This window comes from Pantoea sp. WMus005 (assembly GCF_013415305.1).
Classification (GTDB): Bacteria; Pseudomonadota; Gammaproteobacteria; order Enterobacterales; family Enterobacteriaceae; genus Pantoea; species Pantoea rara.
This window is the reverse complement of the sequence record NZ_JACBXU010000001.1, coordinates 920,018-976,481: the sequence shown is the minus strand read 5'-3', so window position 1 is coordinate 976,481 and position 56,464 is coordinate 920,018. Positions and strand designations below refer to the sequence as shown.

The 56,464-nt window shown below is 53.0% G+C and carries 56 protein-coding genes, 1 pseudogene and 1 other annotated feature (2 of these 58 cut by a window edge); of the genes and pseudogenes, 24 read left to right on the top strand and 33 right to left on the bottom strand.

What is annotated here, in order from left to right; all coding sequences use genetic code 11:
- On the top strand, positions 1-125 hold the 3' portion of the coding sequence (gene pdeR / locus HZZ01_RS04335) for a cyclic di-GMP phosphodiesterase (RefSeq protein ID WP_179895643.1). It extends 1,861 nt beyond the left edge of the window; only the last 125 of its 1,986 coding nucleotides appear in the window; the start codon falls outside the window, past its left edge; its stop codon occupies positions 123-125.
- A gap of 12 nt (positions 126-137) precedes the next feature.
- Here the strand turns inward: pdeR and HZZ01_RS04330 are convergent, their stop codons facing one another.
- The 3 genes from HZZ01_RS04330 to araD all read right to left on the bottom strand — a co-directional run bounded on the left by HZZ01_RS04330 (position 138) and on the right by araD (position 3,049).
- The gene (locus HZZ01_RS04330) at positions 138-1,004 is read right to left on the bottom strand and encodes a crotonase/enoyl-CoA hydratase family protein (RefSeq protein ID WP_003853843.1); all 867 of its coding nucleotides are present in this window, start codon (positions 1,002-1,004) and stop codon (positions 138-140) included.
- 145 nt (positions 1,005-1,149) lie between these two features.
- The gene (gene kdgT, locus HZZ01_RS04325; RefSeq protein WP_179895642.1) at positions 1,150-2,133 is read right to left on the bottom strand and encodes a 2-keto-3-deoxygluconate transporter; all 984 of its coding nucleotides are present in this window, start codon (positions 2,131-2,133) and stop codon (positions 1,150-1,152) included.
- Between the two features lie 217 nt (positions 2,134-2,350).
- Complete coding sequence (gene araD / locus HZZ01_RS04320) at positions 2,351-3,049, bottom strand: L-ribulose-5-phosphate 4-epimerase (RefSeq protein WP_179895641.1); 699 nt, start codon at positions 3,047-3,049, stop codon at positions 2,351-2,353.
- 352 nt (positions 3,050-3,401) lie between these two features.
- Between araD and osmB the strand changes: the two genes are divergently transcribed.
- A complete protein-coding gene (gene osmB, locus HZZ01_RS04315; RefSeq protein ID WP_003853848.1) occupies positions 3,402-3,617 on the top strand; it encodes an osmotically-inducible lipoprotein OsmB in 216 nt (71 codons plus the stop codon).
- 77 nt (positions 3,618-3,694) lie between these two features.
- Here the strand turns inward: osmB and yciH are convergent, their stop codons facing one another.
- From yciH to pgpB, 5 genes are all read right to left on the bottom strand, one after another.
- Positions 3,695-4,018, bottom strand: coding sequence for a stress response translation initiation inhibitor YciH (yciH, locus tag HZZ01_RS04310; RefSeq protein ID WP_179895640.1), 324 nt, complete (start codon positions 4,016-4,018; stop codon positions 3,695-3,697).
- Positions 4,018-4,737, bottom strand: coding sequence for an orotidine-5'-phosphate decarboxylase (pyrF, locus tag HZZ01_RS04305; RefSeq protein ID WP_179895639.1), 720 nt, complete (start codon positions 4,735-4,737; stop codon positions 4,018-4,020). The genes yciH and pyrF overlap by 1 nt, the downstream gene beginning before the upstream one ends.
- A gap of 197 nt (positions 4,738-4,934) precedes the next feature.
- The gene (lapB, locus tag HZZ01_RS04300) at positions 4,935-6,104 is read right to left on the bottom strand and encodes a lipopolysaccharide assembly protein LapB (RefSeq protein WP_179895638.1); all 1,170 of its coding nucleotides are present in this window, start codon (positions 6,102-6,104) and stop codon (positions 4,935-4,937) included.
- A 6-nt stretch (positions 6,105-6,110) separates the two neighbouring features.
- Entirely contained in the window at positions 6,111-6,419 is a 309-nt protein-coding gene (locus HZZ01_RS04295; RefSeq protein ID WP_010244487.1) for a LapA family protein, read from the bottom strand.
- Between the two features lie 134 nt (positions 6,420-6,553).
- Positions 6,554-7,312: a phosphatidylglycerophosphatase B gene (gene pgpB / locus HZZ01_RS04290; RefSeq protein WP_179895637.1), complete on the bottom strand. Its 759-nt coding sequence runs from the start codon at positions 7,310-7,312 to the stop codon at positions 6,554-6,556.
- 227 nt (positions 7,313-7,539) lie between these two features.
- Between pgpB and ribA the strand changes: the two genes are divergently transcribed.
- Positions 7,540-8,133: a GTP cyclohydrolase II gene (gene ribA, locus HZZ01_RS04285; RefSeq protein WP_179895636.1), complete on the top strand. Its 594-nt coding sequence runs from the start codon at positions 7,540-7,542 to the stop codon at positions 8,131-8,133.
- A gap of 32 nt (positions 8,134-8,165) precedes the next feature.
- Here ribA and acnA read toward each other — a convergent pair whose 3' ends face one another.
- The 4 genes from acnA to topA all read right to left on the bottom strand — a co-directional run bounded on the left by acnA (position 8,166) and on the right by topA (position 15,949).
- Positions 8,166-10,847 carry an aconitate hydratase AcnA gene (acnA, locus tag HZZ01_RS04280; RefSeq protein WP_179895635.1) on the bottom strand — a complete coding sequence of 894 codons (2,682 nt, stop codon included), beginning with the start codon at positions 10,845-10,847 and terminating at the stop codon, positions 8,166-8,168.
- Positions 10,848-11,457: 610 nt separating this feature from the next.
- The gene (locus HZZ01_RS04275; RefSeq protein WP_098050400.1) at positions 11,458-11,616 is read right to left on the bottom strand and encodes a YmiA family putative membrane protein; all 159 of its coding nucleotides are present in this window, start codon (positions 11,614-11,616) and stop codon (positions 11,458-11,460) included.
- 497 nt (positions 11,617-12,113) lie between these two features.
- A complete protein-coding gene (cysB, locus tag HZZ01_RS04270) occupies positions 12,114-13,088 on the bottom strand; it encodes an HTH-type transcriptional regulator CysB (protein ID WP_179895634.1) in 975 nt (324 codons plus the stop codon).
- A 236-nt stretch (positions 13,089-13,324) separates the two neighbouring features.
- Positions 13,325-15,949 (bottom strand): type I DNA topoisomerase, encoded by a 2,625-nt coding sequence (topA, locus tag HZZ01_RS04265; RefSeq protein ID WP_179895633.1) that lies wholly within the window; start codon positions 15,947-15,949, stop codon positions 13,325-13,327.
- A gap of 371 nt (positions 15,950-16,320) precedes the next feature.
- Here topA and HZZ01_RS04260 point away from each other — a divergent pair, with 371 nt between their 5' ends.
- Positions 16,321-16,569, top strand: a complete 249-nt coding sequence (locus HZZ01_RS04260) for a YciN family protein (RefSeq protein WP_179895632.1) — start codon at positions 16,321-16,323, stop codon at positions 16,567-16,569.
- A gap of 28 nt (positions 16,570-16,597) precedes the next feature.
- Here HZZ01_RS04260 and sohB read toward each other — a convergent pair whose 3' ends face one another.
- Complete coding sequence (gene sohB / locus HZZ01_RS04255; protein WP_179895631.1) at positions 16,598-17,644, bottom strand: protease SohB; 1,047 nt, start codon at positions 17,642-17,644, stop codon at positions 16,598-16,600.
- 173 nt (positions 17,645-17,817) lie between these two features.
- Here sohB and HZZ01_RS04250 point away from each other — a divergent pair, with 173 nt between their 5' ends.
- The gene (locus tag HZZ01_RS04250) at positions 17,818-18,579 is read left to right on the top strand and encodes a YciK family oxidoreductase (RefSeq protein WP_179895630.1); all 762 of its coding nucleotides are present in this window, start codon (positions 17,818-17,820) and stop codon (positions 18,577-18,579) included.
- Positions 18,579-19,169, top strand: a complete 591-nt coding sequence (cobO, locus tag HZZ01_RS04245; protein ID WP_179895629.1) for a cob(I)yrinic acid a,c-diamide adenosyltransferase — start codon at positions 18,579-18,581, stop codon at positions 19,167-19,169. Before HZZ01_RS04250 ends, cobO begins: the two co-directional genes overlap by 1 nt.
- 51 nt (positions 19,170-19,220) lie before the next feature.
- Here the strand turns inward: cobO and rluB are convergent, their stop codons facing one another.
- Positions 19,221-20,111, bottom strand: a complete 891-nt coding sequence (rluB, locus tag HZZ01_RS04240) for a 23S rRNA pseudouridine(2605) synthase RluB (protein WP_013358018.1) — start codon at positions 20,109-20,111, stop codon at positions 19,221-19,223.
- A 781-nt stretch (positions 20,112-20,892) separates the two neighbouring features.
- Here rluB and HZZ01_RS04235 point away from each other — a divergent pair.
- On the top strand, positions 20,893-21,540 hold the full coding sequence (locus HZZ01_RS04235) for a serine protease (RefSeq protein ID WP_179895628.1): 648 nt from the start codon (positions 20,893-20,895) through the stop codon (positions 21,538-21,540).
- A gap of 12 nt (positions 21,541-21,552) precedes the next feature.
- On the opposite strand, the gene HZZ01_RS04230 is transcribed toward HZZ01_RS04235, so the two are convergent.
- Both HZZ01_RS04230 and HZZ01_RS04225 read right to left on the bottom strand, forming a co-directional pair.
- Positions 21,553-22,173, bottom strand: coding sequence for an L-threonylcarbamoyladenylate synthase (locus HZZ01_RS04230; protein WP_179895627.1), 621 nt, complete (start codon positions 22,171-22,173; stop codon positions 21,553-21,555).
- Positions 22,174-22,185: 12 nt separating this feature from the next.
- Complete coding sequence (locus HZZ01_RS04225) at positions 22,186-23,103, bottom strand: PHP domain-containing protein (RefSeq protein ID WP_179895626.1); 918 nt, start codon at positions 23,101-23,103, stop codon at positions 22,186-22,188.
- Between the two features lie 120 nt (positions 23,104-23,223).
- Positions 23,224-23,325 (top strand) — a sequence feature (Trp leader region).
- 23 nt (positions 23,326-23,348) lie between these two features.
- Here HZZ01_RS04225 and HZZ01_RS04220 point away from each other — a divergent pair.
- The 6 genes and pseudogenes from HZZ01_RS04220 to HZZ01_RS04190 all read left to right on the top strand — a co-directional run bounded on the left by HZZ01_RS04220 (position 23,349) and on the right by HZZ01_RS04190 (position 30,375).
- Positions 23,349-24,914 carry an anthranilate synthase component 1 gene (locus HZZ01_RS04220; RefSeq protein WP_179895625.1) on the top strand — a complete coding sequence of 522 codons (1,566 nt, stop codon included), beginning with the start codon at positions 23,349-23,351 and terminating at the stop codon, positions 24,912-24,914.
- A pseudogene (gene trpD / locus HZZ01_RS20935) lies at positions 24,914-26,508 on the top strand (bifunctional anthranilate synthase glutamate amidotransferase component TrpG/anthranilate phosphoribosyltransferase TrpD). Before HZZ01_RS04220 ends, trpD begins: the two are co-directional and overlap by 1 nt.
- Before the next feature lie 2 nt (positions 26,509-26,510).
- Positions 26,511-27,872, top strand: coding sequence for a bifunctional indole-3-glycerol-phosphate synthase TrpC/phosphoribosylanthranilate isomerase TrpF (gene trpCF / locus HZZ01_RS04205; RefSeq protein WP_179895622.1), 1,362 nt, complete (start codon positions 26,511-26,513; stop codon positions 27,870-27,872).
- Positions 27,873-27,918: 46 nt separating this feature from the next.
- The gene (gene trpB / locus HZZ01_RS04200) at positions 27,919-29,109 is read left to right on the top strand and encodes a tryptophan synthase subunit beta (RefSeq protein WP_179895621.1); all 1,191 of its coding nucleotides are present in this window, start codon (positions 27,919-27,921) and stop codon (positions 29,107-29,109) included.
- A complete protein-coding gene (trpA, locus tag HZZ01_RS04195) occupies positions 29,109-29,912 on the top strand; it encodes a tryptophan synthase subunit alpha (protein WP_179895620.1) in 804 nt (267 codons plus the stop codon). The genes trpB and trpA overlap by 1 nt, the downstream gene beginning before the upstream one ends.
- Before the next feature lie 148 nt (positions 29,913-30,060).
- Positions 30,061-30,375: a BON domain-containing protein gene (locus HZZ01_RS04190; RefSeq protein WP_179895619.1), complete on the top strand. Its 315-nt coding sequence runs from the start codon at positions 30,061-30,063 to the stop codon at positions 30,373-30,375.
- Between the two features lie 48 nt (positions 30,376-30,423).
- Here the strand turns inward: HZZ01_RS04190 and ompW are convergent, their stop codons facing one another.
- Positions 30,424-31,059 carry an outer membrane protein OmpW gene (gene ompW, locus HZZ01_RS04185; RefSeq protein WP_175501398.1) on the bottom strand — a complete coding sequence of 212 codons (636 nt, stop codon included), beginning with the start codon at positions 31,057-31,059 and terminating at the stop codon, positions 30,424-30,426.
- A 250-nt stretch (positions 31,060-31,309) separates the two neighbouring features.
- Between ompW and HZZ01_RS04180 the strand changes: the two genes are divergently transcribed.
- The 4 genes from HZZ01_RS04180 to yciA are packed head-to-tail and all read left to right on the top strand — an operon-like array spanning position 31,310 to position 33,561.
- On the top strand, positions 31,310-31,726 hold the full coding sequence (locus tag HZZ01_RS04180) for a YkgJ family cysteine cluster protein (protein WP_179895618.1): 417 nt from the start codon (positions 31,310-31,312) through the stop codon (positions 31,724-31,726).
- Between the two features lie 27 nt (positions 31,727-31,753).
- A complete protein-coding gene (locus HZZ01_RS04175; RefSeq protein WP_179895617.1) occupies positions 31,754-32,488 on the top strand; it encodes a YciC family protein in 735 nt (244 codons plus the stop codon).
- Positions 32,489-32,539: 51 nt separating this feature from the next.
- On the top strand, positions 32,540-33,079 hold the full coding sequence (locus HZZ01_RS04170; protein ID WP_090960546.1) for a septation protein A: 540 nt from the start codon (positions 32,540-32,542) through the stop codon (positions 33,077-33,079).
- Between the two features lie 59 nt (positions 33,080-33,138).
- A complete protein-coding gene (gene yciA, locus HZZ01_RS04165; protein WP_090960543.1) occupies positions 33,139-33,561 on the top strand; it encodes an acyl-CoA thioester hydrolase YciA in 423 nt (140 codons plus the stop codon).
- Positions 33,562-33,597: 36 nt separating this feature from the next.
- On the opposite strand, the gene tonB is transcribed toward yciA, so the two are convergent.
- Positions 33,598-34,335 (bottom strand): TonB system transport protein TonB, encoded by a 738-nt coding sequence (gene tonB / locus HZZ01_RS04160; RefSeq protein ID WP_179895616.1) that lies wholly within the window; start codon positions 34,333-34,335, stop codon positions 33,598-33,600.
- Between the two features lie 197 nt (positions 34,336-34,532).
- Between tonB and HZZ01_RS04155 the strand changes: the two genes are divergently transcribed.
- Positions 34,533-34,829: a YciI family protein gene (locus HZZ01_RS04155; RefSeq protein WP_090960540.1), complete on the top strand. Its 297-nt coding sequence runs from the start codon at positions 34,533-34,535 to the stop codon at positions 34,827-34,829.
- Positions 34,830-34,905: 76 nt separating this feature from the next.
- On the top strand, positions 34,906-35,091 hold the full coding sequence (locus HZZ01_RS04150) for a hypothetical protein (RefSeq protein ID WP_136196287.1): 186 nt from the start codon (positions 34,906-34,908) through the stop codon (positions 35,089-35,091).
- A 106-nt stretch (positions 35,092-35,197) separates the two neighbouring features.
- On the opposite strand, the gene ycgZ is transcribed toward HZZ01_RS04150, so the two are convergent.
- Positions 35,198-35,434, bottom strand: coding sequence for a regulatory protein YcgZ (gene ycgZ, locus HZZ01_RS04145; protein WP_090960532.1), 237 nt, complete (start codon positions 35,432-35,434; stop codon positions 35,198-35,200).
- Positions 35,435-35,869: 435 nt separating this feature from the next.
- Here ycgZ and HZZ01_RS04140 point away from each other — a divergent pair, with 435 nt between their 5' ends.
- Positions 35,870-36,097, top strand: a complete 228-nt coding sequence (locus HZZ01_RS04140) for a hypothetical protein (protein WP_255434106.1) — start codon at positions 35,870-35,872, stop codon at positions 36,095-36,097.
- Positions 36,098-36,113: 16 nt separating this feature from the next.
- Here the strand turns inward: HZZ01_RS04140 and HZZ01_RS04135 are convergent, their stop codons facing one another.
- Entirely contained in the window at positions 36,114-36,287 is a 174-nt protein-coding gene (locus HZZ01_RS04135; RefSeq protein ID WP_090960525.1) for a YciY family protein, read from the bottom strand.
- A 162-nt stretch (positions 36,288-36,449) separates the two neighbouring features.
- Here HZZ01_RS04135 and cls point away from each other — a divergent pair, with 162 nt between their 5' ends.
- Positions 36,450-37,910: a cardiolipin synthase gene (gene cls / locus HZZ01_RS04130; protein WP_179895614.1), complete on the top strand. Its 1,461-nt coding sequence runs from the start codon at positions 36,450-36,452 to the stop codon at positions 37,908-37,910.
- A 45-nt stretch (positions 37,911-37,955) separates the two neighbouring features.
- Entirely contained in the window at positions 37,956-38,279 is a 324-nt protein-coding gene (locus HZZ01_RS04125; RefSeq protein ID WP_003853921.1) for an HI1450 family dsDNA-mimic protein, read from the top strand.
- Between the two features lie 48 nt (positions 38,280-38,327).
- Here the strand turns inward: HZZ01_RS04125 and oppF are convergent, their stop codons facing one another.
- The 7 genes from oppF to HZZ01_RS04090 all read right to left on the bottom strand — a co-directional run bounded on the left by oppF (position 38,328) and on the right by HZZ01_RS04090 (position 46,936).
- On the bottom strand, positions 38,328-39,329 hold the full coding sequence (gene oppF / locus HZZ01_RS04120) for a murein tripeptide/oligopeptide ABC transporter ATP binding protein OppF (protein ID WP_136196291.1): 1,002 nt from the start codon (positions 39,327-39,329) through the stop codon (positions 38,328-38,330).
- Positions 39,326-40,342 (bottom strand): ABC transporter ATP-binding protein, encoded by a 1,017-nt coding sequence (locus HZZ01_RS04115; RefSeq protein WP_090960516.1) that lies wholly within the window; start codon positions 40,340-40,342, stop codon positions 39,326-39,328. The genes oppF and HZZ01_RS04115 overlap by 4 nt, the downstream gene beginning before the upstream one ends.
- Before the next feature lie 11 nt (positions 40,343-40,353).
- Positions 40,354-41,262, bottom strand: coding sequence for an oligopeptide ABC transporter permease OppC (gene oppC, locus HZZ01_RS04110; protein ID WP_179895613.1), 909 nt, complete (start codon positions 41,260-41,262; stop codon positions 40,354-40,356).
- Positions 41,263-41,276: 14 nt separating this feature from the next.
- Positions 41,277-42,197 carry an oligopeptide ABC transporter permease OppB gene (gene oppB, locus HZZ01_RS04105; protein WP_179895612.1) on the bottom strand — a complete coding sequence of 307 codons (921 nt, stop codon included), beginning with the start codon at positions 42,195-42,197 and terminating at the stop codon, positions 41,277-41,279.
- Between the two features lie 90 nt (positions 42,198-42,287).
- Positions 42,288-43,928, bottom strand: a complete 1,641-nt coding sequence (gene oppA / locus HZZ01_RS04100) for an oligopeptide ABC transporter substrate-binding protein OppA (RefSeq protein WP_179895611.1) — start codon at positions 43,926-43,928, stop codon at positions 42,288-42,290.
- 153 nt (positions 43,929-44,081) lie between these two features.
- Positions 44,082-45,659 carry an ABC transporter substrate-binding protein gene (locus HZZ01_RS04095; RefSeq protein ID WP_255434105.1) on the bottom strand — a complete coding sequence of 526 codons (1,578 nt, stop codon included), beginning with the start codon at positions 45,657-45,659 and terminating at the stop codon, positions 44,082-44,084.
- Between the two features lie 629 nt (positions 45,660-46,288).
- On the bottom strand, positions 46,289-46,936 hold the full coding sequence (locus tag HZZ01_RS04090; RefSeq protein ID WP_179895609.1) for a YchE family NAAT transporter: 648 nt from the start codon (positions 46,934-46,936) through the stop codon (positions 46,289-46,291).
- A gap of 459 nt (positions 46,937-47,395) precedes the next feature.
- Between HZZ01_RS04090 and adhE the strand changes: the two genes are divergently transcribed.
- Positions 47,396-50,083 (top strand): bifunctional acetaldehyde-CoA/alcohol dehydrogenase, encoded by a 2,688-nt coding sequence (gene adhE / locus HZZ01_RS04085; RefSeq protein ID WP_179895608.1) that lies wholly within the window; start codon positions 47,396-47,398, stop codon positions 50,081-50,083.
- A 69-nt stretch (positions 50,084-50,152) separates the two neighbouring features.
- Here the strand turns inward: adhE and tdk are convergent, their stop codons facing one another.
- Positions 50,153-50,773 carry a thymidine kinase gene (gene tdk / locus HZZ01_RS04080; protein WP_179895607.1) on the bottom strand — a complete coding sequence of 207 codons (621 nt, stop codon included), beginning with the start codon at positions 50,771-50,773 and terminating at the stop codon, positions 50,153-50,155.
- Between the two features lie 410 nt (positions 50,774-51,183).
- Between tdk and hns the strand changes: the two genes are divergently transcribed.
- The gene (hns, locus tag HZZ01_RS04075) at positions 51,184-51,594 is read left to right on the top strand and encodes a histone-like nucleoid-structuring protein H-NS (protein WP_179895606.1); all 411 of its coding nucleotides are present in this window, start codon (positions 51,184-51,186) and stop codon (positions 51,592-51,594) included.
- A 75-nt stretch (positions 51,595-51,669) separates the two neighbouring features.
- On the opposite strand, the gene HZZ01_RS04070 is transcribed toward hns, so the two are convergent.
- The 5 genes from HZZ01_RS04070 to rssA form a co-directional block, all read right to left on the bottom strand.
- On the bottom strand, positions 51,670-52,677 hold the full coding sequence (locus HZZ01_RS04070) for an NAD-dependent epimerase (RefSeq protein WP_179895605.1): 1,008 nt from the start codon (positions 52,675-52,677) through the stop codon (positions 51,670-51,672).
- A 14-nt stretch (positions 52,678-52,691) separates the two neighbouring features.
- Complete coding sequence (locus HZZ01_RS04065; RefSeq protein WP_090960487.1) at positions 52,692-54,032, bottom strand: UDP-glucose/GDP-mannose dehydrogenase family protein; 1,341 nt, start codon at positions 54,030-54,032, stop codon at positions 52,692-52,694.
- 22 nt (positions 54,033-54,054) lie between these two features.
- The gene (gene galU / locus HZZ01_RS04060) at positions 54,055-54,963 is read right to left on the bottom strand and encodes a UTP--glucose-1-phosphate uridylyltransferase GalU (protein WP_013358052.1); all 909 of its coding nucleotides are present in this window, start codon (positions 54,961-54,963) and stop codon (positions 54,055-54,057) included.
- Positions 54,964-55,156: 193 nt separating this feature from the next.
- The gene (rssB, locus tag HZZ01_RS04055; RefSeq protein WP_179895604.1) at positions 55,157-56,173 is read right to left on the bottom strand and encodes a two-component system response regulator RssB; all 1,017 of its coding nucleotides are present in this window, start codon (positions 56,171-56,173) and stop codon (positions 55,157-55,159) included.
- A gap of 99 nt (positions 56,174-56,272) precedes the next feature.
- Positions 56,273-56,464, bottom strand: the final stretch of a protein-coding gene (gene rssA / locus HZZ01_RS04050; protein WP_179895603.1) for a patatin-like phospholipase RssA. The gene runs 714 nt beyond the window's last position; the window shows 192 of its 906 coding nt (coding positions 715-906); the start codon falls outside the window, past its right edge; it ends in the stop codon at positions 56,273-56,275.

The window sequence follows — 56,464 nt, the reverse complement described above, 5'->3', positions numbered from 1 at the left end:
CGTCGGATGAAGAGGCCTTTGTCCTCAAAAGTGGTGTCGATGGGCGTCAGGGTTACTATTATGCAAAACCAATGCCCGCAGAACAATTTGGGCATTGGCTGGCTAAGCATCCTGCCCGCGTTTAACGCTGCTTCAGATTATCCCGCTTTACGCAGTGATGCGCTGTGGCGGTTTTGTAACTGGACCAGGCGTTCCATGTAAGCAATGTCTTTGGGTTCGATGGTAAACGCATAATCGACCCAGTCTTCTGTGATATCCATCAGCTCAGCGCGTGACAATTGCAGCACGCGCTGACGCGCTTTCAGCATCGCCCGCACGCCATTGAGTTTTGGCCGTAACGTATCGATAAAAGTGCGTGTAGCGCGATAGCTATCGCCCGGCTGGAAAACTTTATCCACCAGCCCGCGCGTCTCATACCACTCCGCGCTATGGGACTCCCCTTCACAGATCAACTCCTCGGCCAGTTTCATGCCGGAACGACGCGCCACCAGCGAGTAGCCGCCCATGCCGGGAAAAAGGTTGAAAGCAATTTCCGGGAAGCCCATCCGCGCGTTGTTCTGCGCCAGAATGAAGTGGTGCGCCAGCGCCGCTTCGAATCCGCCGCCTAACGCACTGCCCTCAATCATCGCCAGCGTTACCGCGCCGGTATCAAAACCGCGTGCTGCAGAATGGATGCAGTCAACACAGGCACGGGCATAGGCACGTAACGCCTCACGGCGGTTATTGCGAATGCACTCGACGAAGAAGCGCAGATCGCCACCCGCGTTGAACATCTGCGGAACCAGTGACCCGGTGACCCAAAAATCGATTGGCAGACCGGAACGCTGAGCGGCGTAGCTCAGGTTCATAATCTCCTCAATCAGTTCATGGTTGAAGCTCGGACGGGGTTGTGCACGCAACATCATCCACATGGTACGACGCCCTTCTTCGTAATAGGCGACTAACTGTGTGGTGTTGCCAACTTCGGTAAATAATCTGCACGTTGCTTGGTTAATAACTGTCATTGTCTCATCCTCTGTTTATATTTTGATGCGTTAAATACGCCACATCAGCGTAATGCAGAGTGAGGCCAGACCAAATGAGAGATTGATTTACAACACAAAATCCAGAGTGATCCCCGACTGGCGCGCCGGGGATTGATTAGGCAGGTTACTTAATAGCGGCACGCTGTCCGACGGCGAGATGATGACGCTTAAGACGTTTTGAATAGATGGCGGTGATGATGGGGACCAGGACAGAGGTCACAATAACGGACGTGGCAACCAACGCCGTCGCTGCAGGAGCCACGGGTTTAAACTGTGGCAGCATCTCGGCAATCAGCACGGGGGTCGCCACCGCTGCGCCTGCCGTACTCGATGCCGCGATGCCAGCCGTGCCATCCCCGCCCCCAATCAGCCGATCGGCCAGAATAAGCGGGATACCGGTGATGATGATCACGGCCACGCCGAGCATGATGCCCAGTAGTCCGGTTTCAGCAATGACACCAAGGTTAATCGTGTTTCCCAGGGCAAAGGCGAAGAAAGGGATCAGCGTATGTACAGCTTTACCGAAGAAATCGCGCAACTCGGGATCAAGATTCCCTAATGCAAATCCCACGACAAACGGCAGGACCGCGCCGACAAACACGTGTGGCTCAAACGAGGCGATACCGGCCGTACCAAGGATAACCATGGTCATTAATGGCCCGGACTCCAGTGACATCAGTACAAATGCGCCCGCTTCCTCTTTAGAACCGTACTGCTGCATGATGGAAGCATAGAGGCCGCCATTCGTCATATCCATCGCGGCCACCAGCGCCAGCGTCGATAATCCGGCGAACATCCCCACTTCCACGCCATTCTCAGGCATTACGCGTGAGGCGATGGCAGCAACCACCCAGGCGACAGCAATTTTAGTAAGCACCAGCGTGCCCGATTTACGCAATACCGTTCCGGTGGCGCTGAGCTTAATTGACGCACCCATACAGAAGAACCAGACGGCCAGAATCGGCACTGTGCCGGTCATCAGACCATTGGTGAATGAACCGAAATATTTCCCGGCATCAGGAGAGAAGGTATGACAGAGCGCGCCGATAAACAGCGGAATGAGCATCATGCCGCCCGGAATTTTGTCTATTGCCCGTTTAATGTGCATAGGGTAGTCACCTTTGCTTTGCAAGTGGTGGAGCAGAAAGTGCCCGAAGGCGATGCAAGCAAAATAGTGACTTGAGGTAATCAAAACAGTGATCGCCCCGATAAAATGAAACGCTGTTTTAATTTTGTTGACGGGATGTTTTGATAACTATGATGAGGATCGCCATACCAGTCTCAAAAGAGACTAAAAAAAACGGGACGCCTTCGCGCCCCGCCTGTTATTTTTGCCCGTACCAGGCATTTTCGCCATGCTTTCGCAGGTAGTGCAGGTCAAGCAGGGTCTGGTTAATTGGCGGCAGATCAGGGGTCAGTTGCTGGCTGAACAGGCCCATATAGGCCACCTCCTCCAGCACCACCGCACTGTGCACGGCGGCGTGAGCATCTATGCCCCAGGCAAACGGACCATGTGAGTTGACCAGCACGCCCGGAATTGCCGAGGGAGACAGTCCACGCTGCGCAAAGGTCTCGATAATCACTTCGCCAGTATTCCACTCGTACTCATGCTGAATCTCGTCGTTGCGCATTGCACGGGTGCAGGGGATCTCGCCATAAAAATCGTCGGCGTGGGTGGTTCCCCAGGCCGGAATCGGTCGTCCAGCCTGCGCCCAAATGGTGGCGTGACGCGAATGGGTATGGACAATACCACCGACTTCCGGCCAGGCGAGATAGAGTGCGCGGTGCGTCGCCGTGTCCGATGAAGGGCGTTTATCGCCTTCTACCACGTTGCCACTCGCCAGTTCGACGACAACCATATCGTCGCGCTTCATCACCTCATAGCGCACGCCGGAAGGTTTAATTACCAGCAAACCCTGTTCGCGATCAATCGCGCTGACATTGCCCCAGGTGAACGTCACCAGGTTGTATTTAGGTAGATCCAGATTCGCTTCCAGAACCTGTTGTTTAAGGTGTTCCAGCATGCCTTTTCTCCTGCTGACAATCGTCCCTGAATTTTGCGGAGTCAGACGCCAAAGGGTTATGGAGCAAATGGCTATAAACGCAGAAGGAATGGCTGTGAATGCAAAAATGTGTCGTGATTTCAGAATTTTCTATCTTCGGAATGTGCGCGAAATGCTTAGAATCTTCTCAGGCAATGCGTGGACCTGTTCTGTCAGACCGGCATTGTGACTCACCCGCTACAAACGGTTTGTCCATGGTGATCACATTTCTATGCCGTCACGGATGCGGCAATGATGCGACACAAGCGGGCTGAGGAAATATCGGAGCTATACTAAGAGTGTTGCCTCTGTGAGCACATCAAAGGAGAAGTGTATGACAACAACAATGAAAAGAATCACTGCCGTTGTACTGGCGACCACGTTAGCTGTTGCACTGAGCGGCTGTTCTAACTGGTCTAAGCGTGACCGCAATACCGCCATTGGTGCGGGCGCGGGTGCGATTGGGGGTTCAGTATTGACCAATGGTAGCGCACTCGGCACAGTCGGTGGCGCAGCTGTCGGTGGTATTATCGGTCATCAGGTCCACTAAAGACCTTATTAAAAGAATAGTCGGCTACGCTAAGCATCTACACGACAATCGGGCTACTCTGGTAGCCCGATTTTTATTCAGCCGCCGGCCAGTTTGACCTTCATGCCTTTGGCTTCCAGCAGACTTTTCAGCAAATCGCGCTTATCGCCCTGAATCTCAATCACACCCTCTTTTACCGAACCGCCACAGCCGCACTTCTTTTTCAGTTCAGCTGCCAGCACTGTCAGTGCCGCGTCATCCAGATCAATGCCAGTGATCAGGCAGACCCCTTTGCCCTTGCGCCCGCTGGTCTGACGCTGGATGCGCACAATGCCATCCCCTTTCGGCCGTTCCGCTTTGGTCTCAGGCTGGGTAATGCGCCCGCTGTCGGTGGAGTAAACCAGTCGATTATTATCTGCCATTATGGTGTCTCCAGACTGTGCAGGATCGCCTGCAGCGTGGCGGCGGGTTCGGCTGATTGGGTGATCGGACGCCCTATAACCATGTAGTCCACGCCCGCCTGCTTCGCCTGCTGTGGCGTCATAATGCGACGCTGATCGCCTGCATCACTGCCAGCCGGGCGAATTCCCGGCGTGACCAGCGCAAAATCCTGGCCCAGAACCTGTTTGAAGCGAACGGCTTCATGCGCTGAACAGACTACACCATCCAGCCCGCATGACTGCGTCAGCTTTGCCAGCCGTTCTGCCTGTTCGGCAGGAGACAGCGTGATGCCCAGCCCTTTGAGATCGTCTGCATCCATGCTGGTCAGTACGGTCACCGCAATCAGCAGCGGCGCATCTTTACCAAAGGGCAGCAACGCCTCACGTGCCGCGTGCATCATCCTCGCCCCGCCGCTGGCATGGACGTTGACCATCCAGACCCCCAGATCGGCAGCGGCAGCCACGGCATGTGCAGTGGTGTTGGGAATGTCATGGAATTTCAGATCGAGGAAGACTTCAAAGCCGCGCTGCTGCAGGGTTTTAACCAGCGAAGGGCCAAACAGCGTAAACATCTCTTTGCCTACTTTCAGGCGGCAACTTCGGGGATCGATCTGGTCGACGAAACGCAACGCGCTGTCGAGGTCATGATAATCCAGCGCTACCAGAATCGGCGAAGCGGTCACGTTGTGGGGTGAAGGCATGGCATTTCCTCTGCAACAGGCGCCCGCAGGCGCAATAGACAAACGGCAAGCATTCTACCTTCCGTGTCTGACCATCACAATCGCCATTCCCCCTCTGCCCGGCAATTTCCGCACTGGCGCTGAAATGGGGAAGATAATCAGACTTTAAGTATGTTGTAACTATAATAAGGTGCCATCCACAGGACTGAACGGCCTGTTTACTGGCCGTCGAGACCACGAATAGGTTTAACGGATGACCAGGTACGGCAGGATGGGCAGTGCCAGTAAAGTGCATGGGCGGTAAAGCCACACTTCTGGCAGCGATAACGCGGCTTGGTGCGGATTTGTTCACCAACCATGTCACGCAGGACCATCAGGCTATCTTTAGCGCGCCCCTCTTCCGCTTCATGCAGGTTTAAATCCATCAGACGATGAAACACACGCATTGTCGGATGACGCTGCAACTGACGGCTGATGTAGTTCTGGGCTGCTTCAGGCCCCTGCTGCTGCTCCAGGATATCGGACAGATAGAGTTCTGCTGCCGCACCGGTGTTTTCTTCCACACAGCGCTGCAGGAAATCAGCCCAGGCTTCTGGCTGTTTGAGCCGCTCGAAACAGGTCTCCAGCATGCCCAGCGTTTCACTGACCAGCTCTTTATCCTGATCCAGCACACGTTGCAGATGACCAACTGCTTTGGCGAAGTCTTCTTTCTCCATCAGAATACGGCCCATCATGATAGAGATGCGTGCGCTGTTGCGGTCGGCGGCCTCCCCTTTCTTCAGCAGGTTCATCGCACGATCCAGATCGTCGCTGCTCATCGCCTGTAATGCCAGTTCACAGTAGAAGTGGGCGATTTCACCTTTCTGCTTCTCTTTGCCGAGCTTAACCAGCCGTTCTGCAACTTCAATCGCCTGCTGCCAGTCGCTGGTTGCCTGATGGATCAGCAGCAGCTGCTGCAGGGCGCCCACCCGAAAGTCAGTTTCATCGGTGAGCTGCTTAAACATATCTTCAGCGCGGTCATATAAGCCCGCCGCCATGTAGTCGCGACCCAGCTGCTGTACGGCGAGCAGACGCTGCTCATAACTCAGAGACGCGCTTTCCATTAACGCCTGGTGGATACGGATGGCGCGGTCGACTTCACCGCGCGATCGGAACAGGTTTCCCAGCGTCAGGTGCGCTTCAACCGTGCCGCTGTCCTCTTTCAGCATATCGAGAAACAGGTCGACCGCTTTATCCTGCTGGTTTGAGAGCAGAAAGTTTACGCCAGCGACATATTCACGAGAGAGTCGGTTGGCTTCCTGTTGCTTGTCCTGATGCGCGCTGCGACGGCCCATATACCAGCCATACGCAGCCGCCACCGGCAGTAACAGAAACAGCAATTCATGCATCGGGTATTATTCCCGGCCAGCCGGCGAAGATGGCGTGGTCGCCAGTGCAGTACTCTGCTCGATTTGGGTCTGCATACGCTTAATTTTCCGGTTGGCATTCGCCAGGGAGACGCGGGTCCGTAACCAGAACAGACCGCAGATAATCCAGCCAAGCACGAAACCTGCGCCAAACAGTGATGCCAGTAAGGTCGAGATGCTGAACTCACCCTGCGCCAGCAGATAGTTAAAAGTAATGACCTGATCGTTATGTGCACCCAGGGTGACGGAAATAATGAAAATGACCAGTACCACTAAAAAAATCAGCAAATATTTCACAGTGCATCCTGTTGTGAGGTTGTCGGGTATAATTATGCCAAAACTCCAGCAAAAATGCTGCTCCCAGCAGCATCTGACTCGTCACTTTTGCGCGGGCCTGCCTAATAATATGGGGTCTTAAGGGTGAATTACAATCAGGGCTCCCGCTGCGCCACTTCTTTTTGCTCTTCCGGCGGCAGCGTCAGCGGGCCACAGAAACGCTGCGCCAGCCAGGTGGCAACGGTGACCAGTATCCAGGAGAGGACCGTTGCCATTGCCAGATCGCGTGGCCAGTGCATGCCCAGCAGCAGACGGCTCGCCATTACGCCGGTAGCCCACAGGAAGATCACCACAACGGTTTTATAGTGACGACGCGGCCAGAGCAGACCCAATGCCAGCAGTGCCCAGCTGGCGGCAAACATGGTATGGCCAGAGGGAAAGGCAAAACCGGTTTCAAACGCCCAGTGCCGTTTCAGCCAGCCTGGAATCTGCGTCTCATCGGCGATCAATGACGTCACCATCTCGCCACGCTGTTTGCGCCTGAGTTCATAGAAGGTCTTCTCATCCAGGCCGTGATGCTGTTCGAGCCAGATCACATAGGGGCGTGGCTCCTGAATCTGCTCTTTGATAAAAGATTTGGTGTACTGCCCTGCCAGAATCGTCGCATTCATGATCAGCAGCAGCAAAATGGCGGGTTTCAGGCGAAAGCGCAGGCACCAGAGCATCCAGGCACTCAACACAACGCTGGTAACAATGCCCCACGGATTGGTAACGGTTTCGGTCATCCAGAAGAGACTTTTCAGCAGCGCATTGCTTTCGCCCGGCTGCCAGCGCCAGCCGGTAAGCCAGACGGCAACCGGCATGATCAGCAGCAGCAGCATTCCGAAGGTGGTACGACGCGAAATCTTAAACATCTTCTTCCCTTATCCCGGTGTCAAAAGACAACAATTGCATAACTTTAGCTTAAAAAAGAATAACATAACCGTTGCCGATTGGATAATTGTGCTTTATCACTGCAATTGGTATCAGAGATTACCAGCCCGCCTGCGGGTTGTGGCACAATATTGCACGTTTGTCGGGCCACACTGGCCTGTGCACTATCATGATGATAGTGCATCCTCTGAAGGTTCTGGAGAGTCACATGCAGCTTAAACGGGTGGCAGAAGCCAAACTGCCCACGCCATGGGGAGATTTCCTGATGGTTGGTTTTGAAGAACTGGCAACCGGACATGACCATGTTGCGCTGGTCTTTGGTGATATTAATGATAACGAGCCGGTACTGGCGCGCGTTCACTCCGAATGCCTGACCGGCGATGCACTCTTCAGCCTGCGTTGCGACTGTGGCTTTCAGCTGGAAGCTGCCCTCAATGCCATCGCAGAAGAGGGTCGCGGCGCGCTGCTTTATCACCGTCAGGAAGGCCGTAATATTGGCCTGCTAAATAAGATCCGCGCCTATGCGTTGCAGGACAAAGGTTATGACACCGTAGAAGCGAACCATCAATTGGGTTTTGCCGCCGATGAGCGCGACTTCACGCTGTGCGCCGATATGTTCAAACTGCTGGGCGTTAATGAAGTGCGTCTGCTGACCAATAACCCACGTAAAGTGGAGATCCTGAGTGAAGCCGGGATCAATATTGTTGAACGTGTCCCCCTGATTGTGGGACGTAACCCGAAGAATGCGCACTATCTGGATACGAAAGCGGCAAAAATGGGACACCTGCTGCCGAAGTCATAAATGAAAAAGCCGGGTCTCCCCGGCTTTTTTTGTCAGTCCAGCATATTGCGGATAACGTAGTGCAGTATGCCGTCATTGCGGTAATAGGTCAGCTCATTACCGGTATCAATGCGACAACGGGTATCCAGCTCTTCCTTGCTGCCGTCAGCACGGGTCAGCGTGACTTTCACGCTGCAGCCTGGCGTCAGTGACTGAAGATTTTCCACATCAATGTGCTCTTCACCCGTCAATCCCAGGGTTTTGCGGGTCACGCCCTGCGGGAACTCCAGTGGCAGAATGCCCATCCCAATCAGGTTAGAGCGGTGAATACGCTCAAAAGACTCCGAAATGACGACTCTGACGCCCTGCAGACGAGGTCCTTTAGCCGCCCAGTCACGGCTTGAACCGGAGCCATACTCTTTCCCTGCGATAACCGCCAGCGGCACACCCTCTTCCTGATACTTCATCGCGGCGTCATAGATGGCCAGTTGTTCGCCACTCGGGTAATGGCGGGTATAGCCGCCCTCTACACCCGGTACCATCTCATTGCGAATACGGATGTTGGCGAACGTGCCGCGCATCATCACTTCATGGTTGCCGCGACGCGAACCGTAGGAGTTAAAGTCGTTGCGCTCAACGCCGTGTGACAGCAGATAACGCCCGGCCGGACTTTCCGCCTTAATACTGCCCGCTGGCGAAATATGGTCCGTGGTGACGGAGTCGCCCAGCAGTGCGAGCACCCGGGCACCGCGAATATCCTGTACCGGCTTAGGCTCTTTCTCCATATCATCAAAGAACGGCGACAGACGGATGTAGGTCGAGCCTTCATCCCAGTCATAAGTTGCCGCTTCACTGACCTTAATCTCCTGCCATTCTGGCGTGCCATCGAAGACTTCGGCGTACTCTTTATGGAACATGTCGCTGGTGACCTGCTGCACGGCTGTGGCGATCTCTTCCGGTGACGGCCAGATATCTTTCAGATACACCGGCTGGCCCTGGCGATCGTGGCCCAGCGGCTCCGTCTGCAGGTTGATCTTCATGTTACCGGCCAGCGCATAGGCCACCACCAGCGGTGGTGACGCCAGCCAGTTGGTTTTAATCAGCGGATGAATACGGCCTTCAAAATTACGGTTGCCGGACAGTACAGCCCCTACCGTCAGATCGCCCGCTTTAATCGCAGACTCAATCTCATCTTTCAGCGGGCCGGAGTTACCGATACAGGTGGTGCAGCCATAACCGACCAGGTTAAAGCCCAGTTCATCAAGATACGAGGTGAGTTGCGCGACGGCCAGGTAGTCTGAAACGACTTTAGAACCCGGAGCCAGAGAGGCTTTAACCCAGGGCTGACGTTTCAGACCACGCTCGACCGCTTTTTTCGCCAGTAAACCAGCCGCCATCAGCACGCTGGGATTAGAGGTGTTGGTACAGGATGTAATCGCACTGATCACTACCGCACCATCGGTCAGCGTATGCGTCAGTCCGGTATCGCTGTCGGTATATTCGACGTTTTTATGCGGTTTCTGCGCCTGATTCACTTCCAGCTCGTTGCTGGCATCAAACGCAGCGGGCACATCGCCCAGTGAAACCCGATCCTGCGGACGTTTTGGTCCCGCCAGGCTTGATTCCACCTCATTCATATCCAGTGCCAGCGTGCTGGTAAAGCGCGGCTCATCACCGGGATTGCGCCACAGGCCCTGCGCTTTGGCATAGGCTTCCACTAAGGCGACCTGTTCAGCATCCCGGCCGGTCAATGTCATGTAGCTCAGTGTGACGTCATCGACCGGGAAGAAACCGCAGGTCGCACCATATTCCGGAGCCATGTTAGCGATAGTCGCGCGGTCTGCCAGCGGCAGATCGGCCAGGCCATCACCGTAAAACTCCACGAATTTACCCACGACGCCATGCTTACGCAGCATCTGGGTGACGGTTAAAACGAGGTCAGTTGCAGTAATGCCCGGGCGTAGCTTGCCAGTGAGTTTGAAACCCACCACATCCGGGATCAACATTGAGACGGGCTGACCCAGCATGGCAGCCTCGGCCTCGATCCCCCCAACGCCCCATCCCAGCACGCCAAGCGCATTGATCATAGTGGTGTGGGAGTCAGTACCCACCAGGGTATCCGGCCAGGCATACTCTTCACCGTTGAGCGTTTCATGCCAGATTGCCTTACCCAGATATTCCAGGTTGACCTGATGACAGATCCCGGTGCCCGGCGGCACAACGCGGAATTTATCAAACGCTTTCTGGCCCCAGCGGAGGAAAACGTAGCGCTCATGGTTGCGTTCCATTTCCAGCCGGACGTTTTCTTCAAAGGCATCATCGTCGCCAAAATGATCGACCGTGACTGAGTGGTCAATAACCAGATCAACCGGCGATAACGGATTCACTTTGGCCACGTCGCCGCCCAGGCGATTCACCGCTTCGCGCATTGCTGCCAGGTCAACTACGGCAGGGACGCCGGTAAAGTCCTGCATGAGTACGCGGGCTGGACGATAGGCAATTTCTCGCTCAGCATGGGCATCTTTCTGCCAGTCAACCAGCGCCTGGATGTCCTCTGCCGTAACGGAATCCCCATCCTGCCAGCGCAGTAAATTTTCCAGCAAAACTTTGAGGGATTTTGGCAGGCTATCGATATTGCCAAGATGTTGAGCAGCGCGGGGAAGACTGAAGATGTGATATTTTTTGGTGTCGACCTGCAGTATTTCCTGACTCTGCTCGCGTAGGGTAGACGACATAGCTCCTCCTTTTCTTCGTTCATGGTCTTAAACCTTAGAGAGACAAAGGTTTATGTTAAAGATAGACCACAAATTCGTTAACGTTTTGATTACAACACAAATTGCTACAATCGCGCATAAACGAAAATGCCCCGTGAAGTCACGAGGCATCATAAAAAGGTGATTTTAAATCAAATTACAGCGTAATCCACACCGCCGCAGACCAGAACGCAAAGGAGAAAGCATACGCGCTGAGCCAGGACATTTTTATCATATTCATTTGGTTCACTCCTTCGCCGGAATCGGGCGTAAAAGTTTTTTGCGGTCACCCTATCTAATGGGGCGACACCCTTTGGTCGTACAGGATGTGGAAAAGGGCATTATAAAAAAAGCCCGCCGGAAACGCCGGTAATAAAAGAACGTGTACTTACAGTTGGTCTGAAAACGTTATTTACTTTTAGGGTCAAGAAAAGACTCAATAAAAAGTCTCTGGTTATCACTCAAATCCCATGACTCCGGGATAGACACTTTCTCGTCCTTTGCAAGCGGTTCTTTTCCTTTGCAGGCAACCGGCTTGTGCTGACGCGAGGTCAGGGAACGTTTATGGCTGAGTGTGTTTGCCCACATGGCTTTAGCCCCAGATACGCCAGATCATTAACGCTACGACTACCCAGAACAGCGCAGAGGCAGCGAATACGGTTAACCAGGCGTTGCGACGGGTGTTGCCGGTACGCTCAACCTTGGTGCTTTTTACCGGGAAACCCGGTTGTACAGTCAGTCGTGTATTCATAGTTTTTGATAATCACTCTCAACAAAATGATTGATAACATCGATTAAGATTTAGGAGGAATCCTAAACGCGTTAAGGCCAAAAATCCAGTTATTTTTATTGAGTAAAACGATTAACAGTATTAATCAATAGGCTTCTGTAACGTCAGAAATCATTAACTCCCGAACAAATATTTATTTAAACAGACAGCGCATAAATTTGAGTTAATTTAAAAACAGATCCATTTAAAACTTTAGTCCCTACTTAAGAACCTATATGTTTACTGGCTTCCCACATCAGCTCTTAACTGGAGTATGGGAATAATCCTGGCAAGCCGCAAAGTGACATAGTTAAAAATGTGTTGTAATTCGCATTTAAGAAAGCCCAATCGGAAAACATGTGATCAATGTTTTATTTACAAAAAAATCATTAAAACTTTTGAGTCTCATTTGGCGCTAAACCCTGGAGACAAAAAAGGCTGCACACGGCAGCCTTTAGTGTAAGCAGAGTGCGTAAACTCTATTTAAACGGCAGTTTGATATCTTTAAACATCGCCTCAATGTCTTCGTTTGAGCGCAGTGCTACCGCAGTATCCACCACGTCACGTGTCAGGTGCGGCGCAAAACGTTGGATAAAATCATACATATAACTGCGAAGAAAGGTGCTGCGGCGAAAGCCAATCTTGGTGGTGCTGTTGGTAAAGATATCGGCGGCTTCTATGCGAATCAGGTCAGGATCGGCGACCGGGTCCACCGCCATACTGGCGATAACACCCACGCCCAGACCTAACCGGACATACGTTTTAATAACGTCAGCGTCGGTAGCGGTGAAAACAATGCGTGGCGTTAATCCCGCCCGATTGAAGGCCGTATCCAGCTCTGAACGCCCGGTAAAGCCAAAGGTGTAGGTCACCAGCGGATAGTCAGCCAGCTCCTCGATAGTCACCTGCCCTTTTCCCGCCAGCGGATGGTCAGCCGTGACGACAATCGCCCGGTTCCAGTGATAGCACGGCAGCATGATTAAATCGTCATAGAGATGCAGCGCTTCGGTGGCAATGGCAAAATCTGCATTGCCCTTGGAGACCGCTTCAGCAATCTGGGTCGGAGAACCCTGGTGCATGTGCAGGGAGACACGCGGATAGCGCTCGATAAAGCCTTTGATCACGCCTGGCAGTGCATAACGTGCCTGCGTATGCGTGGTAGCGACATAGAGCGAGCCTTTATCCGGCCAGGTGTGCTCACCAGCCACCGATTTGATCGCATCCACTTTGGAGAGCACTTCACGCGCTATGCGGATAATCTCTTCCCCTGCGGGCGTCACCTGGGTGAGATGCTTGCCGCTGCGGGCAAAGATTTGCACGCCCAGCTCATCTTCCAGCATACGCACCTGTTTACTGATGCCGGGTTGAGAGGTGTAGAGACCTTCCGCTGTCGAAGAGACATTGAGATTATGGTTCACCACTTCGACGATATAGCGCAACTGCTGTAATTTCATATCTATTCCATCCGGTAAGTTACAGAGTCGCATCCCCGGTTGACGTATAGTCGCGAGGGTAAAGAAAGGCTATGCATCAGGAAAGGTCGGAAATGCTATAACAACTATATCAGTTTAAGTAAGAGAGTAGAACGGATTGATATAAGGCTCAGAAAAAGGCCAGCGAACGCTGGCCTGAGTATGGCGGAAATCGTAGCGGCGCAGAAAAAAGGCCAGCAAACGCTGGCCGGTGTGGATTACTTCTTCGCAACCTGCCATTTGCCATCTATATAGAAGGCGGACCAGCCCGTTGCCTTGCCCTCTTTTTCAGAGGAGACATACTGCTGTTTGGTTTTGCGGCTGAAGCGCACCATCGCCTTATTGCCTTCCGGATCGGCTGCTGGCGCGTCGGCCAGGTATTTCAGCTTCTCAGGCAGACGATCCCGGAAACGCTGAAGCTCTTCAACCAGCGGTGCACGCGTTTCACGTGATTTCGGGAAGGTGTTGGCGGCGAGGAAAACGCCCGCTGCACCGTCACGCAACACGAAGTAAGCATCTGACTTCTCACACGCCAGCTCTGGCAGTGGAACCGGATCTTCTTTCGGTGGGGCAACTTCACCACTACGCAGAATCTTACGGGTGTTTTTGCACTCTTCGTTGGTACACGCCATGTACTTTCCAAAGCGTCCCATTTTCAGGTGCATCTCAGAACCACACTTCTCGCACTCCACTATCGGGCCGTCGTAGCCTTTGATGCGGAATTCGCCCTTTTCGATTTCGTAACCGTCACATTCCGGGTTATTACCACAGACATGCAGTTTACGTTCATTGTCGATCAGGTAGCTGTCCATCGCCGTGCCACACTTCTGGCAGCGACGACGGGCACGCAGGGCATTGGTCTCAGCATCATCCCCTTCCAGAATATTAAGGACTTCATTTTCCGGAATCAGGTTGATGGTCTGTTTGCAGCGCTCTTTAGGCGGCAGCGCATAGCCGGAGCAGCCCAGGAAGACACCGGTACTGGCGGTACGAATCCCCATCTGACGGCTACAGGTAGGACACTCAATTGAGGTCAGCACCATCTGGTTCGGCTGCATGCCGCCCTCTTCAGGATCTTTCTCAGCCAGTTCAAGCTGCTGAGTAAAGTCGGTGAAGAAGTGGTCGAGTACCGCTTTCCATTCCGCTTCGTTATTGGCAACCTGGTCAAGATTGCTCTCCATGCGGGCGGTGAAATCGTAGTTCATCAGTTCGCGGAAGTTCTCTTCCAGACGATCGGTGACAATCTCACCCATTTTTTCCGCATAGAAACGGCGGTTTTCCACCCGCACATAGCCACGATCCTGAATGGTCGAGGTGATGGCTGCGTACGTTGATGGACGGCCAATGCCACGCTTTTCCAGCTCACGCACCAGTGACGCTTCGCTGAAGCGCGCCGGCGGTTTAGTAAAGTGCTGGCCGGGCAGCAATTGTTGCAGGTCGAGAACATCACCCACTGTCACCGCAGGCAGCGTACGATCTTCATCATTTTTACGCAGCGCGGGCATCACTTTAGTCCAGCCGTCGAAACGCAGAATACGACCTTTCGCTTTGAGTTTAAATTCACCCGCCGCCGCCGTGATGGTGCTGGAGTCATATTTGGCCGGCGTCATCTGACAGGCAACAAACTGACGCCAGATCAGCTGATAGAGTTTCTGCGCATCCGCTTCCATATCTTTCAACTGTTCTGCCACCACTTCCACATCAGAAGGACGAATTGCTTCATGCGCTTCCTGGGAATTCTCTTTGCTGGCGTAAGTAATGGCCGTTTCAGGGAGGTACTTTTTACCGAAATTGCTTTCGATATAGCCACGCGCCATCGCGACCGCATCCTGACTCAGATTGGTTGAGTCGGTACGCATATAAGTAATGTGACCCGCTTCGTACAGGCGCTGGGCCATCATCATGGTCTTTTTGACGCCAAAACCGAGGCGGGTACTGGCAGCCTGCTGCAGCGTCGACGTAATATAAGGCGCGCCCGGCTTGCTACTGGTCGGCTTATCTTCGCGGTCGACGATTTCATAGCGCGCTTTTTCCAGCAGCGCGACAGCGACATAGGTCTCGTCGCGGTTGACCGGACGGAAAGCTTTATCGCCTTTGTGCGTCACGTCCATCGACAGCTCATCGCCTTTTGGCGTGGTCAGCGCGGCATTAACTTCCCAGTACTCTTCGGGAACAAAGGCTTTGATCTCACGTTCACGCTCCACCACCAGGCGAACGGCAACGGATTGCACGCGGCCGGCTGAGAGACCACGGGCGATCTTCTTCCACAGCAGTGGCGAGACCATATAACCAACAACACGGTCCATGAAACGACGCGCCTGCTGAGCATTCACCCGATCAATATTCAGCTCACCCGGCTTCTCAAACGCCTGACGAATCGCATTTTTGGTAATTTCGTTAAAGACCACACGGCTGAAGCGCGAGTCGTCACCCCCGATCACTTCCCGCAGGTGCCAGGCAATGGCTTCCCCTTCGCGGTCAAGGTCGGTTGCGAGATAAATGTGGTCAGCATTGGCGGCTAACGCCTTCAGTTCCGCAACGACTTTCTCTTTGCCGGGCAGAATCTGGTAATCCGCTTCCCAGCCGTGATAAGGGTCAACACCCATGCGGCTGACGAGTGCGGCTTTCTCATCTTTTTTAACTTTTTTGACTTTCTTGTCAGTCGCAGCGTCTTTGGCTTTCTTTTCAGTCGAGGCGTCAGCACTCTTCTTCGCGGTTGAACCACTGGTCGGCAGATCCCGGATATGACCGACGCTGGATTTAACCACGTAGTCATTGCCCAGATATTTATTGATTGTTTTAGCCTTTGCCGGGGACTCAACAATAACGAGTGCTTTACCCATATTTACCTTTACCTAATGAAAACATCCTGCTTAACGGGAGAGGATTGGATGCCCAAAAACCCAGTGGGTTCAATATTGCTGCGCCTGTTTAACATTTCAAGGCGGAGGGGTCAATCTCAGATCAGATGATGTGGCGTTATGCAACCTCATGATAAAGCGTGCTTTTTCAATCTGAACTCTTCGCACATCCTGGTGCAAAATCCCTGAAATCGGAATCGCCCACACTCTACCTGATAAAATCTGTTACGCAACTTAATTAGCACTCAGCCCGAAGTTACGCCAGGTTTTCATCGTTCAGAGCGATTTGTCACACCGCCTGACTGGACAGTAATATAGAAGGAATCAGAATGCTGTGAAGAAGGAGTGAATAAATGCAGAGATCGACTGAGGCTATTTCCCGCCAGGCGTTACTGGAAAAGGCCAATGCGCTGATTAAAGAACATGATGATTATTTAGCCGGGATGCAGGCGGACGAGGTGATTCAGCAGGCGGATGTTCTGGTCTTTCGCGGACCGTTTTTTCTCGATGCAGAGGGACTGCCGACCGCGAAAACCACTGCGGTGTTTAACGTATTTAAACACCTTGCTGTGGTGCTGTCGCCGCGCTATCACCTGGAATAAAAAAACCCGGCACAGGCCGGGTTTCGCATCAGAGCAGTGGCTTCTCACCGCGCTGCCAGAGTTTCAGCAAAAGGCCCTCTGCCGCTGAACCTGCGCTCTGGGTAAAGCGGTCCATCATTTTGCGGCGACGGGCGTAATGCACACCGAGCACGTTGAACTGCTCCATCTGACGGATGATCAAATCATCGCTGGTACCGATTTCGTCAATCAGGCCCAGATCCAGCGCCTGACGGCCATACCAGTGTTCGCCGGTGGCTACCTGATCAATATCAAGTGTCGGGCGCATCTGGTGGACAAACTGCTTAAACAGCAGGTGCGTTTCGTCCAGATCTTCCTGGAATTTCTCACGTCCCTCTTCAGTGTTCTCACCAAACAGCGTCAGTGTGCGCTTATACTGACCTGCGGTATGCAGCTCAACATCAATATTGTTACGCTTCAGCAGGCGGTTAAAATTTGGGATTTGCGCAACCACGCCGATGGAGCCGATAATCGAGAACGGCGCGGCCACAATGCGATCGGCCACGCAGGCCATCATGTAACCGCCGCTGGCAGCCACTTTATCGACGGCTGCTGTGATGCGAAGACCCTGATCGCGCAGACGCTGCAACTGAGAGGCCGCCAGCCCATAGCCATGCACCACACCGCCAGGACTTTCAAGACGCAGCAGGACTTCATCGCCGGGCTGCTTCACGGCCAGCACAGCTGAAATCTCTTCGCGCAGTGAGGCCACTTCACCTGCATCCATGCTGCCTTTAAAATCAATGACATAGAGTGTAGGTTTAACACTGTCACTCCGGCCCTGCTTCGCCGCCTGCTTTTCCGCTTTGGCTTTCAGCTTTTCGCTTTTTTTATGATTTTTCAGCCAGACTTTCTGCGCCTGGGGCTGCATTTTTGCCAGCTGTAAATCCTCTTTCATCTGCTGATAGTCATCACCCAGGTGAGTCAGGCGAAGCTGACCGCTTTGTGCCCGTTTGCGTAACGCGGCATTCATGATAATCATGACAATCGCAGCGACGGCAACCACCAGTGTCACCGCTTTCGCTAAAAACAGTCCATACGTTGAAATAAAATCCATCAGGTCGCCTTAGTAACAGAGAATCAAAAACAGTACGCCAGTTTAGCCGTTTTGCCCTGTTCCGTCGCCTGAAATGCCAGCAGCTGGCACAGAATGCGTGGGTTGGCGATTGCGCCCATTCGTAAATTAAGGCATAAAGCGGAATCATGCTGTTTTCGCCGGAGGAACCCGCTGTGCATTATCAACCGAAAAGCGACCTGCTCAATCACCGTATTATCCTGGTTACTGGCGCTTCAGATGGCATTGGCCGGGAAGCGGCGCTGACATACGCCCGTTATGGCGCCGAAGTGATCCTGATGGGTCGTAACGCTGAGAAACTTCAGCTGGTCGAACAGGCCATCAATCAGCTTAATCAATGCCCTGCTCACACCGTGGTGTTCGATCTGGCCGAGGCGACACCGGAACGCTGCCATCAGATCGCAGAACAACTGGACCAGCAGTTTCCGCGTCTGGACGGCGTACTGCATAACGCTGGTATCCTTGGTGAGATTGTGCCGCTGGCCGAACTCGATCCACAGGTCTGGCAGCAGGTGATGAACATCAATCTGGACGCTACCTTCTTCCTGACGCAGGCGCTGCTGCCGCTGCTGTTAAAATCGGATGCTGGTTCATTGGTCTTTACCACTTCCAGCGTTGGCCGCACCGGTCGCGCAGGCTGGGGCGCTTACGCTGTCTCTAAATTTGCTACCGAAGGCATGATGCAGGTGCTGGCCGATGAGTATAAAACTCAGTCGCTGCGGGTGAACTGCATCAATCCAGGCGGCACACGTACCAAAATGCGCGCCAGCGCCTTCCCGCAGGAAGATGCTAACAAGCTGAAAACGCCCGCCGATCTGATGCCGCTCTACCTTTATCTGATGGGTGATGACAGCAGACGGAAAACCGGGATCAGCTTTGATGCTCAGCCAGGCAGAAAACCCGGGGCCGCGGAATAATGGCTGACGATCGTCATCAACAGCGCCAGCAGCGGTTAAAAGAGCAGGTCGATGCACGTATTGCGGCAGCCACCGAAGTTCGCGGCATCCTGATGGTGTTTACCGGAAATGGCAAAGGAAAAACTACCGCGGCCTTTGGCACGGCACTTCGCGCCACCGGACATGGTAAGCGCGTGGCGGCCATTCAGTTTATTAAAGGTGACTGGCCGAATGGTGAGCGTAATCTGCTGGAACAACACGGTGTCGAGTTTCAGGTGATGGCAACCGGGTTTACCTGGGACACACAGAACCGCGAAACGGATACCGCCGCCTGTCTGGTTGTGTGGCAGCATGCAAAACGGATGCTGTCCGATGAACAGCTCGATCTGGTGGTGCTCGACGAAATCACCTATATGGTCAGCATGGATTATCTGCCACTGGACGATTTGATTACCGCCCTGCAGCAGCGGCCGGCGCATCAGAGCGTGATCATTACCGGACGTGGCTGTCATCGCAGCCTGACTGAAATGGCGGATACGGTAACGGAGATGCGGCCGGTCAAGCACGCGTTTGATGCCGGTATACAGGCTCAGCAGGGAATTGACTGGTAGCAAAAAAAAACGCAGCCCTGGGGCTGCGTTTTTCGCGAACGGTCAACGGGATTAACCGGAGTTACGTTTGCTACCCGGATTGCGGCGTGGTGCACGGGGTGTGCTACTCACTTTGCTGTGACGTTTCACCGCACGACGAATCTGGTTCGCTTTGGTGCGACGACGATCTTTCTCGACCACCAGCTTGGTGACGGTTTCATCATCCAGTTCTACCAGATTACGCAGGTAGTTCACCGCGGGCAGATCCAGTTCAGTCCAGCCACCGCGTGGCAGGCCTTTTGGTAAGGTGATATCGCCGTAACGCACACGCATCAGACGGCTGACCTGCACACCAACCGCCTCCCACAAACGACGTACTTCACGGTTACGTCCTTCGGTCAGGGTCACGTTGTACCACTGATTGATGCCTTCTCCGCCGCCAAACTTCAGGGTCTTAAAGGCAGCCGGACCATCCTCCAGCTGAACGCCTTTGCTCAGCTGACGAATTTTATCATCGTCGACCTGACCAAAAACGCGCACCGCATATTCACGCTCTACTTCCCGGCTCGGATGCATCAGGCGGTTCGCCAGTTCACCGTCGGTGGTGAAAAGCATCAGACCACAGGTGTTCACATCCAGACGGCCAACAGCAATCCAGCGTGAACCGCGCAGGCGAGGCAGACGGTCAAAGACCGTCGGGCGGCCTTCAGGATCGCTGCGGGTGCAGAGTTCACCTTCCGGTTTGTAGTAAGCCAGCACACGGCAGACTTCGGTTGCTGATTCAGCAATCGACACCAGATGGCCATCAATTCGGATTTTCAGGGATTTGCTGCTTTCGACGCGGTCGCCCAGGGTGGCGATCTTGCCGTCAACGCTGACACGGCCTGCAGCAATCATTGATTCGATTTCGCGACGCGAGCCATGACCGGCACGCGCTAAGACTTTCTGTAACTTTTCGCTCATTGAGCTTCCTCTTTGTCGCCTTCCCAGGCGTCATCATTGGGTGATAATCCCTTCTAAATCAACAGGTTAACTTAGTAAGTTTGCCCCATTATACAGGCATTTAACGCTGATGTAACGCGCTTTATGAGTGACGCAACAGCGAATAAAGAAGGTTTACCTCTAATCATTTTATATCTGATTATTCGTCATGCTGATTTAATTAATATCCGCCCCTATGATAAGAAAATATGTTTAATAAAACACAGCCATCGAAAACTTTATAGCTGATGAAAATTAAATTTTCTAACTACTCCCTTACCCTCAAAGTGATGTTCTAAGGAAGAAAACCTTAACGCTATCTTACACTTCCTCAGTTTATCACCTGCCTTTAACATTCTAAAAAAAACATTAAAGACAGAACAAAAAACTACCTGATTGATTTTAGCCATGCTAAGTGATCTGTGAATATGGAAAAGTCAGATTATTCCTAAGGAAGATTTATTTAAAACCTTATTTTACGTAATATTTTATTTTTATTAGATTTAATAAATTGTACGACACTATTAAGCTGGTACACTTTATCTCAGCAACACAATAAAAAAAGCCAAACGCTTGATTAAGCGTTCTTGCGACACCAGAGCCTGACTTTAGTTATTCGTTAATAAAAAGCGTGTTTTAAATTAATCCAATAAACCGGCGCATCCGGAGTTGTTGCGTTAATACGGTTCAATGATGAACCCTGCTTGCATGTCAAAAATCTTCACCAGGGATTTTCCGACATGCCTGAATGAAGAAAACCATCATGAGAAACCTGTTTCTGTGCCCGGTGCTTGCTGCACTGGTCCTGAGCGGGTGCTCTGTGGGCCACACTGAGTACAGTCGAATGGCGATGCAGCACGTGGATATGAGCGTGACTGGCATTCCGACGATACTCGGTCTCGGTACACTGGGCACCAGCATACCTCTGACGCCTGAATATAGTCTCACCGCTGCGCACGTTGCTAAAACTGCGGTGCAGCGCGTGAAGTCTTATCACCCTTATTGCGACCTTGCGATTATTTATCACAAGAATGATGCCCGAACGCTGGCTAAATTCCGCAGCGGTGATATCGGCGATCCCGTTAAAATGTATGGCTACAGTTTTATTTCTGCGATGCCGGTTGAGTCGACCGGCGTTAATTTAGCACGCACAGCGATTCGGAATAACTGGAATAAAAGTCCCTGCATAGCCATGGCCTCAAATGCAGGCGTGGTTCAGGGAATGTCTGGCGGCGGTGTTTATAACCGTGACGATACGCTGAGCGGCGTTATTGTGGGCTATTCTGACTCGATTAAGAATGGTCGTAACAATAAAGTGATCCTGAAAGATGTGTCACTTTATATTCCTTACAGCCAGTTTAAGAACTGGCTAGAGTCGAATCTGGCTCAGACACCAACACGCGGTGCCTGAAGCCAGACCTGGTTACAGGAACGGACGAGTATCGCCCACGCCTTCACGCACGATTTCCGGCGAATCGGTTGTCAGATCGACCACCGTGGTCGGCTGCTGCCCCAGCGTACCGCCGTCGATGATCAAATCGACCAGCTTGCCTATGGTTTGCTGGATTTCTTCCGGGTCGGATTCGGTGAAATCGTTGCCCGGCAGGATTAACGAAGTCGACATCATCGGCTGATTCAGGGCCTCCAGTAACGCCAGCGCCACAGGATTGGAGGGGACACGCAGACCAATGGTCTTACGCTTCTCATTCATCAGGCGGCGCGGTACTTCTTTGGTTGCCTTAAGAATGAAGGTGTAGTTGCCTGGCGTGTTGTTTTTCAGCAGGCGAAAAGCGGAGTTGCCCACCTGCGAATAAACCGACAGCTCGGAGAGATCCCGGCACATCAGGGTGAAATTGTGGTGACCGTCGAGCTGACGGATACGGCAAATGCGCTCCATCGCGCCCTTCTCCTCCAGCCGACAGCCCAGCGCATAGCCGGAATCGGTTGGATAGACGATGACGCTGCCTTTGTTCAGATAGTCGACAGCCTGACTAATCAGGCGCGGCTGGGGGTTGTCCGGATGAATGTGAAACAATTGACTCATAAAAACCTCGTGTCACCTTTCCGTGATTGCCAGGCTGGGCGCCAGATCCGGGAAGCGTTCCCAGACCGGCTCAACCGCCGCGGGCAGCCAGAGTTTGCGGCCCAACTCAATCCACGGGCAGGGTTGATGAAAATCAGAACCTTGTGATGCGGCCAGTTCATTATCTCTGGCATATTGCGCCAGTGTCGTGCGCTCATTCGGTGGCTGCTGACACTGCGCGACTTCCATTGCATCGCCACCCGCTTCGCGGAAATGGGCGACCAGCCGTTTGAGCCACTTCGCCGATAAACCGTAACGGCCAGGATGCGCCAGCACGGCACAACCACCAGAATGATGAATTGCATCAATAGCTTGTTTAATTGTACACCATTGTGGCGGCACGTAGCCGGTTTTGCCACGCGCCAGATAATTTTTGAACACCTGCGCCATGTTCTCCGCCTTGCCCTGCTCAATCAGGAAGCGGGCGAAGTGACCACGGGTAATGATGCCGCCATCCGCGAGTCGCATGGCTCCCGCCAGCGCATCCGGGATGCGCGCCTTCGCGAGTCGCTCACCTATCTCTTCTGCCCGCATCCGACGGCACGCATGTTGTCCGGCCAGAAAGGTCACCATCGCCGGGTGGCGAATATCAATGTTCAGGCCCACGATGTGAATCTCATGGTTCTCCCACAGCGTTGAGATCTCTGCACCTGCCAGCACTTTTATCGGTAAATCCTGGTCGAGTGCCGTTTGCTGCGCTTCCTCTACCCCTGCAACGCTGTCGTGATCGGTGATCGCCAGTACGCCCACGCGCATCTCAACAGCTCGCTGCACCAGGGCTGCTGGCGTCAGTAAGCCATCGGAGGCACGCGTGTGACTGTGTAAATCATAAACCGGGAAACGGGCGATATCGCTCAAGAGAACTCCTGCTGAAACTAAACCGGCCAGCATGATAACGATTTTAACGCGCAGTGAAAAAGGCTATTGACATTTCCGCCCTGAACCCGTTAACTAGTACACAAGTTCACACGTAACGGGTATTCCATCATGGCTGTTGTAATCACGCATTTAAACGGTTGGCGCGATGCTCCTGAAAACGGGCGACTGGGTCGTGCACACTTTGCGTAAACGCTGTGCTAATACCTGAGCCCGCCACCGAGCGGGCTTTTTTTTGAGCGAAATTCAGAGAAATCATCATGCCAAATGCGAAACCTACAGTGAAGTTGATTACCGGCAATGCGCCCTATCGCGAAGATCCGGCCGCAGTGTTTCATCAGCTGTGCGGCGCACGTCCGGCAACCCTGCTGCTCGAATCTGCTGACATCGACAGCAAGCGCAATTTAAAAAGTCTGCTGATTGTCGACAGTGCGCTGCGAATCAGCGCCATGGGTAATACGGTTACCATTCAGGCGCTGTCCGAAAATGGCCGCGCTGTCCTGCCGCTGCTGGATGAGGCTCTGCCTGCCTCCGTCAGCAATCAGGTTCGTCCCGACGGGCGTGAGCTGACTTTCCCGCAGACCACCGATCATCAGCAGGACGAAGATTCCCGCCTTAAGGCACTGTCGGTGTTTGATGCACTGCGTCTGATTCCACAGCTGGTTAACTCCTCTGCTGACGAGCGCGAAGCCGTGCTGCTTGGTGGGCTGTTTGCTTACGATCTGGTCGCAGGCTTTGAAACCCTGCCGGATCTGGATAATCAGCAACGCTGCCCCGACTACTGCTTTTACCTTGCAGAGACATTACTGGTGATCGACCACCAGACCCGCAGTGCGCGTTTGCAGGCCAGCCTTTTCTGCCCGTCCACCAGCGAGTTCCAGCGCCTGCAGCGCCGGATTGAGCAGTTGCATGGACAGATGCTTCAGCCATCACCGGCTCTGCCTGTTCAGACGGTTGAACAGATGACGCTGAACACCAGCCAGAGCGATGAAGAGTATTGCGACGTGGTTCGCACCATGCAGCAGGCGATTCGCATCGGAGAAATTTTCCAGGTCGTGCCATCACGCCGCTTCTCACTGCCGTGTCCGTCACCGCTGGCCGCCTACGACACGCTGAAAAACAGCAACCCAAGCCCCTACATGTTCTTCATGCAGGATCAGGATTTCTCGCTATTTGGCGCATCGCCGGAAAGCTCGCTGAAGTATGACGCGACTTCACGTCAGATTGAGATCTACCCGATTGCCGGTACCCGCCCACGTGGTCGCCATGCGGATGGCTCGCTGGACCGCGATCTCGACAGTCGCATTGAGCTGGAGATGCGCACTGACCATAAAGAGCTGGCTGAACATCTTATGCTGGTCGATCTTGCACGTAACGATCTGGCGCGTATCTGTGTGCCCGGCAGCCGTTATGTAGCTGACCTGACGAAAGTCGATCGCTACTCGTTTGTGATGCATCTGGTTTCCCGCGTAGTGGGCACGCTGCGCGCCGACCTCGATGTGCTGCATGCGTATCGCGCCTGTATGAACATGGGCACCCTAAGCGGCGCACCAAAAGTTCGCGCCATGCAGCTGATTGCCGGTGCTGAACGCACCCGTCGCGGCAGTTACGGTGGTGCGGTGGGTTACTTCACCGCCCAGGGCGATCTTGATACCTGTATCGTTATTCGTTCGGCCTATGTCGAAGATGGCGTCGCCACCGTTCAGGCCGGCGCGGGGGTGGTGCTGGATTCTATTCCGCAGGCTGAAGCGGATGAAAGCCGCAATAAAGCCCGCGCTGTGCTGCGCGCTATCGCCACTGCCCATCATTGCAAGGAGATCTTCTGATGGCCGATATTCTGCTGCTCGATAACATCGACTCTTTTACCTACAACCTGGTTGATCAGCTGCGGACCTTTGGTCACAACGTGGTGATTTATCGCAATAACCTGCCCGCTGAACTTCTTATTGAACAACTGCAGCGGATGGAAAATCCGGTGCTGATGCTCTCTCCCGGCCCCGGCGCGCCAAAAGATGCCGGTTGTATGCCGGAGCTGCTTCAGGTGCTGCGCGGACGTCTGCCCATTATTGGCATCTGTCTGGGACATCAGGCGATTGTCGAAGCCTATGGCGGCCATGTAGGTCAGGCAGGGGAGATCCTGCACGGCAAAGCCTCATCTATCGTCCATGACGGCGAGGCGATGTTTGACGGCCTGAGCAATCCGCTGCCGGTGGCGCGCTATCACTCGCTGGTGGGCAGCAATACGCCGGACGCGCTGACGGTCAACGCCAGTTATAACGGGATGGTGATGGCCGTTCGCCATGAAACCGATCGCGTCTGCGGGTTTCAATTCCATCCTGAATCGATTTTGACTTCTCAGGGCGCGCGCCTGCTTGAGCAGACGCTGGCCTGGGCGCTGGCGAAGTAACAGGGAGAATAACGATGCAACAGACACTGGAAAAACTTTACCAGGCGCAGACGCTGAATCAGGCAGAGAGTCATCAGCTGTTCAGCGCCATTATTACCGGACAGCTGGAGCCAACGCAGCTCGCTGCTGCGCTGGTCGCGATGAAAGTACGCGGTGAGACGCCGGAAGAGATCGCTGGAGCCGCTACGGCGCTGCTGGAAGATGCTAAACCGTTTTCCCGCCCTGATTACGCTTTTGCCGACATCGTAGGCACCGGCGGAGATGGCAGTAACAGTATTAATATCTCAACAGCCAGCGCCTTTGTAGCCGCGACCTGCGGTCTGAAAGTGGCGAAGCACGGCAACCGCAGCGTCTCCAGTAAATCGGGTTCGTCGGATCTGCTGGCCGCTTTTGGTATTAATCTGGATATGCCCGCTGACCGTGCGCGTCAGGCGCTGGACGATCTTAACGTCTGCTTCCTGTTTGCGCCGCAGTATCACACTGGCTTTCGCCACGCGATGCCGGTTCGCCAGCAGCTGAAGACCCGCACGCTGTTTAATGTGTTAGGTCCGCTGATCAACCCGGCGCGTCCGCCACTGGCGGTGATTGGCGTCTACAGCCCGGAGCTGGTGATGCCGATTGCGCAGACACTGAAAGTGCTGGGTTATCAGCGTGCAGCGGTCGTTCACGGTGGCGGCATGGATGAAGTGGCGCTGCACGATGTGACCCATGTGGCTGAGCTGCGTGAAGGTGAAATTACCCGCTATCAACTCTCGCCAGAAGACTTTGGTTTTGGCTTCCATCCTAAAGAGGCGCTGGCGGGCGGCACGCCGGAAGAAAATCGTGACATTCTGACGGCTTTACTCCAGGGTAATGGCCAGCAGGCCCATGAGGAAGCGGTCGCCGTCAACGTGGCGATGTTGCTTAAAGTATTCGGTCAGGAAGATCTGCGTGAAAACGCACAGCAGGCGCTTAACGCTATCCGCAGCGGACAGGCTTATGAGCGTGTAGTCGCACTGGCAGCAAGAGGATAATCATGAAAGGCACCGTGTTAGAAAAAATTGTTCAGGACAAAGCGATTTGGGTTGAAGCCCGTCAACAGCAGCAGCCTCTCTCCACCTTTCAAAACAGCATTGAACCCGCCAGCCGTCATTTCTACGACGCGCTGCAGGGTGCAAGAACCGCGTTTATCCTGGAGTGTAAAAAGGCGTCCCCCTCCAAAGGTGTGATTCGCGAAGATTTCGACCCAGCCGCCATTGCCGGGGTTTACCGCCATTACGCTTCTGCGGTGTCCGTGCTGACTGATGAGAAGTATTTTCAGGGCGACTTCGCCTTTCTGCCGATTGTCAGCGCTGCCATCACCCAGCCGGTGCTGTGCAAAGATTTTATCATCGACCCTTATCAGATCTATCTGGCTCGTTACTACCAGGCGGATGCGATCCTGCTGATGCTGTCAGTGCTGGATGATGAGCAATATCGTCAGCTGGCTGCCGTGGCGCACAACCTGAAGATGGGCATTCTGACTGAAGTGAGTAATGAAGAGGAGCTGGAGCGGGCTATCGCGCTGCAGGCCAGAGTCGTGGGGATTAACAACCGCGATCTGCGTGACCTTTCTATCGACCTCAATCGTACCCGCCAGCTGGCGCCACGCCTGTCGCACGGCGTCACGGTCATCAGTGAGTCGGGTATTAACAGCTACGCTGACATCCGTGAACTGAGCCACTTTGCCAATGGCTTCCTGATTGGCTCTGCCCTGATGGAAGAAGCTGACCTGACCGGCGCGGTGCGTCGCGTCACACTGGGCAGCAATAAAGTGTGCGGCTTAACCCGTGCTGAAGATGCGCGTGCCGCCTATGAAGCCGGCGCGATCTATGGCGGTCTGATCTTCGCTGAAGGTTCACCGCGCCTGATTGATACCGCCACGGCGCAAACCCTGCTTGACGCCGCGCCGCTGCGCTATGTCGGCGTATTCCGCAACAACTCTGTCAGTGACGTTGTCACGCAAGCAACCGCGCTTTCCCTGTCAGCAGTGCAGTTGCATGGCAATGAGACATCAGAATTCGTAGCCGAACTGCGCGAGGCACTGCCAGCAGAGATTCAAATCTGGAAGGCACTGCGCATTGAAGGTGCCTTACCGGCGCGCGACTGGCCGCATGTTGACCGTTATGTGTTTGATAATGGCGATGGCGGCACCGGACAGCGTTTCGACTGGTCACTGTTACAGGGTCAGAACCTGAACAATGTGCTGCTGGCCGGTGGCCTGAGCGCAGATAACTGTGTTGAAGCCGCCCAGTTAGGATGTGCCGGACTGGACTTCAACTCTGGCGTGGAAAGCGCGCCTGGCATTAAAGATGCCCGTAAAATTGCCGCAGTGTTTCAGACACTGCGTGCGTACTGATTTGACTGGCTTGCTTAACGGCGGGCCCGAGAAAGGAAGATAAAAAATGACGTTACTCAATCCCTACTTTGGCGAATTTGGCGGAATGTATGTTCCGCAGATCCTGATGCCAGCCCTGAGCCAGCTGGAACAGGCGTTTGTCGACGCCCAGAAAGATCCTGAGTTTCAGGCCGAGTTTACCGATCTGCTGAAGAACTATGCGGGTCGTCCTACTGCCCTGACGCTGTGCAAAAACCTGACGAAAGGTACCAAAACTCGTCTTTACCTGAAGCGTGAAGATTTGCTTCACGGTGGCGCGCACAAAACTAACCAGGTGCTGGGTCAGGCACTGCTAGCCAAACGCATGGGCAAAAACGAAATCATTGCCGAAACCGGTGCTGGTCAGCACGGCGTCGCTTCCGCGCTGGCCTGTGCGCTGCTGGGTATGAAATGCCGCATCTATATGGGTGCGAAAGATGTCGAGCGTCAGTCGCCTAACGTTTTCCGTATGCGCCTGATGGGTGCAGAAGTAATCCCGGTTCATAGCGGCTCTGCCACGCTGAAAGATGCCTGTAACGAAGCGTTGCGCGACTGGTCTGGCAGCTACGAGACCTCACACTACATGCTTGGCACCGCAGCGGGTCCGCATCCCTTCCCGACCATTGTGCGTGAATTTCAGCGCATGATCGGCGAAGAGACCAAAAAGCAGATTCTGGAAAGAGAGGGCCGCCTGCCCGATGCGATCCTCGCCTGTGTAGGAGGTGGCTCCAACGCCATCGGGATGTTTGCTGACTTTATCGATGAGCCCAGCGTGAAGCTGATCGGCGTAGAACCGGCAGGTCACGGTATCGAAACCGGCGAGCATGGCGCACCGCTTAAGCACGGCCGCGTCGGCATTTACTTTGGTATGAAATCGCCGATGATGCAGACCCATGATGGCCAGATTGAGGAATCTTACTCAATCTCTGCCGGCCTCGACTTCCCGTCGGTCGGCCCGCAGCATGCGCACCTGAACAGTATTGGTCGTGCGGAATATGTCTCCATTACTGATAACGAAGCGATGGACGCCTTTAAACAGCTGTGTCGCGCTGAAGGTATTATTCCGGCGCTGGAGTCCTCACACGCCCTGGCGCACGCCATGAAGATGATTCATGCTGAGCCGGAAAAAGAGCAGTTGATTGTGGTCAATCTCTCTGGCCGTGGCGACAAAGATATTTTCACCGTTCATGACATTTTGACAGCGCAGGGAGAAATCTGATGGAACGTTACAATCAACTTTTTACCCGTCTGTCAGCGAATAACGAAGGCGCTTTCGTTCCTTTTGTTACGCTGGGCGATCCTTCCCCTGAGCTGTCACTGCGCGTCATTGATGCGCTGGTTGAAGGCGGCGCGGATGCCCTGGAGTTGGGTATTCCCTTCTCCGATCCGCTGGCGGATGGTCCGACTATTCAGAACGCGACGTTGCGCGCCTTTGCTGCGGGAACTAATACCAGCCAGTGTTTTGAAATGCTGGCAACTATCCGCCGTAAATACCCGGACCTGCCGATTGGTTTGCTGATGTATGCCAATCTGGTCTTCACTAACGGCGTGGATGAGTTCTATGCCCGTTGTGCGGAAGCGGGTGTTGATTCAGTACTGGTGGCGGATGTGCCGGTTGAAGAGTCTGCGCCTTTTCGTCAGGCAGCGCTGCGCCATGGCGTAGCGCCTATCTTTATCTGTCCGCCTAACGCCAGTGATGAACTGCTGCGTGAGATTGCGTCGCACGGACGGGGTTACACCTACCTGCTGTCACGCGCGGGCGTTACCGGTGCCGAAAATCGCGCGAGCCTGCCCCTGAAGCATCTGATCGACAAGCTGCGTGAATATCACGCCGCGCCGCCGCTGCAGGGCTTTGGGATCTCAGAACCTGAACAGGTTAAAGAAGCGATCGCTTCCGGTGCCGCAGGCGCTATTTCCGGTTCTGCGATTGTCAGAATCATTGAAAAGCACCATGCAGAACCTGAAGTGATGCTGAGCGAACTGAAGAATTTTGTCAGCCGACTCAAAGCCGCCAGCCGTTAATTCTGCCACCCTGCCTTATCACACGATAAGGCAGGATTTGTTTCCTTTTTTTCATTCCGCTATTTGCCCTTTTTGCAAAATCTGCACCACAATGACAATGCGCCGTTACGGTAACGTCGCATCCATTTTGTGACAGGGAGAGAAAGCAATGAAATTCGTTAAACTGCTGACAGGTGCTGTACTGGCTGGCGTGGTTGCGCTGACACTGAGCGCCTGTGCGCCTACCGCAACCAAAGAGGGAACCGGTGGCTATATTGATGACACTGTGGTGACCACAAAAGTTAAAGGTGAACTGCTGAAAGATGACTCGCTGAAATCAACTGAAATCAACGTAGAAACCTTTAAAGGTAAAGTTCAGCTGAGCGGTTTTGTTTCATCACCACAGATGGCTAATCATGCCGTTCAGGTTACGCGCAGCGTGCCAGGCGTGAAGTCTGTCGTCAACAATATGCAGATCAAATAACGTCTTAACAGACAAAAAAAGGCCGCTGATTCAGCGGCCTTTTTCTCATCAGAAGCGGTAACCCGCACCGAAGAAGAAAACCCAGGGGTCGATACGCATATTGATGTTCTGCTGTTCGCCACCCGCTTTAAACTTCACTTCCGTATCAATATCCATGTACCAGACCGACGCATTCAGCATCCAGTCGCGGTTAATCTGATAATCAAGACCAACCTGACCCGCCACACCCCAGGAATCCTTAACGCTGAGATCGGTCAGGCCCGCATCGCGTCCCGTCTGGTTGAAATCGGCATCGTAAAAGGTGGTGTAGTTTATACCCACGCCAATATAAGGACGCGCTTTGCTCTTGCTGTCAAAGAAGTAGTATTGCGCCATCAGGGTTGGCGGTAACTGGCGCACGGTAGCGAGTGTGCCGGTCGGGCCAAGACCCACTTTATGGCGGAATGGCGTAGCCGCCAGTAACTCGACGCCAATGTTGTCCGTGGCCATATAGGTGAAGGTCAGACCCAGTTGCGTGTCGTTGGATGCGCTGAACTCACCCATCCCCAGTACATTATCGGAACCTTCAGTGGGACGGACAGTAGCACTGCCAGCCCGCATAAAGAAGTCGCCCGCTTCGTGGGCCATTGCCAGCTGGGGCAGAGCCAGAGCCAGCAGCATCGCGCATTTTGCCAGTTTCATCATCACTCCTTTGCTTAATGTAAAAATCGCGAACGTCGTCGCTTTTTTGCTGGCCATTTTTTAACGTGATTTACAGAAAATTGCACTCTGTACGTTTCAGATAAAGTGCTTATAAAACAATGAATTGATCTGGATCAATTTCCGCCCGGGCTTGCGCAGCAAAATTCCCCTTGCTGAATAATTTTGCCCGCTCTATGTTGCTTATCTTCATTGTTGATTTTGGTTCGATGCCCTGGGAGGGGCGGGTGATCAAATGAGTGAAATATCTAACCCTTGTGTCAGCTGTGGCGCCTGCTGCGCCCATTTCCGTGTCTCATTTTACTGGGCTGAAGCCGATGATGCGGGCGGCCTGGTGCCGACCGAATTAACCGAGCCACTCAGCCTGTTAATGCGCAATATGCGTGGCACTAACAGCGCAGCACCCCGTTGCATTGCGCTGCAGGGCGAACCTGGCAGCTGTGTCTCCTGCGGTATTTACGAACAGCGCCCGTCGCCCTGTCGCGAGTTTACGCTATCGGGTGAAGCCGGTATTCATAACGAAGCCTGCGATCGCGCCCGCGCGCGTTACGGTCTTCCTGCCCTTTTTGCACCCTCTTTACCTCATATTACAGAAAGTTATGCCCTGCCGGGTGCCCCGGAGCTGCCAGAACATGTACAATCGCCGGGTTAATTAACCCGGTTCCTCCAAGGAGAGTACATGTCTATCACGGCAAGATCGTTATACCGTGACACAGGAAATTTTGCGCGCCATCAACTCTCTACAGTGCTGTTGATGTCGCTGCTGGCCGCTTTTATCACCGTCATGCTGGTGCATGTGCTGACACCCGGTGCCGATCAGATGGCCATCCTGCAACAGGGCGATGACAGTGCCAGTTCGTTGTTTGAGATGGTGCAGAATATGTCACCGGAACAGCAGCAGGTGTTGCTGCGCGCTTCGGCGGCCAGCACCTTTGCGGCGCTGATGGGGAATACGCTGCTGCTTGGTGGCATGCTCTATCTGATTCCCATGGTCTCTTCCGGCCAGCGTGTCAGTGCGCTACGGGCGATTGGTGCATCTGCTCCGCTGCTGCCAAAGCTGCTACTGCTCACCTTCCTGATGACCTTGGTGGCGCAGCTGGGCTTTATGGTGCTGGTGGTGCCAGGCATTCTCCTGACGATGCTGCTGTCGCTGGCACCGGTGATGGTCGCCAGTGAGAAGATGGGCGTCTTTGCCGCGATGCGCGCCAGCATGCGGATGGCCTGGAAGAATGTGAAGCTGATAGCCCCCGCCATTCTGCTCTGGCTGCTGGCGAAAGTGATAGTGATGCTGTTCTTCTCTTCGCTAACAGTTTTACCGCTGAATGTCTCTTCGGTGATTTTCACGGCGGCTGGCAATGTGGTTTCAGCGATGTTGATTATCTATCTCTATCGGCTCTATATGCTGTTACGTTGATTGACGGTGTGCCTCCGGGCACATTTGCAGCCAACTCTGAATGGAAAAACTATGAAGCAGCTACTCGACTTTCTCCCCCTGGTGGTCTTTTTCATTTTCTACAAGCTGTATGACATTTTTGTCGCCTCGGGCGCACTGATTGTCGCGACCGGCCTGGCGCTGGTTGTCAGCTGGGTGCTCTATCGCAAGCTGGAAAAGATGACGATTTTCACCTTTGTACTGGTGGCCGTCTTTGGCACCCTGACGCTGGTGTTCCACAACGATGAGTTCATTAAGTGGAAAGTCACCGTGATCTACAGCCTGTTTGCCGCCGCCCTGCTCTACAGCCAGTTTTTTATGCAGCAGACGCTGATCCAGCGCATGCTGGGCAAAGAGCTGCAGCTGCCCGACGCAGTCTGGCGCAGGCTCAACGTCGCCTGGGCACTGTTCTTCCTGATCTGCGGCCTGGTCAACATCTATGTTGCTTTTTGGTTATCTCAGGCGTTTTGGGTTAACTTTAAAGTGTTCGGTCTCTCCGGTCTGACCTTACTGTTTACCCTGCTCAGCGGGCTTTACATCTGGCGACAGATGCCGCAGCAGGAACAAAAATAATCATCTGCCCGGCTCGCCGGGCATTTTTTTAGCATTCACCTGCATAAAAAGTGGAAGCAATGGGCGATAAACATAAACTGCCGCAAGGCGAAATGGTGCTGCGTACGCTCGCCATGCCAGCTGATACCAACGCCAATGGCGATATTTTTGGTGGCTGGCTGATGTCACAGATGGATATGGGCGGCGCTATCCTGGCGAAAGAGATTGCTGAAGGACGCGTCGTCACAGTGCGCGTCGACGGCATGTCATTCATGAAGCCGGTTGCAGTGGGTGATGTGGTGAGCTGTCATGCGAGCTGTCTCCGTACCGGCAACAGTTCCATGACGATTAACGTGGAAGTGTGGATCAAAAAAGTGTCGTCTGAGCCGATTGGACAGACCTACTGTGCTACAGAGGCAGTCTTTATCTACGTAGCGGTCGACAATGAGGGTAATTCACGTCCTCTTCCCGCCGGTCGCGCCAATCAGCAACATACCGAATAAGTAACGGGTCAGGCGGTTTCTGCCTGACCCTGTGTTTTACTCAAGGCTGGCACCGCCATTGATCTTAAACACAATATTCATCGTCAGTCCCTGTCCTGGCTGTCCACTCTGGTAGCGCCACTTTTTCATCGCCTGTTTGACGCTACGCTCAAACATATTGCTGGGCTGGGCAGAGAGGATTTGGATGTTATCCACCCGTCCGTCGCTGTCCACATCAAACTTCACCCTTACTCGTCCTTCTATCCTGAGGGCACTGGCACGCTGCGGATAGCCCGGCTTGCTCACGCTCAGCGCTTTCGGGCCCGTTGATGCCGACGCAGTGGATGACGGCGTAGCTTTTGGCGCAACAGCCGGTTTGCTCTGCGTCGCTGGTGCTGCCTGCTTAAACGGGTCGGCCTGTGGTTTACGCTCCTGGCGCGGCTTCACCTCACGTTTTGGCTGCTCCCGCTTGTGCTCAGGTTTCGGTTTTGGCTTAGGTTCAGGTTTGGGAATCGGTACCGGCTCCGCTTTCGGCGGCTCGGGTGCGGGCTGGGGCTCCGGTTCAGGCTGTGGTTCGGGCTGAGGTTCAGGTGGCTGTACAATGGCCGGTGCAGGTTCAGGCTGAACGTCAGGCGCGACCATGGTTACGCTGATAGGCTGCGACGCTTTGGGTACCTCACTCACCTGCTGGAATGACGCATATAAAATTCCGGCAATCACGGCCCCATGCAGAGCAACAGACATCAACATGGAAACAGGCGTGCGTTTAGGTAATGGCATAGTCAGCGTGGTCATAACAGTCGCAGTGATTGAATAGAGCAACGATTTTAAATGCAAATAGCAATCAGTTTCAATAACTCCCGCCATCACGCCTGCAGAAAAGCGCTTTTTAGCCCTTTATGCTGAGCCATTAACCGCCCTCAGGTTTCGTTTGCACTCTAATCGTCAATCCCTTAACGTGTTGCAAAATTCTGATAACCAGGAGTTCCTTAGTGCTTTACGTCATTTATGCAGAAGATACTGCAGAGTCACTGGAAAAACGTAACGCCGTGCGCCCTGCCCACCTGGCGCGCCTCAAACTGCTGCAGGAAGAGGGACGCCTGATCATTGCAGGCCCCATGCCTGCCGTGGATAGTAACGATCCGGGCGTAGCGGGCTTCACCGGCTCAACCGTGATTGCCGAGTTCCCGTCACTGGAATCCGCGCAATCCTGGGCGCAGGATGACCCTTACTTTGCTGCGGGCGTCTACAAACAGGTTTCAGTGAAGCCGTTTAAACGCGTCTTCTGACAGAAAAAGTGCAGTCAAAATGGCTTCTGTGCCTGGCACAGAAGCCATTTTTGTTTTGATCGTTTAGAGAGGAAAGATGCAGATAATCATTCTGGGGCTGCTGGCGATTATTACCGGCCTTATCGGCGGCGCGGTTTATCTCTGGCGCAGCCAGGGCTGGCGTAATAAAAAGCAGTGGATTGTGATGCTAATCGTGCTGGCGGCAGCACTGCAACTGGTGAACGTGACGCTGATGATGTCGGCACAACGTCTGGCGGGCTAGTCATCCCGGGCCCTTATCAGGAAATATTTCCAGGGCTTACGTGTAAACTTAGCGGGCCAGGTCGCTACGTTTCCTCTTCCTGGCTTTCCCGCCACTTGCTGGCCTCTTAATCGAGAATCAGTTCAATCAGCGCATGATAATGCTGCTCTTCTTCCGGGCTGGTGACATGCTGTAAACGGCCGATCAATTTCGAGCAGATCGCTTTACGATTAAGGGTGCGGCCAGACTGGATAATTTCGGACACCACAGAGCCCAGAATAGCCTGCTGTGAAGGCTGTGCGGCGCTGTGCAGATACGCGGTGATATCAGAGACTGAAGCGGGAATATGAACGTTAGTCTGCATGGATGAGCCTCATAAAGTTTGTTTAAGGTTACTAACCGATGCAGTAAAGTTATACAAAAATGACCGACCTGTACAGGTATTTTGTTCAAAACATCGTCCCGCCAGCCGTAATTATTGATTATTTCATAATTAATAGCCACTTACAGAACTGTAAAGTTGTACAGATTAGTATTTTAAAGATGTACAACCTTCACAAAGTGCTTCTCAACGCGGCTTTTTGCATAAAAAAATGATCTCCCCGTCATTTTTTTACCCATGAAGAGGAATTATCTGGCAGAGCTGTCTACATTTAGCGCTTGTAAGTTGAACTTCTGAATGGATGCACAGCACAGTCGCGGGCAAATTATGCATAAAACTTATCCTGGCCAGTCTCTTACTCTCCTCACTCCGCTCTTATCCCGGATCGCGGCAATTGCCGATCCCAGGATAGAAGTCATGAGTGGTTATCCTGCTAATTGCTCAGCGTGGCTCACGGTCTATTATCAGCGTAAATCAGGTAAATGGTCATACGAATGGTACGATCGAGTGGGTTACCGCAGGCCGGTCGCGCTGGGCAGCACCATGGAGTGCCTGATGCGTGAAGTCAGCGATCGGGGCGCGTCGCGTCAGGAGCACTCCATGGCGCGACGGGTGATGGCAGAATCGGGATTTTTTGAAGCCTGAAAGTCGCCGTCATCATTCAGATGATTTGCGTAATAAACAGGATTGATCGACGCTGCTGCTGCGCAAGCTGATGGCGGATGCTGTGAATACGCTTGTACCGTCGCGACTGGCCTTCCAGCCAGCGTGAACGGCGACGATGAGCCTGACGTAACATTCTCCAGCGCGCCACTTCATTTCTGCTTCGTTTCATCACTTCCTCTCTGGCGTCATACAGGCGAGACCTGTGCGAAGGCATTATAGAGATCTCTGCGGTAATGCCAAATCGGATCAGCATGTCCGGGATAAAGGGTTCCGTTAGTCGGCATCTGCACGTAAACTTGCCAGACGAAAGCGCGAACGGGATGTCCACTTTATGACCACTTTTTATACCCTGATCAGCTGGTTGCTGGTATTTGGTTACTGGCTACTGATTGCCGGGGTTACGCTGCGCGTATTGATGAAGCGCCGGGCCGTAACGTCCGCTATGGCCTGGCTGCTGGTTATCTATATTCTGCCGCTGGTGGGCATTATCGCTTATCTCTCGTTTGGTGAACTTCATCTGGGTAAGCGTCGTGCGGAGCGCGCCCGCACTATGTGGCCGTCGACCGCCCGCTGGCTCAACGATCTCAGGCAGTGCCGCGAAATTTTTGCAACCGAGCATAGCGACGTTGCCCGCTCTCTGTTTGAGCTTTGCTATCATCGTCAGGGCATTGCCGGAGTCAAAGGTAACCAGCTGCAGCTGCTCACCAGTTCCGACGACGTCATGCAGGCGCTGATTCGTGATATCCAGCTCGCCCGCCACAACATCGAGATGGTGTTTTATATCTGGCATCCCGGCGGTCTGGCAGATGAAGTCGCAGAATCGCTGATGGCGGCCTCACGCCGTGGCGTTCATTGCCGACTGCTGCTCGACTCTGCAGGCAGCGTCGACTTTTTCCGCAGCCCGTGGGTTGGCATGATGCGTAATGCCGGGATTGATGTGGTAGAAGCGTTGAAGGTCAGCCTGCTGCGTGTCTTCCTGCGACGGATGGATCTGCGTCAGCATCGCAAAATTGTTCTGATTGATAACTACATCGCCTATACCGGCAGCATGAACCTGGTCGATCCGCGCTTCTTCAAACAGAGCGCGGGTGTGGGCCAGTGGATTGACCTGATGGCGCGTATGGAAGGCCCGGTAGCGACCGCGATGGGCATTGTGTTCAGCTGCGACTGGGAGATTGAGACGGGTAAACGCATTCTGCCGCCCCCGCCCGATCGCAACATCATGCCATTTGAACAGGAGAGCGGCCACACGGTGCAGGTGATCGCCTCCGGTCCTGGCTTCCCGGAAGATATGATTCATCAGGCGCTGCTGACCGCGGTCTATTCAGCGCGTGAACAGCTGATCATGACTACGCCCTACTTAGTACCCAGTGACGACCTGCTGCATGCTATCTGTACGGCCGCGCAGCGTGGCGTGAATGTCAGCGTGATTGTGCCGCGTCACAACGACTCGCTGCTGGTCGGCTGGGCCAGCCGCTCCTTCTTCAGCGAAATGCTGGAAGCGGGCGTAAAAATCTATCAGTTTGAAGATGGTCTGCTGCACACGAAAAGCGTGCTGGTCGATGGACAGCTGAGTCTGGTGGGCACCGTGAACCTGGATATGCGCAGTTTATGGCTTAATTTTGAAGTCACGCTGGTGGTAGATGATGCCGGATTTGGCAGCGATCTTGCCTGTGTTCAGGATGACTATATCGCCCGATCACGCCTGCTGGATGGCAAGCGCTGGGCAAAACGTGCGTGGTGGCAGCGCATCGTCGAACGACTGTTTTACTTCTTCAGCCCTTTACTGTAAAACGAGCCAGATTATGTACATGGCCGCAGGCCGACAGGACAGACTATGGATTTAAATAATCGCCTTACCGAAGATGAAACGCTGGAACAAGCCTACGATATCTTTCTCGAACTGGCCGTCGACAATCTTGATCCGGCAGACGTCATTCTCTTCAATCTGCAGTTCGAAGAGCGCGGTGGCGCAGAGCTGTTTGATCCGTCTGAAGACTGGAAAGATCATGTCGATTTTGATCTGAACCCGGACTTTTTCGCCGAGGTGGTGATTGGGCTGGGTGAAGCGGACGGTGAACCGATTACCGACGTCTTTGCACGCGTGCTATTATGCCGCGAGAAAGATCACAAGCTCTGCCATATCCTGTGGCGTGAGTAAGCGTGAAATCAGATAAGAAAACGCCGGGCATTTGCCCGGCGTTTTGCATTATAGCGGGTCGACTTTCAGACAGGAGACCGCATGATGGAAACTGCCTTCCAGCAACGGCCGGGTTTTGGCACACTCCGGGCCGGCAATCGGACAGCGGGTGCGGAACACGCAGCCTGATGGCGGATTGATCGGCGACGGCAGCTCCCCTTCCAGCAGCTGAATCTGCTTGTTCTTCTCCTTGTCCGGATCGGGAATCGGCACGGCAGACATCAGCGCGCGGGTGTAAGGATGCTGTGGATTGGTGTAGACCTCTTTGTAGGTCCCCAGCTCCACCGCATGACCCAGATACATCACCAACACCCGGTCAGAGATGTGTTTCACTACCGCCAGATCGTGCGCGATGAAGATCAGGGATAAGCCCATTTCGCGCTGCAGTTGCTGCAGCAGGTTCACCACCTGCGCCTGGATCGAGACGTCCAGCGCGGACACCGGCTCATCACAGATAATCAGCTTCGGCTCCAGAATCAGCGCGCGGGCAATACCGATACGCTGACACTGACCACCCGAGAACTCATGCGGGTAGCGGTTAATCAGGTTAGGTAACAGCCCCACTTTCATCATCATATTTTTGACGCGGTCTTTAACTTCCTGACGCGCCATTTTCGGATGATAGGTGCGCAGCGGCTCCGCGATGATGTCGCCGATGGTCATACGCGGGTTTAGCGACGCCAGCGGATCCTGGAAGATCATCTGGATATCGCTGCGGGCTTTACGCCACTCCTCTTCGCTCTGACCCAGCAGATCGCGGCCTAACCAGGCGACACGACCGTCTGTAGCTTTTACCAGGCCGATAATGGCGCGTGCCAGCGTCGATTTACCGCAGCCAGACTCGCCCACCACGCCCAGCGTTTCCCCTTCATAGAGGCGCAGGCTGACACCGTCTACCGCTTTAAGGGTTTTTGACGGCTGCCAGAACCACTGCTTGCCGTCTTTGATGTCGAAATGCACCTTGAGATCGGCGATTTCCAGTAACACTCTTTTTTCAGCTACGGTGCTCATACTAACTCCTCCACCGGCTTAAAGCAGGCGCGCAGACGGCCATTGCCGAAGGGTTCCAGCGGCGGTGCCTGGGTGCAGATATCCATCGCGTGCGGACAACGAGGCTGGAATGGACAGCCCTGCGGCAGACGTAACAGGTTCGGAGGATTGCCCGGAATGGTGGTCAGGGTTTCACCTTCGATCGCATCCAGACGCGGCACCGCATTAAGCAGGCCAATCGAGTAAGGATGGGCGGGCTGATAGAAGACATCGCGGGCGCTGCCATACTCCATGGTACGTCCGGCATACATCACCAGCACTTTGTCGCAGATCCCTGCCACCACGCCGAGGTCGTGTGTGATCATGATAATGGCGGTGTTAAACTCGCGCTTCAGGTCGTTGAGCAGCGTCATAATCTGCGCCTGCACCGTGACATCCAGCGCGGTGGTAGGCTCATCGGCAATCAGCAGTTTAGGACGGCACAGCAACGCCATGGCGATCATCACGCGCTGACGCATCCCGCCGGAGAACTCATGCGGGTACATCTTCATGCGCTTGCGCGCTTCCGGCATTTTCACCGCGTCCAGCATTCTCACCGACTCTTCAAACGCCTGCGCGCTGTTCATCCCTTTGTGCAGCTTAAGCACTTCCATCAGCTGCTCGCCCACCCGCATATAGGGGTTCAGCGAGGTCATCGGGTCCTGGAAGATCATCGCAATCTGTTCGGCGCGCAGCTTATTGAGCTTGTTCTCGGGCAGATTCAATATCTCTTTGCCGTTGAACATCGCTGAGCCGCCAATGCGACCATTTTTTGCCAGCAGCCCCATCAGGGCAAAGGCGGTTTGTGACTTGCCCGAACCGGATTCGCCGACAATGCCCAGCGTCTCACCGGCGCGCAGCGAAAAGTTCAGGTCGTTGACGGCGGTGACATCCCCATCGTGCGTGCCAAAGGTCACGCGCAAATCTTTGACCGTAAGTAGCTGTTCGCTTCCCGCGCGGGCCGCCATCGCTGGCTGGAATTCATGAATAGTCATCGGGAAACTCCTTAACGATCTTTCGGGTCGAGGGCATCACGCAGGCCATCGCCAATAAAGTTGAAACAAAACAGCGTGACCACCAGGAAGCCTGCCGGATAGAGCAACAGCCACGGCGACACTTCCATCGAATTGGCCCCGTCGCTGAGCAATGCGCCCCAGCTACTCAGCGGCTCCTGTGTACCCAGACCCAGGAAACTCAGGAAGGATTCAAACAGGATCATACTCGGTACCAGCAGCGAGGCATAAACCACCACCACACCCAGAACGTTCGGTACGATGTGACGCACCACGATTTTCCAGGTTGATACCCCACCGACATGCGCCGCTTCAATGAACTCTTTGCGCTTCAGACTCAGCGTCTGGCCGCGCACAATACGCGCCATATCCAGCCATGAGACCATGCCGATAGCGGCAAAAATCAGCAGGATGTTGCGGCCAAAGAAGGTTACCAGCAGGATGACGAAGAACATAAACGGGAAGGAGTTGAGGATTTCCAGAATACGCATCATCACCGAGTCGGTTTTGCCGCCCAGGTAACCGGCAACTGAGCCATACAGCGTACCGACGATCACTGCGATCAGCGCAGACGCTACGCCCACCATCAGTGAGATACGACCCCCGATGGCCACACGGACCAGTATGTCACGTCCCGATGAATCGGTGCCGAACCAGTGACCGGATGTGGTATCGGGCGGTGAGGACATCATTGACCAGTCGGTATCATCGTAAGTGAAATGCGCCAGCATCGGGGCAAAAATCACGAACAGCGTGATCACTAACAACACCAGCAGGCTGATTAAGGCTGCACGGTTGTGGATAAAACGACGACGCGCGTCCTGCCAGAGACTACGCCCTTCTACTTCCAGCTTCTCACTGAACGCATCAAGAGCTTCGCTGTTTTTCTTACTTAACATCATGGCGAACTCCGCAATCAGTAACGAATTTTTGGATCGATAACGGCATAGAGCACGTCAACAATCGCGTTAAACAGAATGGTCAGTAAACCGACCAGAATGGTCAGGCTCATCACCAGTGAGTAGTCACGGTTTAGCGCACCGTTTACAAACAGCTGACCGATACCCGGCAGACCGTAGATCGACTCGATCACCATCGAGCCGGTGATGATGCCCACAAAGGCCGGTCCCATATAAGAAATAACGGGCAGCAGCGCGGGTTTCAGCGCATGTCGCAGCACAATGCGACGCAGCGGTAAGCCTTTAGCGCGTGCAGTGCGGATGAAGTTGGAGTGCATCACTTCAATCATCGATCCACGAGTGATACGCGCGATACTGGCGATATAAGCCAGCGACAGCGCCACCATCGGCAGCAGCATGTAATTCCACTGGCCGCCATTCCAGCCGCCGCCAGGCAGCCATTTCAGGGTGATGGCGAACAGTAACACCAGCAGCGGCGCGACCACGAAACTGGGTATCACCACGCCGGTCATTGCCACCCCCATGACCACGAAGTCCCACACGCTGTTCTGTTTCAGCGCGGCAATCACGCCCGCCGTAACGCCCAGTATCACCGCCAGCAGGAACGCGGCCAGGCCGAGTTTGGCTGAGACCGGGAACGCATGCGCAACCAGATAGTTGACAGAATAATCTTTGTATTTAAACGAAGGGCCGAAATCGCCATGCGCCAGCTGCAACAGGTAATCAACATATTGCTTACCAATGGGATCGTTGAGGTGATATTTCGCCTCAATGTTGGCCATCACTTCCGGGGCCAGGGTTCGCTCGCCGGTAAACGGGCTGCCGGGAGCCAGGCGCATCATAAAGAAGGAGATGGTGATCAGGACGAACAGCGTCGGAAGCGCTTCAAGCAAGCGACGCAGGATGAATTTTAACATTGCCGTACCTACCAGGCTGTTGCATCACAACATATAAAAAAGTAAAAAGCGGCGCGAGACGCGCCGCCACTGCTGATAGCCTGAATGCTATTAGTGTTTGATAATGTAGAAGTCTTTATCCAGCGTTTTATCCAGGGGATCTTTACCGGTATAACCACCGACATACGGTTTCACCAGACGCGTATTCACATAGTAGTAAACCGGTACGATGGTGCTGTCTTTATCCATAATCTGCTCGGCCTGCTGATAATCCGCAGCGCGCGCTTTAGCATCCGGAGCCTTAATCGCGTCGCGAATCACTTTGTCAAACGCATCGCTCTTATAGTGCGAGGTGTTACTGCTGCTGTTAGACAACATCGTGTTCAGGAAGGACGTCGGTTCGTTGTAGTCCGCACACCAGGCCGCACGGGACACATCGTAGTTACCCTGATGACGGGTATCCAGGAAGGTTTTCCATTCCTGGTTTTCCAGCTTGATGTTCACGCCGATGTTTTTCTTCCAGATCGACGAGGCAGCAATCGCCAGCTTCTTGTGCAGATCGGAGGTGTTATAGAGCAGGTTAAAGGTCAGCGGTTTATCGGCGGTGTAGCCAGCTTCAGCCAGCAGCTTTTTCGCTTCGGCATTACGTTTGTCCTGTGACCATTTGAACCAGTCTGGCGGCAGAATGTCCATGCCATCGGTTGATGGTGGCGTGTAGCTGTATGCCGGCTTTTGCCCCTGCGCCAGTACTTTGTTCACCATGATGTCACGATCCAGACCCAGCTTCAGGGCTGCGCGCACGCGAGGATCGGTAAATGGTGCTTTCTGATTGTTGATTTCGTAGTAGTAGGTGCAGAGATAAGGATCAACGTGCAGCTCTTTACCGTTGTCACGCTGCAGCTTCTTGAACAGCTCAATTGGCAGATTGTTATAGGTCATGTCGCTGCCGTTCTCAGAGAAGTAACGGTTAACGTCACTGACTTCAGAACTGATTGGCAGGAAGGTGACTTTGTTCAGCACAGTGTGTTCGTTGTCCCAGTAGTTCGGGTTACGCACCAGAGTAATACGCTCGTTGATGACGTGCGCGTCCAGTTTAAAGGCGCCGTTGCCGACCCAGTTCTGGGGCTGCGTCCACTGATCGCCAAACTTCTCAATCGCCGGCTTGTAAACCGGTGACATGACGGAGTTGATCAACAGTTTATCAAAGTAGGGAACAGGCTCACTCAGCGTGACTTCCAGTGTGTGATCGTCCAGGGCTTTTACGCCCAGATCGGTAATCGGTTTTTTCCCGGCGATGATGTCATCGACGTTCAGGATATGACCATACTGCGGATAGCTGGCGTACGGTGAAGCAGTTTTAGGATCGACCAGACGCTCCCAGCTGTAAACGAAGTCCTGCGCGGTAACCGGCTCACCATTGGACCATTTGGCATTTTTACGTAAGTGGAAAGTCCACACTTTGAAATCTTTGTTTTCGTAACTTTCCGCTACGGCCGGGATGGGTTTACCGTTGCTGTCATTGACCAGCAGACCTTCATAAAGATCGCGCGCCACGTTGTCTTCAGGCACGCCTTCAATTTTGTGCGGGTCGAGCGACTGGACTTCATCGCCATTACCGCGAATCAGCTCCTGTTTTGCGGCCAGCTCAACGCCCGCAGGCACGGTTGCCGCGAATGCCGCATTCCCTGCCAGGGTACTTACTGCGGCGAACACGCCCGCTGCAATCAGGCTTTTTTTCGTGATGTTGTTCATTATTACACTCCAGTTTTATTATCGTCACCGCGGCGCTGTCCTGCCCCGGTGTCCCCCGTCTCCAGGCTCCCTGGCCTGTAACCAGGGAGATTGACCCAAAAGGGTCTGTACGCTGATGCGCTATCCGTCTGTCTCGCCGAACAGGCGATCAGATCAGTGTTTTTTGATGAAATAGTACTTCAGGTCTGTCATGTCCTGCGGGTCTTTGCCCGTAAAGCCGCCAACCCAGGGCTTTACCAGGCGCACACTTACGCGGTAGTAAACTGGCACAATTGGTGAGTCTTTGTCGAGTTGTGTTTCAGCCTGCTGATACAGCCCGGCGCGCTGCGCCTCGCTACCCGCCGTCAGCGTCTCTGCCATCAGACGATCAAAGGTCGCGCTGCTGTAAAACGCGGTGTTAATTGAAGCGTTGCTGATCAGCATGTTCAGGAAAGTAGAGGGCTCATTGTAATCAGCACACCAGGTAGCACGGACCACGTCATACTGCGCCTGATGACGTGTCTCCAGCATGGTTTTCCACTCCTGATTCTGCAGCGTCACTTTCGCACCCAGGTTTTTTTGCCACATCGATGCGGCCGCAATCGCCTGTCGTTTGTTCTGATCAGAGGTGTTATAGAGCAACGTAAAGGTCAGCGGATGGGCGGCATCAAAACCGGCCTCGGCCAACAGCTTCTTAGCGGCTTCATTACGTTGCGCCTGCGTCCAGGTGAACCAGACGGGCGGCGTGAGTTTTATGCCAGCGGTGAAAGGCGGTGTCAGGCTGAAAGCCGGAATCTGCCCCTGGGCCATGATCTTATTGGCAATCACCTCGCGATCGAGGGTCATTTTCAGCGCGGCACGCACCCGGGCATCGGTGAACGGTGCTTTTTTGTTGTTAATTTCATAGTAGAAGGTGCAAAGCAGCGGGCTAACCTTCACTTCATCGCCCAGCTCTTTGCGCAGCTTGCCAAACATCTCCGGCGGCACCGCACTGTTGGTGATGTCTGTGCCGCCGCTGCGGTAACGGTTGATATCACTGTTTTCAGAAGCAATCGGCAGGAAGGTCCCCTGCTCAATGACTGTATGTGCATTATCCCAGTATTGAGGATTGCGCTTCACGACGATTTTTTCATTCACCACCCAGTCGCCCAGTGTATAAGCGCCATTACCGATGTAGTGACCGGGACGGGTCCAGGCGTCGCCCCACTGCTTAATAGCTGGTGCATAAACCGGTTTCATCGCCGTATGCGCTAACATCGCCACCAGGTAAGGCACCGGTTCGCTCAGGGTAATCTGCAGCCGATGAGCATCCAGCGCTTTTACGCCCAGTTGATCGGGTGATGCTTTACCGGCAAGGATGGCATCGATATTGGCAAAATGGGCGGCCTGCGGATAGCTCGAGTATGGCGATGCGGTTTTCGGGTCCACCAGCCGACGCCAGCTATAAACGAAATCAGCGGCTGTCACCGGCTCACCATTGCTCCACTTCGCATCATCACGCAGATTAAAAATCCAGACGGTGGGTTGCGGATTTTCCCAGCTTTTAGCGACCCCAGGCACGACCTGACCGCTGTTGTCGGTGTTAACCAGGCCATCCAGCAGGTTGTGAATAACATTGGATTCCGGCACGCCTTCAGTTTTATGCGGATCCAGCGAGGAGACTTCACTTCCGTTATTAATCACGATCTGCTGTTGTGCGGCCAGTGTCGTTCCCGGCGGAACGGTGGCGGCATAAGCCGGCGAAAAAGCCATGAACAGAACACCTGCGAGTGTTGACCGCTGTTGCTGTAAATTCTTTATCCCAATCATCCGAAACGCCAACCTTATTTAAGTATCCCGATAGGCTTAAGCAAAAAGCGTTCTCACTTTGGGCTTTAGGAGAAAAAAAATCACGTTGGGCCAAAAATTATCAGAAGCAGTAAAGGGGCGCCAAAGCAAAATAACGAAAATGTTAACTAATTCTCTTTTATCATGAGATGTCTGGCAGCGGAAGTGTTAATTTTCGTCCTGAAAATATCATATCAATATGAAAAATAGGCGATTTAGCGGGAAACCCTTTTTCAGTGCGGCATGTGGCGAAAAATCATGCCTCTTTTGGCATTTATATTGGGGAAACTGGCTGGAACGCGATGAAATTCAGACCACCAACCTTAATCTGGCAGATTATGAGGCAGACTGAAAAATGAATAGGAGAATATCGTGTGAAAATAGTGACATTATTTAGCGGAAAAAATTCTGTGAGCCAGCACGCAGTAATGAAATTTATAATCGAATGTTTCTGTTAAGCATTACGAATAATTGCATCGTAATGGTGCAGGAAAAGGCCCGGTTGCACCATTACGACTCACGCACTCACTTCACTGCCTGAAATAAGTGAGCTTCTAATTAAGCAGTCCAGGAAAAATGGACTTCATTCCAGTGACCACAAACTCAATACCCAGCGCCATGAGTAACAGTCCCATGATGCGGGTGATAACATTGATCCCGGTCTGACCCAGAATACGCACCATCAACGGCGCCGCCCGGAACAGCAGCCAGCAACAGAACGCAAAGAGGGCAATCGCCAGAGTAAAGCCCAGCAGGTTTAGCCAGCTGTTGTAGCGAGTACTCCAGACGATGGTCGAGCTGATGGCGCCCGGCCCAGCCATCAGGGGCAACGCCAGCGGCACAACCCCTACGCTTTCACGAATCGCTGTTTCTGATTTTTCCTGCTTATTCTGCTTATCCTCACCCAGCTTGCCGCTGATCATCGACATCGCAATGGTGACAACCAGAATCCCGCCCGCTATGCGGAAAGAGTCAATCGAGATGCCAAACACATGCAGAATCGCATCGCCGAGAAAAAGTGACGTCCAGAGAATAATCGCGACCGCCAGATTGGCAGTGAGGTTGGTTTTGTTACGCTCAGCCACGCCCTGATAACGGGTCATGCTAATGAACACCGGAATAATTCCCACCGGATTGACCAGCGCAAACAGCCCGACAAAAAATTTTATATAGCCTGATAAATCTAATAGCGCAGGGTTCACGACTTTACTCCGTACCACAGGGGGAAAACGCGCCTAATGTATGTGAAAACAGACTCAGACGCCAGATGCTGGCCCAGCTATTTATCCTGATGATTTACCGTCGCTTTAGCGGTTTACGCCAGAGATTAAAAAGTGACTGGATTTAGCCGCTGCAAGACCCGTTCTCACTAAGCGTAAACGGATTTGATAATCGACGAACTATAAACGGGGCTGAAAGGTGTCAGCTTACGGTTAAATTGATCTGAATCAAAATTGCCCTACCCCAAACCAGGTAATCTTTTCGTAACGGAAGTATTAGCGGCAGCAAAGTAATTCTGGCTGCTGACAATAGAAGACTAGTTCAGTAAACAGTTGAAAATCCGGGCGTTCTTCCCAGGGCAAACGCGTTATTGCAACGTGACTATACTCAGGACGCAGGATTGTTTACTAAAAAAGTTTAACTTCCTTCAGGAGAACACCATGGCCGTAACCAATATCGCTGAACTCAATGCACTGGTTGAACGTGTAAAAAAAGCCCAGCGTGAATATGCCAACTTTTCTCAACAACAAGTCGACGCCATCTTCCGTGCTGCTGCCCTCGCCGCCGCAGATGCCCGTATCCCGCTTGCCAAGATGGCCGTTGCCGAATCCGGTATGGGCATCGTCGAAGACAAAGTGATCAAAAACCATTTTGCTTCAGAATATATCTATAACGCCTATAAAGATGAAAAGACCTGTGGTGTGTTAGCCACTGACGATACTTTCGGTACCATTACCATCGCCGAGCCGATTGGCCTGATTTGCGGCATCGTCCCGACCACCAACCCGACTTCAACCGCTATCTTCAAAGCACTAATCAGTCTTAAAACCCGTAACGGTATCATTTTCTCACCACACCCACGCGCCAAAGATGCGACAAACAAAGCGGCTGACATTGTTCTGCAGGCTGCGATTGCCGCCGGTGCGCCAAAAGATATTATCGGCTGGATCGATGCCCCTTCTGTGGAGCTGTCAAACCAGCTGATGCATCACCCCGACATCAATCTGATTCTCGCCACCGGCGGTCCGGGCATGGTGAAAGCGGCTTACAGCTCCGGTAAACCGGCGATTGGTGTGGGTGCCGGTAACACGCCGGTAGTGATTGATGAAACTGCCGACCTGAAACGTGCCGTTGCGTCGATTCTGATGTCGAAAACCTTTGATAACGGTGTGATCTGCGCCTCTGAACAATCCGTGATTGTGGTTGATTCGGTCTATGACGCTGTACGCGAACGTTTCGCCAGCCATGGCGGTTACCTGTTGCAGGGTGCTGAACTGAGTGCGGTCCAGAATATCATTCTGAAGAATGGCGGTCTGAACGCAGCTATCGTCGGTCAGCCAGCATTCAAAATTGCAGAGATGGCCGGTATCAGTGTGCCACCGAGCACGAAGATTCTGATTGGTGAAGTAAAACTGGTGGATGAGTCTGAGCCGTTCGCCCATGAAAAACTCTCACCTACACTTGCGATGTATCGTGCGAAAGATTTCCAGGATGCGGTTGATAAAGCCGAAAAACTGGTCGCCATGGGCGGTATCGGACACACCTCATGTCTGTATACCGACCAGGATAACCAGACTGAACGCGTTCACTACTTCGGCGACAAAATGAAAACCGCGCGTATTCTGATCAATACCCCAGCTTCTCAGGGTGGTATCGGTGACCTCTACAACTTCAAACTGGCACCCTCTCTGACGCTGGGTTGTGGTTCATGGGGCGGTAACTCTATTTCAGAGAACGTCGGTCCAAAACACCTGATCAATACCAAAACTGTCGCCAAGCGAGCTGAGAATATGTTGTGGCATAAACTTCCTAAATCCATCTACTTCCGCCGGGGTTCACTGCCAATTGCGCTGGAAGAAGTGGCAACGGACGGTGCGAAACGTGCTTTTATCGTTACTGACCGCTTCCTGTTCAATAACGGCTATGCCGACCAGGTGACCCGCGTACTTAAATCACACGGCATCGAAACAGAAGTGTTCTTTGAAGTGGAAGCTGACCCGACGCTGAGCATCGTACGTAAAGGTGCAGAGCAGATGAACAGCTTCAAGCCTGATGTCATCATCGCACTGGGCGGCGGTTCCCCAATGGATGCTGCGAAAATCATGTGGGTGATGTATGAACATCCGGAAACCCACTTCGAAGAACTGGCGTTACGTTTCATGGATATCCGTAAACGTATCTACAAGTTCCCGAAAATGGGCGTCAAAGCACGCATGGTAGCTATCACCACCACGTCCGGTACCGGTTCAGAAGTCACACCCTTTGCCGTGGTTACCGATGATGCAACAGGCCAGAAATATCCACTCGCTGACTATGCGTTAACTCCGGATATGGCGATTGTGGATGCCAACCTGGTGATGGATATGCCGCGCTCACTCTGCGCCTTTGGCGGTCTGGATGCCGTTACCCACGCACTGGAAGCCTATGTCTCTGTGCTGGCGAATGAATACTCTGATGGACAGGCGCTGCAGGCACTGAAACTGCTGAAAGAGAATCTGCCCGCCAGCTATGCCGAAGGCGCTAAAAATCCGGTGGCGCGCGAGCGCGTACACAATGCCGCCACTATCGCCGGTATTGCGTTTGCCAACGCCTTCCTTGGGGTCTGTCACTCAATGGCGCACAAACTGGGCTCAGAGTTCCATATCCCGCACGGTCTGGCCAACGCCCTGTTAATCTCTAATGTCATTCGCTACAACGCGAACGACAATCCGACTAAACAGACCGCTTTCAGCCAGTACGATCGTCCGCAGGCGCGCCGTCGTTACGCCGAGATTGCTGACCACTTAGGTCTGAGCGCTCCTGGCGACCGCACTGCGCAGAAAATTGAGAAGCTGCTGGCCTGGCTGGATGAGATCAAAACTGAACTGGGTATCCCGACCTCAATCCGTGAAGCCGGTGTTCAGGAAGCGGACTTCCTGGCGAAAGTCGACAAACTCGCTGATGATGCGTTTGATGACCAGTGTACCGGCGCAAACCCACGTTATCCGCTGATTGCTGAGCTGAAACAGATTATGCTCGATACCTTTTACGGTCGTGAATTTGTCGAACCGTTTTCCAGCGTAGCCGAAGCCGTGGCTGAGCAGCCGGTAAAAGGCATTAAACTGGATAAGAAAGCCAAAAAAGTCTGACAGTCATGTTTTGATTGTCTGATAGCAAAAACCCGCCTCGGCGGGTTTTTTATTGCCTGAACCGCGCGATTAATTCAGCGGCGTCTGCGCGCCATGAATCGCCTGCAACGACCCCTGCTCTATCGCCTGTTTATAATGCTTGCGGCAGACGGAGATATAGCTTTCATTACCGCCAATCACCACCTGCTCACCCTCACTGAACGGTTTACCTTCACTATCCAGTCGCAGCACCATGCTGGCCTTGCGGCCACAGTGACAGATGGTTTTAAGTTCAACCAGCTTATCTGCCCATGCCAGCAGATACTGACTGCCCACAAACAGTTCTCCGCGAAAATCGGTACGCAGGCCGTAGCAGAGCACCGGAATATCGAGGTCATCGACAACATCAGAGAGCGCTTTAACCTGCTCTCGCGTGAGGAACTGACTCTCATCGACCAGCACGCAGTGAATCGGCTGCGCGGCATGTTCACGGGCAATATCGCTGTAGAGCGAAGTCTCTGCATTGTAGAGCATGGCAGGCGATGAAAGTCCGATGCGGGAACTCACCTGCCCGGCACCAAAGCGATTATCGATTTCAGCGGTGTAGACCAGTGAACGCATGCCGCGCTCCTGATAGTTATAGGAGGATTGCAGCAATGCGGTCGATTTCCCTGCATTCATCGCAGAGTAATAGAAATAGAGTTGGGCCATAGGAGCGTATCTTCATCGGGACTGAGCAGAATGGCGCGCATATTAACACAAAGCGTCAGCAATACGTTGCGGTTGATGGGTAAATAAAGCGCAACGACAACCCTTTTATACCTTCACACGCAGTTCCAGAAGCCTGTTATGTTCGTAACCTGAGGGAATAAGTTTTGCTTATTTTACTCGCAAAAAAAGGAATGACATTTTTGTTACCGTCGCGAATACATTAAATTTATTTCATAACAGACTAAACGAAAATATTTTTTATTCCGCATAACTCTGATTTTTTTAGCCAGCATTATTTTTAGTCACCAAAGTAATTAGTTCTCAGAAATTTTTTATGATTGAAGTTATTTAACGTCACCACTACTATTAGCGTGCAACACAACTTTTCCCCTTATTCAGAGACCAGGACAATGAGCGAAGCACTAAAAGTTCTTAATAATATCCGTACGCTGCGCGCCCAGGCCAGAGAGTATTCCGTAGAGACACTGGAAGAGATGCTGGAAAAACTGGACGTGGTGGTAAAAGAACGCCGCGAAGAAGAGTCGCATTTTCAGGCAGAAAATGAAGAACGCACGCGTAAGCTCAATCAGTATCGTGAAATGCTGCTGGCCGATGGAATCGACCCGAATGAACTGATTAACACGCTGAATGTCACTCCCCGAGCTGCGGCAAAAGGCAAACGCTCAGTACGCCCGGCTAAATATGGTTATACCGATGAAAAAGGCGAGTCCAGAACCTGGACTGGTCAGGGTCGTACACCGGCTGTGATTAAAAAAGCGCTGGAAGAACAGGGTAAAAAGCTGGACGATTTTTTACTGTAATAGCCTGCAACTTCGCTGCTTTAGTGGCAGTATGCTGCGCAACAAAAAAGGAAGCCGAAGCTTCCTTTTTTTTATTCAGACGCGATAAAAATCGCGGTACCAGTCAACGAAGTTTTTAACACCCTCTTCGACGCCCGTCTGCGGTTTAAAACCAATAGCCTTAAACAGAGCTTCGGTATCAGCACTGGTTTCCAGTACATCACCGGGTTGCATCGACATCAGGTTTTTCTTCGCAGTAATCCCCAGAGCTTTCTCTATCGCTTCGATATAGTTCATCAACGTAACCGGCTGACTGTTACCAATATTATAAACACGATAAGGCGCTGAACTGGTTGCAGGTGAACCGGTTTCAACCGTCCACTGATCATCCTGCTGCGGAATAACATCCTGCAGACGAACAATCGCTTCGGCAATATCATCAATATAGGTAAAGTCGCGTTTCATCTGGCCCTGGTTATAAACATCAATCGCTTCACCAGCAATCATTGCGCGGGTGAATTTGAATAATGCCATATCAGGACGGCCCCACGGACCATAGACGGTGAAGAAGCGTAATCCGGTTGTCGGCAACTGATAGAGATGCGAGTAAGTGTGGGACATTAACTCATTCGCTTTTTTCGTCGCCGCATATAAAGAAACCGGATGATCAACGCTATCTTCGGTTGAGAACGGCATCTTACGATTCAAACCATAAACGGAACTGGATGACGCATAGAGCAGATGTTCAATTTTATGATGACGGCAGCCTTCAAGAATATTGAGATGACCGATCAGATTGGAGTCTGCATAAGCATGAGGATTTTCAATGGAGTACCGGACGCCAGCTTGAGCACCAAGGTGAATAACGCGCTGGAACGTGTTCTGGTCGAACAGTGACGCCATTGCGTCACGGTCCGCCAGATCCATCTCAATAAAAGTAAAACCCGGATCGGCTTTAATTAAATTGAGACGGGCATGCTTGAGATTTACGTCGTAATAATCATTCAGGTTGTCGATACCGACAACCTGGTGACCGGCGGCCAGCAGACGCTGACTGACATGAAAACCAATAAAGCCTGCGGCGCCGGTGACCAGAAAGTTCATAAATCCCTCGTTAATTATGCAGTTTGAATAGACGCTCCGCGGCCGATTGCATAATAAACGAAACCGCGTTTGCTGATACGCTCTGGATCATACAGGTTACGACCATCAAAAATCACGGCTTCTTTCAGCGCATTTTTGATGATGTCAAAGTCAGGTGCACGGAAGTTTTGCCACTCCGTACAGATAACCAGACCGTCAGCGCCCTGCAGTGCCGCTTCTTTGGTACCCATCAGCTTAAGATCGCTGCGGTGACCATAGATGCGCTGCGCTTCATCCATTGCTTCCGGGTCAAACGCCTGAACAGAAGCGCCTGCTTCCCACAGCGTTTCCATCAGCACACGGCTGGAGGCTTCACGCATGTCGTCTGTATTGGGCTTGAATGACAGGCCCCAGAGTGCAAACGTTTTACCTTTCAGATCGTCACCAAAATGACGCTTGATGAAGGTAGGCAGCTTGTTTTTCTGGTTGTCATTCACATCTTCCACGGCCTGCAACAGACGTGGCTGATAGCCAATGGACTCAGCGGTACGGATTAGCGCCTGCACATCTTTCGGGAAGCAGGAGCCGCCGTAGCCACAACCAGGATAGATAAAGTGATAGCCAATGCGGGGATCAGAACCGATACCCTGGCGTACTTTCTCAATATCCGCGCCTAAACGTTCAGCCAGGTTAGACATCTCGTTCATAAAGCTGATTTTGGTTGCCAGCATGCAGTTAGCTGCATATTTGGTCAGCTCTGCGCTGCGGATATCCATCATGATCATGCGATCGTGGTTACGGTTAAACGGCTCATAGAGCTCACGTAACAGTTCTACCACGTCGTCGTTGTCGGTACCGACAACAATACGCTCTGGACGCATACAGTCATTAACTGCAGCACCCTCTTTCAGGAATTCAGGGTTTGAAACCACATCGAAAGTGATATTGGCATCACGCGCTTTCAGCGCTTCCGTCATTACTGCACGAACTTTGTCTGCTGTGCCAACCGGAACGGTTGATTTGTCGATAACCACTTTGTGATCGTTCATATGCTGCGCAATGGTGCGCGCTACGGCGGTCACATATTTCAGATCGGCAGAGCCGTCTTCATCAGGTGGAGTACCGACGGCAATAAACTGCATAACACCATGGTTTACGCCCAGCTCAGCATCAGTGCTGAACTTCAGACGACCCGCTTCGTAATTGGACATTACCAGCGGCGTTAAACCTGGTTCGAAAATAGGAATGATGCCTTTTTTCAGATTTTCGACTTTATTTGCGTCGACATCAATGCAGAGAACGTCATGTCCGACTTCGGCTAACACCGCAGCCTGAACCAGACCGACATAGCCGATACCAAATACAGTGACTTTCATCGAGTTATCCTGTGTTTATGAATTACTTTTTGTTGCCAACTGCGCCGTCGAGCCATTCAGAAAAATCTTTGCCCAACACCGGATGACGAACACCGTACTCAACGAAAGCCTGCATGTAGCCGAGCTTGTTACCACAGTCATGGCTCACGCCTTTCAGGTGATAAGCTTCAACAGTCTCTTTTTCCATCAGCATCGCGATGGAGTCAGTCAGCTGAACTTCGCCGCCTGCACCTGGAGGAGTTTTCGCCAGCAGTGGCCAGATGTCTGAAGAGAGAACATAACGACCCACTACCGCCAGGTTTGATGGTGATTCTGACGCTTTAGGCTTCTCAACCACACCGACCATTGGTGCGCTATCGCCTGGGTTTAGTTCTGCGCCCTGACAATCGACAACACCGTAAGCAGTAACATCAGCAACCGGCTCAACCATGATCTGGCTGCGGCCAGACTCTTCATAACGGCTCAGCATTTCAGCCAGGTTATCTTTGGTTGGGTTAGATTCATATTCGTCGATGATGACGTCTGGCAGGATGACGGCAAATGGCTCATCACCGATCAGTGGGTGTGCACACATCACTGCGTGACCCAGACCTTTAGCGATACCCTGACGGACCTGCATGATGGTGACGTGTGGCGGGCAGATCGACTGGATTTCGTCCAGCAGCTGACGCTTAACGCGTTTTTCCAGCATTGATTCCAGTTCGAAGCTGGTATCAAAGTGGTTTTCGATGGCATTTTTTGATGAATGCGTTACCAGCACAATTTCGTTGATGCCAGCAGCGATACACTCGTTAACGACATACTGGATTAACGGCTTATCAACCAGCGGTAACATCTCTTTTGGAATCGCTTTGGTAGCTGGGAGCATACGCGTACCCAAACCCGCTACCGGGATTACCGCTTTTTTTACTTTGGTATTATTGGCAGACATTAAGATACCTCTCTTATAGGCCGTTCAAGTTAATACTTGATATGTCGGTTTAAATTCGGAAATGAGTATATCAGTTAGTATCGAACGGATTTATCCTGGAAGGGACCAAACCGTCGAAATTAAGACTATTACCCAACTGTAAAGCTAAACTCTGGCCCTGTCTTCAGCGCCAGAATTCGTGTGTTATTACGGCTTATTCTTCCGTCGAAAGCATCAGCCGGATGCGCCCGCCCGCGCCCCAGACGTGGCATTGCCAGCTCTCTGCGCGCTGACTGATCTGGTTAAGATGGGTGCTGCCCATAGTGCCAAGGGGGACGCCATTACTGAGTTGAATCTGATGGGCATGAACATGGAGGGTGGCGTTTAATCCGGCCGAAACCAGGATTAAGTTTTTTAAACCTCGGTGATAATAACCCACCAGCAACGGGAACTGACCGCTCAGGTTCGCCTGACGCAGCAGCAAATTGACCTGCCTGAGCAGTCCGTTAAGCTCAGGCAAACGCTGTTTTTGCCCGGTCAGTTGTTCCTGTAGCAGGCCATTGAACAGCGCCCGCAGCAGGAGAGCCGCCAGTACTCCGTTGTCACCGGCACGCGTCACATCCAGACAGTAAAATGCCAGATCTTTATCTGAGAGCGCCGCAATATCCAGCACCAGCCCAGGCTGCTCCGCCATCGTCAACTGACGGTAGTTAACCCGACAGTTAGCAATCGTCTGTTGAACCGGTGGCTGGAGTTGCTTGAGCAGTTTGGCGGCTGCTTTTGGATCGCGAACCAGCGCATCCCAGTCCTGGAACAACTGCTCATCCTCTTCCACTTTCGAGGTGAACATAGAGGGATAGAGGCACTCATAGACCGCTTCACGGAAGCGTTCAAAGTTTTTCAGTGGCTTAAGCAGCACATCCTGCACCCCAAGACGCAGTACGTGAGCGATATCAGACATGTTTTCAGTGGCCGAAATGATTAAAATCGGCACGACGTTGCCACGAGTACGAATGTGCTCAACGAACTGAATGCCGCTCATGCGGGGCATTTCCAGATCGCAGATAATCAGGTCGACAGTATGCTGTTGTAGTTGTGCAATTGCTTCCAGACCATCTTCCGCTTGTAACGTCACAGCACCCATCGATAACAAAAATTGGTCCAGCAACGAACGGAAAACAGCCTCATCTTCGACAATGAGTATCTTTTTGCCGAGTAGTGGTTTTTCCATTCTTTCCCCCTGCGTACCAGATATTTCAATAGTGGTTCATAAAACGCAGTTGCGCCTTTCAGAATTGCCCGAAGTCACCGCTTTGAATGAACAACTTCATTATCTGCCACGGACCAGTGGTAATAATTCATCCATTTTCTTCTCTACGGCCACCCTGCCTGCCTCGATGGCCTCTTCAGCACGATGAAAGTCCAGCGTCGAAATCTGCGGACAGACCGGCTGAATCAAAACATCAGGCGGATCGCCTGCCATGCGGTTTCGCTTAAGACGGTTTTCCAGAACCTGTATAGA

What these genes read in the sequence shown, in the direction of transcription:
- topA (WP_179895633.1), bottom strand. Translation starts at nt 15,949, where the DNA reads ATGGGTAAAGCACTCGTTATTGTTGAGTCCCCGGCAAAGGCTAAAACA.
- HZZ01_RS04135 (WP_090960525.1), bottom strand. Translation starts at nt 36,287, where the DNA reads ATGAAACGAAGCAGAAATGAAGTGGCGCGCTGGAGAATGTTACGTCAG.
- galU (WP_013358052.1), bottom strand. Translation starts at nt 54,963, where the DNA reads ATGTCTGCCAATAATACCAAAGTAAAAAAAGCGGTAATCCCGGTAGCG.
- pgpB (WP_179895637.1), bottom strand. Translation starts at nt 7,312, where the DNA reads ATGTTTAAGATTTCGCGTCGTACCACCTTCGGAATGCTGCTGCTGCTG.
- ompW (WP_175501398.1), bottom strand. Translation starts at nt 31,059, where the DNA reads ATGATGAAACTGGCAAAATGCGCGATGCTGCTGGCTCTGGCTCTGCCC.
- lapB (WP_179895638.1), bottom strand. Translation starts at nt 6,104, where the DNA reads ATGCATGAATTGCTGTTTCTGTTACTGCCGGTGGCGGCTGCGTATGGC.
- HZZ01_RS04230 (WP_179895627.1), bottom strand. Translation starts at nt 22,173, where the DNA reads ATGAGTCAATTGTTTCACATTCATCCGGACAACCCCCAGCCGCGCCTG.
- HZZ01_RS04260 (WP_179895632.1), top strand. Translation starts at nt 16,321, where the DNA reads ATGCAGAGATCGACTGAGGCTATTTCCCGCCAGGCGTTACTGGAAAAG.
- cobO (WP_179895629.1), top strand. Translation starts at nt 18,579, where the DNA reads ATGGCTGACGATCGTCATCAACAGCGCCAGCAGCGGTTAAAAGAGCAG.
- adhE (WP_179895608.1), top strand. Translation starts at nt 47,396, where the DNA reads ATGGCCGTAACCAATATCGCTGAACTCAATGCACTGGTTGAACGTGTA.
- yciH (WP_179895640.1), bottom strand. Translation starts at nt 4,018, where the DNA reads ATGGCAGATAATAATCGACTGGTTTACTCCACCGACAGCGGGCGCATT.
- pyrF (WP_179895639.1), bottom strand. Translation starts at nt 4,737, where the DNA reads ATGCCTTCACCCCACAACGTGACCGCTTCGCCGATTCTGGTAGCGCTG.
- tdk (WP_179895607.1), bottom strand. Translation starts at nt 50,773, where the DNA reads ATGGCCCAACTCTATTTCTATTACTCTGCGATGAATGCAGGGAAATCG.
- HZZ01_RS04275 (WP_098050400.1), bottom strand. Translation starts at nt 11,616, where the DNA reads ATGAATACACGACTGACTGTACAACCGGGTTTCCCGGTAAAAAGCACC.
- HZZ01_RS04225 (WP_179895626.1), bottom strand. Translation starts at nt 23,103, where the DNA reads ATGCTGGCCGGTTTAGTTTCAGCAGGAGTTCTCTTGAGCGATATCGCC.
- oppF (WP_136196291.1), bottom strand. Translation starts at nt 39,329, where the DNA reads ATGAGCACCGTAGCTGAAAAAAGAGTGTTACTGGAAATCGCCGATCTC.
- HZZ01_RS04175 (WP_179895617.1), top strand. Translation starts at nt 31,754, where the DNA reads ATGTCTATCACGGCAAGATCGTTATACCGTGACACAGGAAATTTTGCG.
- oppB (WP_179895612.1), bottom strand. Translation starts at nt 42,197, where the DNA reads ATGTTAAAATTCATCCTGCGTCGCTTGCTTGAAGCGCTTCCGACGCTG.
- HZZ01_RS04330 (WP_003853843.1), bottom strand. Translation starts at nt 1,004, where the DNA reads ATGACAGTTATTAACCAAGCAACGTGCAGATTATTTACCGAAGTTGGC.
- ycgZ (WP_090960532.1), bottom strand. Translation starts at nt 35,434, where the DNA reads ATGCAGACTAACGTTCATATTCCCGCTTCAGTCTCTGATATCACCGCG.
- sohB (WP_179895631.1), bottom strand. Translation starts at nt 17,644, where the DNA reads ATGGATTTTATTTCAACGTATGGACTGTTTTTAGCGAAAGCGGTGACA.
- araD (WP_179895641.1), bottom strand. Translation starts at nt 3,049, where the DNA reads ATGCTGGAACACCTTAAACAACAGGTTCTGGAAGCGAATCTGGATCTA.
- ribA (WP_179895636.1), top strand. Translation starts at nt 7,540, where the DNA reads ATGCAGCTTAAACGGGTGGCAGAAGCCAAACTGCCCACGCCATGGGGA.
- trpB (WP_179895621.1), top strand. Translation starts at nt 27,919, where the DNA reads ATGACGTTACTCAATCCCTACTTTGGCGAATTTGGCGGAATGTATGTT.
- acnA (WP_179895635.1), bottom strand. Translation starts at nt 10,847, where the DNA reads ATGTCGTCTACCCTACGCGAGCAGAGTCAGGAAATACTGCAGGTCGAC.
- HZZ01_RS04220 (WP_179895625.1), top strand. Translation starts at nt 23,349, where the DNA reads ATGCCAAATGCGAAACCTACAGTGAAGTTGATTACCGGCAATGCGCCC.
- tonB (WP_179895616.1), bottom strand. Translation starts at nt 34,335, where the DNA reads ATGACCACGCTGACTATGCCATTACCTAAACGCACGCCTGTTTCCATG.
- rssB (WP_179895604.1), bottom strand. Translation starts at nt 56,173, where the DNA reads ATGGAAAAACCACTACTCGGCAAAAAGATACTCATTGTCGAAGATGAG.
- cysB (WP_179895634.1), bottom strand. Translation starts at nt 13,088, where the DNA reads ATGAAATTACAGCAGTTGCGCTATATCGTCGAAGTGGTGAACCATAAT.
- HZZ01_RS04180 (WP_179895618.1), top strand. Translation starts at nt 31,310, where the DNA reads ATGAGTGAAATATCTAACCCTTGTGTCAGCTGTGGCGCCTGCTGCGCC.
- HZZ01_RS04150 (WP_136196287.1), top strand. Translation starts at nt 34,906, where the DNA reads ATGCAGATAATCATTCTGGGGCTGCTGGCGATTATTACCGGCCTTATC.
- yciA (WP_090960543.1), top strand. Translation starts at nt 33,139, where the DNA reads ATGGGCGATAAACATAAACTGCCGCAAGGCGAAATGGTGCTGCGTACG.
- HZZ01_RS04115 (WP_090960516.1), bottom strand. Translation starts at nt 40,342, where the DNA reads ATGACTATTCATGAATTCCAGCCAGCGATGGCGGCCCGCGCGGGAAGC.
- HZZ01_RS04070 (WP_179895605.1), bottom strand. Translation starts at nt 52,677, where the DNA reads ATGAACTTTCTGGTCACCGGCGCCGCAGGCTTTATTGGTTTTCATGTC.
- trpA (WP_179895620.1), top strand. Translation starts at nt 29,109, where the DNA reads ATGGAACGTTACAATCAACTTTTTACCCGTCTGTCAGCGAATAACGAA.
- HZZ01_RS04095 (WP_255434105.1), bottom strand. Translation starts at nt 45,659, where the DNA reads ATGGCTTTTTCGCCGGCTTATGCCGCCACCGTTCCGCCGGGAACGACA.
- HZZ01_RS04170 (WP_090960546.1), top strand. Translation starts at nt 32,540, where the DNA reads ATGAAGCAGCTACTCGACTTTCTCCCCCTGGTGGTCTTTTTCATTTTC.
- cls (WP_179895614.1), top strand. Translation starts at nt 36,450, where the DNA reads ATGACCACTTTTTATACCCTGATCAGCTGGTTGCTGGTATTTGGTTAC.
- osmB (WP_003853848.1), top strand. Translation starts at nt 3,402, where the DNA reads ATGACAACAACAATGAAAAGAATCACTGCCGTTGTACTGGCGACCACG.
- HZZ01_RS04140 (WP_255434106.1), top strand. Translation starts at nt 35,870, where the DNA reads ATGAGTGGTTATCCTGCTAATTGCTCAGCGTGGCTCACGGTCTATTAT.
- HZZ01_RS04065 (WP_090960487.1), bottom strand. Translation starts at nt 54,032, where the DNA reads ATGAAAGTCACTGTATTTGGTATCGGCTATGTCGGTCTGGTTCAGGCT.
- rluB (WP_013358018.1), bottom strand. Translation starts at nt 20,111, where the DNA reads ATGAGCGAAAAGTTACAGAAAGTCTTAGCGCGTGCCGGTCATGGCTCG.
- HZZ01_RS04125 (WP_003853921.1), top strand. Translation starts at nt 37,956, where the DNA reads ATGGATTTAAATAATCGCCTTACCGAAGATGAAACGCTGGAACAAGCC.
- hns (WP_179895606.1), top strand. Translation starts at nt 51,184, where the DNA reads ATGAGCGAAGCACTAAAAGTTCTTAATAATATCCGTACGCTGCGCGCC.
- oppA (WP_179895611.1), bottom strand. Translation starts at nt 43,928, where the DNA reads ATGAACAACATCACGAAAAAAAGCCTGATTGCAGCGGGCGTGTTCGCC.
- kdgT (WP_179895642.1), bottom strand. Translation starts at nt 2,133, where the DNA reads ATGCACATTAAACGGGCAATAGACAAAATTCCGGGCGGCATGATGCTC.
- trpCF (WP_179895622.1), top strand. Translation starts at nt 26,511, where the DNA reads ATGAAAGGCACCGTGTTAGAAAAAATTGTTCAGGACAAAGCGATTTGG.
- oppC (WP_179895613.1), bottom strand. Translation starts at nt 41,262, where the DNA reads ATGATGTTAAGTAAGAAAAACAGCGAAGCTCTTGATGCGTTCAGTGAG.
- HZZ01_RS04235 (WP_179895628.1), top strand. Translation starts at nt 20,893, where the DNA reads ATGAGAAACCTGTTTCTGTGCCCGGTGCTTGCTGCACTGGTCCTGAGC.
- HZZ01_RS04190 (WP_179895619.1), top strand. Translation starts at nt 30,061, where the DNA reads ATGAAATTCGTTAAACTGCTGACAGGTGCTGTACTGGCTGGCGTGGTT.